At 38.7% G+C, this 57,671-nt stretch carries 45 protein-coding genes, 1 pseudogene and 1 other annotated feature (1 of these 47 running past the window's edge); of the genes and pseudogenes, 8 read left to right on the forward strand and 38 right to left on the reverse strand.

Translation table 11 applies throughout. The features are described from left to right. The 9 genes from LI951_RS13190 to LI951_RS13230 form a co-directional block, all read right to left on the reverse strand. Nucleotides 1-662, reverse strand: a 662-nt coding sequence (locus LI951_RS13190) for a tyrosine-type recombinase/integrase (protein ID WP_229442494.1), incomplete at its 3' end; no start/stop codon positions are given. Between the two features lie 1,170 nt (nt 663-1,832). After that, nucleotides 1,833-3,728, reverse strand: a complete 1,896-nt coding sequence (locus LI951_RS13195) for an acyltransferase family protein (protein WP_229442495.1) — start codon at nt 3,726-3,728, stop codon at nt 1,833-1,835. A gap of 344 nt (nt 3,729-4,072) precedes the next feature. Next, nucleotides 4,073-5,329, reverse strand: a complete 1,257-nt coding sequence (ilvA, locus tag LI951_RS13200; protein WP_229442496.1) for a threonine ammonia-lyase IlvA — start codon at nt 5,327-5,329, stop codon at nt 4,073-4,075. A gap of 202 nt (nt 5,330-5,531) precedes the next feature. Beyond that, nucleotides 5,532-6,527 (reverse strand): ketol-acid reductoisomerase, encoded by a 996-nt coding sequence (gene ilvC / locus LI951_RS13205; protein ID WP_202069109.1) that lies wholly within the window; start codon nt 6,525-6,527, stop codon nt 5,532-5,534. 38 nt (nt 6,528-6,565) lie between these two features. Beyond that, nucleotides 6,566-7,048 carry an acetolactate synthase small subunit gene (gene ilvN, locus LI951_RS13210; protein WP_202069111.1) on the reverse strand — a complete coding sequence of 161 codons (483 nt, stop codon included), beginning with the start codon at nt 7,046-7,048 and terminating at the stop codon, nt 6,566-6,568. Nucleotides 7,049-7,050: 2 nt separating this feature from the next. Next, on the reverse strand, nt 7,051-8,739 hold the full coding sequence (gene ilvB / locus LI951_RS13215) for a biosynthetic-type acetolactate synthase large subunit (protein ID WP_229442497.1): 1,689 nt from the start codon (nt 8,737-8,739) through the stop codon (nt 7,051-7,053). A gap of 14 nt (nt 8,740-8,753) precedes the next feature. Then, nucleotides 8,754-10,445: a dihydroxy-acid dehydratase gene (gene ilvD, locus LI951_RS13220; RefSeq protein ID WP_229442498.1), complete on the reverse strand. Its 1,692-nt coding sequence runs from the start codon at nt 10,443-10,445 to the stop codon at nt 8,754-8,756. A 410-nt stretch (nt 10,446-10,855) separates the two neighbouring features. Further along, the gene (locus LI951_RS13225) at nt 10,856-11,371 is read right to left on the reverse strand and encodes a hypothetical protein (RefSeq protein ID WP_202069115.1); all 516 of its coding nucleotides are present in this window, start codon (nt 11,369-11,371) and stop codon (nt 10,856-10,858) included. Between the two features lie 128 nt (nt 11,372-11,499). Beyond that, the gene (locus tag LI951_RS13230; RefSeq protein WP_229442499.1) at nt 11,500-11,811 is read right to left on the reverse strand and encodes a hypothetical protein; all 312 of its coding nucleotides are present in this window, start codon (nt 11,809-11,811) and stop codon (nt 11,500-11,502) included. A gap of 572 nt (nt 11,812-12,383) precedes the next feature. Between LI951_RS13230 and clpP the strand changes: the two genes are divergently transcribed. Next, nucleotides 12,384-12,980, forward strand: coding sequence for an ATP-dependent Clp endopeptidase proteolytic subunit ClpP (gene clpP / locus LI951_RS13235; RefSeq protein WP_202069118.1), 597 nt, complete (start codon nt 12,384-12,386; stop codon nt 12,978-12,980). A 139-nt stretch (nt 12,981-13,119) separates the two neighbouring features. After that, complete coding sequence (locus tag LI951_RS13240) at nt 13,120-13,644, forward strand: DsbA family protein (RefSeq protein ID WP_229442500.1); 525 nt, start codon at nt 13,120-13,122, stop codon at nt 13,642-13,644. Nucleotides 13,645-13,776: 132 nt separating this feature from the next. On the opposite strand, the gene LI951_RS13245 is transcribed toward LI951_RS13240, so the two are convergent. After that, nucleotides 13,777-14,370: a TetR/AcrR family transcriptional regulator gene (locus tag LI951_RS13245; protein WP_229442501.1), complete on the reverse strand. Its 594-nt coding sequence runs from the start codon at nt 14,368-14,370 to the stop codon at nt 13,777-13,779. A gap of 184 nt (nt 14,371-14,554) precedes the next feature. Here LI951_RS13245 and LI951_RS13250 point away from each other — a divergent pair, with 184 nt between their 5' ends. After that, nucleotides 14,555-15,067 carry a flavodoxin domain-containing protein gene (locus tag LI951_RS13250; RefSeq protein ID WP_267491751.1) on the forward strand — a complete coding sequence of 171 codons (513 nt, stop codon included), beginning with the start codon at nt 14,555-14,557 and terminating at the stop codon, nt 15,065-15,067. 439 nt (nt 15,068-15,506) lie between these two features. Here the strand turns inward: LI951_RS13250 and whiA are convergent, their stop codons facing one another. From whiA to uvrB, 5 genes are all read right to left on the reverse strand, one after another. Then, nucleotides 15,507-16,439: a DNA-binding protein WhiA gene (gene whiA / locus LI951_RS13255; RefSeq protein WP_202069127.1), complete on the reverse strand. Its 933-nt coding sequence runs from the start codon at nt 16,437-16,439 to the stop codon at nt 15,507-15,509. Between the two features lie 36 nt (nt 16,440-16,475). Further along, on the reverse strand, nt 16,476-17,468 hold the full coding sequence (locus LI951_RS13260; RefSeq protein ID WP_202069129.1) for a gluconeogenesis factor YvcK family protein: 993 nt from the start codon (nt 17,466-17,468) through the stop codon (nt 16,476-16,478). Then, a complete protein-coding gene (gene rapZ, locus LI951_RS13265) occupies nt 17,465-18,349 on the reverse strand; it encodes an RNase adapter RapZ (RefSeq protein ID WP_229442503.1) in 885 nt (294 codons plus the stop codon). The genes LI951_RS13260 and rapZ overlap by 4 nt, the downstream gene beginning before the upstream one ends. A gap of 656 nt (nt 18,350-19,005) precedes the next feature. Beyond that, complete coding sequence (gene uvrA / locus LI951_RS13270; RefSeq protein ID WP_229442504.1) at nt 19,006-21,822, reverse strand: excinuclease ABC subunit UvrA; 2,817 nt, start codon at nt 21,820-21,822, stop codon at nt 19,006-19,008. Between the two features lie 10 nt (nt 21,823-21,832). Then, complete coding sequence (uvrB, locus tag LI951_RS13275; protein ID WP_229442505.1) at nt 21,833-23,827, reverse strand: excinuclease ABC subunit UvrB; 1,995 nt, start codon at nt 23,825-23,827, stop codon at nt 21,833-21,835. 348 nt (nt 23,828-24,175) lie between these two features. Here uvrB and LI951_RS13280 point away from each other — a divergent pair, with 348 nt between their 5' ends. Continuing rightward, nucleotides 24,176-26,326 (forward strand): amino acid ABC transporter substrate-binding protein/permease, encoded by a 2,151-nt coding sequence (locus LI951_RS13280; RefSeq protein WP_229442506.1) that lies wholly within the window; start codon nt 24,176-24,178, stop codon nt 26,324-26,326. Beyond that, complete coding sequence (locus LI951_RS13285; RefSeq protein ID WP_202066994.1) at nt 26,327-27,064, forward strand: amino acid ABC transporter ATP-binding protein; 738 nt, start codon at nt 26,327-26,329, stop codon at nt 27,062-27,064. Between the two features lie 748 nt (nt 27,065-27,812). Here the strand turns inward: LI951_RS13285 and LI951_RS13290 are convergent. The 9 genes and pseudogenes from LI951_RS13290 to LI951_RS13330 form a co-directional block, all read right to left on the reverse strand. Further along, entirely contained in the window at nt 27,813-28,910 is a 1,098-nt protein-coding gene (locus tag LI951_RS13290) for a glycerol dehydrogenase (RefSeq protein WP_229442507.1), read from the reverse strand. A 108-nt stretch (nt 28,911-29,018) separates the two neighbouring features. Further along, nucleotides 29,019-29,954 carry a homoserine O-succinyltransferase gene (locus LI951_RS13295; protein ID WP_229442508.1) on the reverse strand — a complete coding sequence of 312 codons (936 nt, stop codon included), beginning with the start codon at nt 29,952-29,954 and terminating at the stop codon, nt 29,019-29,021. A 3-nt stretch (nt 29,955-29,957) separates the two neighbouring features. Continuing rightward, nucleotides 29,958-31,229, reverse strand: coding sequence for an O-acetylhomoserine aminocarboxypropyltransferase/cysteine synthase family protein (locus LI951_RS13300; protein ID WP_229442509.1), 1,272 nt, complete (start codon nt 31,227-31,229; stop codon nt 29,958-29,960). Nucleotides 31,230-31,366: 137 nt separating this feature from the next. Then, nucleotides 31,367-31,627, reverse strand: a binding site (T-box leader). 149 nt (nt 31,628-31,776) lie between these two features. Beyond that, a complete protein-coding gene (locus LI951_RS13305) occupies nt 31,777-32,724 on the reverse strand; it encodes a rhodanese-related sulfurtransferase (RefSeq protein ID WP_229442510.1) in 948 nt (315 codons plus the stop codon). A gap of 148 nt (nt 32,725-32,872) precedes the next feature. Further along, nucleotides 32,873-33,247, reverse strand: coding sequence for a VOC family protein (locus LI951_RS13310; RefSeq protein WP_202066989.1), 375 nt, complete (start codon nt 33,245-33,247; stop codon nt 32,873-32,875). A gap of 259 nt (nt 33,248-33,506) precedes the next feature. Next, complete coding sequence (locus LI951_RS13315; RefSeq protein WP_202066988.1) at nt 33,507-34,895, reverse strand: L-cystine transporter; 1,389 nt, start codon at nt 34,893-34,895, stop codon at nt 33,507-33,509. A gap of 337 nt (nt 34,896-35,232) precedes the next feature. Then, nucleotides 35,233-36,030 (reverse strand): annotated as a pseudogene (locus tag LI951_RS13320) (carbohydrate ABC transporter permease); the annotation flags it as partial. 86 nt (nt 36,031-36,116) lie between these two features. Beyond that, complete coding sequence (locus LI951_RS13325) at nt 36,117-36,983, reverse strand: carbohydrate ABC transporter permease (RefSeq protein WP_202066984.1); 867 nt, start codon at nt 36,981-36,983, stop codon at nt 36,117-36,119. 442 nt (nt 36,984-37,425) lie between these two features. Then, nucleotides 37,426-38,715, reverse strand: a complete 1,290-nt coding sequence (locus LI951_RS13330) for an ABC transporter substrate-binding protein (protein WP_229442512.1) — start codon at nt 38,713-38,715, stop codon at nt 37,426-37,428. A gap of 325 nt (nt 38,716-39,040) precedes the next feature. On the opposite strand from LI951_RS13330, the gene LI951_RS13335 reads away from it, so the two are divergent. Next, complete coding sequence (locus tag LI951_RS13335; RefSeq protein ID WP_202067002.1) at nt 39,041-40,543, forward strand: response regulator transcription factor; 1,503 nt, start codon at nt 39,041-39,043, stop codon at nt 40,541-40,543. Beyond that, a complete protein-coding gene (locus tag LI951_RS13340; protein WP_229442513.1) occupies nt 40,540-42,294 on the forward strand; it encodes a cache domain-containing sensor histidine kinase in 1,755 nt (584 codons plus the stop codon). Before LI951_RS13335 ends, LI951_RS13340 begins: the two co-directional genes overlap by 4 nt. An 825-nt stretch (nt 42,295-43,119) precedes the next feature. Here the strand turns inward: LI951_RS13340 and LI951_RS13345 are convergent. From LI951_RS13345 to LI951_RS13355, 3 genes are read right to left on the reverse strand one after another with little or no spacing between them, the layout of a single operon-like run. Continuing rightward, nucleotides 43,120-44,073 (reverse strand): beta-galactosidase small subunit, encoded by a 954-nt coding sequence (locus LI951_RS13345; protein WP_229442514.1) that lies wholly within the window; start codon nt 44,071-44,073, stop codon nt 43,120-43,122. Then, entirely contained in the window at nt 44,054-45,931 is a 1,878-nt protein-coding gene (locus LI951_RS13350) for a glycoside hydrolase family 2 TIM barrel-domain containing protein (protein WP_229442528.1), read from the reverse strand. Before LI951_RS13350 ends, LI951_RS13345 begins: the two co-directional genes overlap by 20 nt. Nucleotides 45,932-45,956: 25 nt before the next feature. Beyond that, nucleotides 45,957-48,164 (reverse strand): alpha-galactosidase, encoded by a 2,208-nt coding sequence (locus tag LI951_RS13355; RefSeq protein WP_229442515.1) that lies wholly within the window; start codon nt 48,162-48,164, stop codon nt 45,957-45,959. A 109-nt stretch (nt 48,165-48,273) separates the two neighbouring features. On the opposite strand from LI951_RS13355, the gene LI951_RS13360 reads away from it, so the two are divergent. Beyond that, nucleotides 48,274-49,305 carry a LacI family DNA-binding transcriptional regulator gene (locus LI951_RS13360; RefSeq protein ID WP_229442516.1) on the forward strand — a complete coding sequence of 344 codons (1,032 nt, stop codon included), beginning with the start codon at nt 48,274-48,276 and terminating at the stop codon, nt 49,303-49,305. Nucleotides 49,306-49,430: 125 nt separating this feature from the next. Here the strand turns inward: LI951_RS13360 and LI951_RS13365 are convergent, their stop codons facing one another. The 11 genes from LI951_RS13365 to LI951_RS13415 all read right to left on the reverse strand — a co-directional run. Continuing rightward, the gene (locus LI951_RS13365) at nt 49,431-49,835 is read right to left on the reverse strand and encodes a DUF1149 family protein (RefSeq protein WP_202066961.1); all 405 of its coding nucleotides are present in this window, start codon (nt 49,833-49,835) and stop codon (nt 49,431-49,433) included. A gap of 75 nt (nt 49,836-49,910) precedes the next feature. Next, nucleotides 49,911-51,254: a PFL family protein gene (locus LI951_RS13370; RefSeq protein WP_202066960.1), complete on the reverse strand. Its 1,344-nt coding sequence runs from the start codon at nt 51,252-51,254 to the stop codon at nt 49,911-49,913. Nucleotides 51,255-51,298: 44 nt separating this feature from the next. After that, a complete protein-coding gene (locus LI951_RS13375) occupies nt 51,299-51,568 on the reverse strand; it encodes an ACT domain-containing protein (protein WP_202066959.1) in 270 nt (89 codons plus the stop codon). A 222-nt stretch (nt 51,569-51,790) separates the two neighbouring features. Continuing rightward, a complete protein-coding gene (locus tag LI951_RS13380) occupies nt 51,791-52,186 on the reverse strand; it encodes a MerR family transcriptional regulator (RefSeq protein ID WP_229442517.1) in 396 nt (131 codons plus the stop codon). 427 nt (nt 52,187-52,613) lie between these two features. After that, complete coding sequence (locus LI951_RS13385) at nt 52,614-53,045, reverse strand: hypothetical protein (protein ID WP_229442518.1); 432 nt, start codon at nt 53,043-53,045, stop codon at nt 52,614-52,616. A gap of 417 nt (nt 53,046-53,462) precedes the next feature. Further along, nucleotides 53,463-53,717: a metal-sensitive transcriptional regulator gene (locus LI951_RS13390; RefSeq protein WP_202066945.1), complete on the reverse strand. Its 255-nt coding sequence runs from the start codon at nt 53,715-53,717 to the stop codon at nt 53,463-53,465. Further along, nucleotides 53,717-54,013 carry a rhodanese-like domain-containing protein gene (locus LI951_RS13395; RefSeq protein ID WP_229442519.1) on the reverse strand — a complete coding sequence of 99 codons (297 nt, stop codon included), beginning with the start codon at nt 54,011-54,013 and terminating at the stop codon, nt 53,717-53,719. Before LI951_RS13395 ends, LI951_RS13390 begins: the two co-directional genes overlap by 1 nt. After that, nucleotides 54,013-55,665 (reverse strand): FAD-dependent oxidoreductase, encoded by a 1,653-nt coding sequence (locus LI951_RS13400; RefSeq protein WP_229442520.1) that lies wholly within the window; start codon nt 55,663-55,665, stop codon nt 54,013-54,015. Before LI951_RS13400 ends, LI951_RS13395 begins: the two co-directional genes overlap by 1 nt. Then, the gene (locus LI951_RS13405) at nt 55,665-55,979 is read right to left on the reverse strand and encodes a rhodanese-like domain-containing protein (RefSeq protein ID WP_202066942.1); all 315 of its coding nucleotides are present in this window, start codon (nt 55,977-55,979) and stop codon (nt 55,665-55,667) included. The genes LI951_RS13400 and LI951_RS13405 overlap by 1 nt, the downstream gene beginning before the upstream one ends. Before the next feature lie 187 nt (nt 55,980-56,166). Further along, the gene (locus LI951_RS13410) at nt 56,167-57,249 is read right to left on the reverse strand and encodes an endonuclease/exonuclease/phosphatase family protein (RefSeq protein ID WP_229442521.1); all 1,083 of its coding nucleotides are present in this window, start codon (nt 57,247-57,249) and stop codon (nt 56,167-56,169) included. A 148-nt stretch (nt 57,250-57,397) separates the two neighbouring features. Next, a protein-coding gene (locus tag LI951_RS13415) for an HAD-IIB family hydrolase (protein ID WP_229442522.1) crosses the window boundary here: on the reverse strand, nt 57,398-57,671 show its final stretch. 560 nt of this gene lie beyond the right edge of the window; only the last 274 of its 834 coding nucleotides appear in the window; its start codon lies off the right edge, out of view — the gene reads right to left on this strand; the stop codon is at nt 57,398-57,400.

Raw genomic sequence — 57,671 nt, forward strand, 5'->3', positions numbered from 1 at the left:
ATTTCTCTTGTAAAATCAATATCCTCCCACCTTAACCCGCTTATCTCTCCAATCCTCATCCCGGTTGCCAGACTGATGATTACAGCTGAATAATAGGTATTTCTAAAGGCGGCTTCTTCAAGTGCCTTTTGTTCTTCTACAGACAAGGACCGAATACCCTTTCTTTTAATAGAAGGAAGTACAATATTTTTATAAGGATATTTATTTAAATATCCGTTAACAACAGCATAGTTCAAACTGTTCTTTAAGATAGTCAAAATAATTTTAACCATATTAATGGAATAGCCCTGAGACAGTAGAAATTCAATAAGTGCCATAACATCGGTTCTTTCCAGCTGGTTCAATTTTTTTCTGCCCAAAAAAGGAATAATATGATTTCTAATTTTTGATTCATAACTCGACCAGGTTGATGGCTTCACTCTATTTTTAACCACTTTATGAAGCCAGTAAGTGAACCATTCAGAAGTAGTTCCTGAATAAATAATTTTATTACTGTCAATAAATTCCGATTGATATTTAATTAATTTTTCTTTTACTTCACTGTATCGTTTACCATAAACATACCCATATATGAGACGATTTTCTTTATTTCTTGATTTTTTATACCTGCCTTCCCATCGTCCATCTTTTCTTTTATAAATATTTTCACCTTTTCTTGGCAAGCTCCCTCACTCCTAATATTGACTAATTTTTTGACGGCTCAAAAAGTATTGGAAAAGTACAACCACAATAAAAATACATTATGAAAACGAAAAAGATTCTCATTTTTTTTATGTTTCACCAAAAAAAATGAAAAAAAATGATTGATTTTAAGATTTACTATGACTAAAATTTAGAGTATAGTGAGTATAGTTAAATTTGTAAAAATCACGTTTATTTTTCAAAAGATAATATATTTTATTTCTTGGAAGAACTGAATACAAGAATATTTATCAATTAACTTTTTTAGTTAATTGACTGATACTTTTATTTATTTTTTAAATTAAAACTGGTATAAGTTCATTAAAAAACTGAGCTTATACCAGTTTTTCACTCAAAAACACCAATGAAATGACCCCTTTAGGGCTTTTCATTGGTGTTTTACTATGAACTGATACTCCATAACAATAGATTTTTTTCGTTGCATTCAGTCAATACCTACAACTTCTGATAAGTTGATTGCTCGTCTATTTCATATCGTTTTACAAAATGGACAAGGCATGCTATCTATAATCGCAATCGGATCATTTGTAGAGAGTTCATCTATCCATCCTTGCTAAATAAGCTGCATTATTTCAGTATCGTTCGCCTTATTTCCGAGATGTTGCCTGCGATTACTCGGCACAGTTTAGGACCGACAAGTGCTAGTTCTACTTTGCCACTTCTGCTTATATTCGTACTTTAGCAGAATGGTATGCGTAGCGGAGAAGAACTGCTGTCTCTGCGAGTCTAACGATTCTCGAGACAAAACATTACACTGTATCCGTTTTTCTGCGTCTATGATTCTCACTACACTACACGACACTTCGTTTCGATCTCATCAATTTCTAAACGGCAGAGCCGCTAAGAATTGAAGGGCTTCGTTCCAATCCTCGAAACATGTCTGAGGGGCATGTAAGAACTTGCTTCTACGCTTCTTACGAATGCTCGAATCATACAAAGACTGGAACACCGTTTATTTGGCTTTAGGCGGCTCAGACATCCTAATGTCACAGAGCCTTTTATTTTATCATTGTTTTGAGTTTATCTTATGCCATATTTTTTCAGCTAGTATATCGGATAATCTGTTAATGAATCAAAAATAGACAACACACAGGATTTTCATCTGTTGGATGCCTCACTAAAAATTTCTCTTATTTCTCTATACCATTTATTAGACTTTTGGAAATCAGCTCTGCATATTTAACCTGACCCTCAATATTTGGATGAACAAAATCTTCATAAAACCACTCATCATGATCCTTGCTAACTCCGTACCAGTCAATAATCGTCAAGTTTGAGTATTTATTGTTCATTGCTTCCAGCAGACTATTCACTTCGTTTTGCCACCTTCGTGTCGGTACCCGAACATTCAACCAGTATACCTGCCGTTCACTCCCAATAATTTGCATAACACTGTCAAATTGTGCTTCTGTAAATAAGCCGTTTGTACCCAGACTAATCAATACAGTATTTTTCAGCTGATTATCTGTTTTCAACTGCTGCAAAGCTTCTCCACTACTGTAAAGCTGTCGGCCTACTTCTCCATCAATAATCATCTTTGGGAAAATAGACTGCAAGATGCCCGCACCGTCCAGTATAACTGAATCGCCAAAAACAGTTACTTCGAGCTCCTGAGCATTGGCCCATTCTTTATCCGTCAACCCGTAATGAGCAGGATCAGCTATCTCCCCTTCAGTCGCTGAATCTGATGTAAACGTTGAAGTTGTACTGCTCTCAGTGTTTTCTTTATTGGCCTGTCTTCGTTCCTCAGCTCGTTTTTTATTGTTTGCGATGGTTTCCTGCAGCTGCTGTTGATCTGCTGTTACATAATTTGAGGGGGCAATGGTCCAGCTGTATGCGGCCATACCAAACAATACAACACCTATTGCAAAAGTGACTTTTTGAACAGTAATCCATGGTCTTTTGACTAAATCTTTTAATGCATACCAGATATATTTATAATAAAAAGCGCCTAATGGTTTTTCTATAAATCTATAGGAAAGCTCGCTGATCCCCAAAATTAAAATTATTTCAATAATTGAGTGAAGAACGAGGTATTCATTCAAATCTTTGATTCTGGCTTCATAAAAAATCATCACAGGAAACTGGTAAAGATAAATCCCATAGCTTCGTTTTCCGATCCATGTAAAAACAGGATTTGTCAGCCACTTATTAAGGTCTGCTCCCGGATGAGCGGTTATTGCAACAAGGAGCGTGGAAAAAATACTCAATACAAACATTCCGCCACGATAAATAAAGCTGTAATGGTCTGCTAAAAAAATAAATGACAGTATAACTGCTGCCAATGAGACACATCCGATACCATTCAAAAGGTAACGTGCTTTTTGCGGAATCTCTTCTTTTAATCTAAGTGTTGGCCAAACAAAAGCTAATCCGCTTCCCAGCAAGATGGAAAACAAACGTGTATCAGTTCCATAATAAACTCTTGTAGGATCTGCTCTTGGAACATAAAGCATTGCCATCAGCAGAGCAGAAAAACAGGCCGCTGTTAAAACAGCACTGACAATCTTTTTATTGGTTTTTAAATATCTTTTTAAAAGGATAAACATTAAGGGCCAGACCAAGTAGTTTTGAGCCTCAACGGCTAAAGACCAGATATGAGTGAACGGTGATTGAGTTGCAAAGCGATCAAAGTAGGAAAATCCATGAAATATCTGCCACCAGTTATTATAATATAACAAGCTGCTGGCTATGACTCCCCGTAGATTATTCAACAAATCTTTTTGAAAAAAGACGATATATGCTGAGGCGGAAATTAACATAACGATTAATCCCGGATATAACCTTTTCATTCTTCTTATATAAAATCCTTTAACATCTATTTCATCATTTTGGAGCCATTCCTGACGTAGTAAATCTGTAATTAAGTACCCCGAGAGAGTAAAAAATATCGGCACTCCCAAATATCCTCCACTCATGATTCGCGGAGACAAATGATATAGGATAACCCCGACAACAGCAATCGTCCGAATCCCATCGAATCCGGTGATATAACGGCTATTTTTCAGCCTTTTATTCTGTTCCATCTATATACCAACTTTACTATAATCTATTTTAAGGTCATTATTTTTAATTTTTAAAAAGCTTTTTCAGCTATAAATTAAATATACGTCCTTTCAGTAAAAATGGCAAGCAGTCTTTTTCGTTTTCAACGAAAACTTTACTAATTTTTATGGTAGCTGGAAATAATCATTATTATTATTTTTTTTAGATAAAATTACTCATAATTTTTTTTATTTATATTTATTATTTTTGATATATTTTAACCGCTTTCATCTATTTAAAATAACAAAAAACTTTCCATTTATTCTAATTTAATAAATGAAAAGCTTTTTGTTTTCGTCTCAAAGTTCAGTCAGCACTTATTATTTTAAACAAGTAATGCATATAGCGACTCGTTCTCACTTAAATCTATATAAGTTGGATCGAATGCGCTGAGATTCTTTATAAGCTGAGCATGATCTTCTTTTCTTTTCAGAAGAATACCCAGGATTACTGGACCAGTCCCTCTGTTTACCTTCTTCGTATATTCGAATCTTGTAATATCATCATCCGGTCCAAGTACATCATTTACAAATTCTTTCAAGGCTCCAGGTCTTTGAGGAAAATTGATAACAAAATAATGCTTCAGACCTTCGAAAATCAATGAACGTTCTTCAATTTCGGCCATCCGATTAATATCATTATTTCCCCCGCTGATGATACAAACCACGGTTTTCCCTTTAATTTTTCCCTTCATCTGTTCCAAAGCGGCAACACTTAGTGCTCCTGCAGGTTCTACAACGATTGCCTGCTTGGAATAAAGTTCTAAAATAGTTGAGCAAATCTGTCCCTCATCCACTGACAGCAGCTGATCAACAGATTCGACTGCATATTCATAGGTTTGATTACCCACCTTTTTTACAGCTGCTCCATCTACAAATTTATCTACACTCGATAATTCAATCGGCCTGCCTGTTTCAAAAGCAGCTTTCATTGACTGAGCCCCTTTTGGTTCAACACCAATGACCGTTGTAATTGGACTGACTGCCTTCGTGTAAACAGAAGTTCCGCTGATCAATCCGCCTCCGCCGATTGCTGAAAGCAGATAGTCAATCTGTATTGCTTCTTCTTTTACCTTATTAAAGATTTCCACTGCGACGGTTCCCTGTCCCGCCATAATATTTAAATCATCAAATGGATCAATAAAGGTCTGCTTATTTTGAACAGCATATTCTTTTGCTGCCTTCGCAGAGGCATCAAATGTATCTCCTACCAATTGAATAGCTACTTCATCCCCACCGAAAAACTGGACCTGTGAAATTTTCTGCTGAGGCGTTGTTGTCGGCATAAAAATTGTCGCGGGTACCTTCATTTCATGACAGGTGTACGCTACGCCCTGTGCATGGTTTCCAGCACTGGCGCAGACAACACCGTTAGCCAACGTATCAGGGGAAATTTGAGAAATTGCATAGTAAGCGCCCCTGAGTTTGAACGACCTCACTTTCTGAAGGTCCTCTCTCTTCAAATAGACATTGCACTGATATTTTTGAGACAGATAGACATCATATTGAAGAGGCGTTTTAATTACTACCTTTGCAAGATGCTCATATGCTTCAGCTATCTTTTCTTTTGTAAGTTTTGTCACGCTCTTCTCTCACCTCTTTGTCTGTATCTGCTGTACTAGTGTGTGCTTGAAAACGCAAGCGGCGACGGCGAATATTTTAATGATTTTTATAGAACTCATCGTCATAACTATTCGTTTATGAACCACATAAACTGTGTTTTCTTCCTTGATCTCAACAAAAATCACTGAAAAATTCAAATTCCACTAACTTTTCAAACACGCCCTAGTCTTTTTGAGAAACAAACGGCATCATTTTTCTTAATTCCGCACCCACTTTTTCAATCGGATGTCCTGCATTTTCTTCACGCATTTTATGGAATTCTTTAAAGCCGTTCTTGTTATCATCTACAAATCCCTTCGCAAAATTACCGTTTTGAATATCTGTCAATACATCTTTCATGTTGGCTTTTGCCTGTTCAGTAATCACACGAGGACCGGAAACATAGTCGCCATACTCTGCTGTATTTGAAATAGAGTTACGCATTTTTTCAAATCCACCCTCATAAATCAAATCTACAATTAGTTTAATTTCATGACAAACCTCAAAATAAGCAAGCTCTGGCTGATATCCTGCCTCTGTAAGAGTTTCAAACCCAGCTTCAATCAAACTTGTCAGCCCGCCGCATAAAACAGCCTGTTCACCAAACAAATCTGTTTCTGTCTCTTCTTTAAATGTTGTTTCCAGAACACCCACACGTGTTGCTCCAATGCCTTTTGCATAAGAAAGAGCCAAATCTCGTGCAGTTCCTGTTGCATCCTGATAAACAGCAAATAATGCCGGTACTGCAAAGCCCTCAGTAAATGTACGACGAACTAAATGTCCCGGTCCTTTAGGTGCTACCAAGAAAACATCTACTTCCTTTGGAGGTTTGATAACATCAAAATGAATATTGAAGCCGTGAGCAAAAACCAACGCATCCCCTGCATCCAAATTTGGCGCAATTTCGTTATCATAAAGATCTCCCTGAATTTCATCAGGTGCCAAAATCATAATCAGTTGAGCTTTTTTTGCCGCTTCTGCTACGGGCAGTACTTCAAATCCGTCATTTCTTGCTGCATCAGCAGATTTCCCTTCTCTGATTCCAATAACAACCTGGTTCCCATTATCTCTTAAGTTTTGAGCGTGAGCATGTCCCTGAGAGCCATACCCGATAATTGCTGTTGTCTTTCCTTCTAATGCATTTTTTTCCACTGAATCGTTGTAATAAACTTTTACCATAATTGTAAAACCTCCAAATTTTTATATTAAAACTCCACTTAGTGATTGCCACGAGTGAAGCCTGTTACTCCAGTACGAGCTAATTGCTTAATACCATAGGGTGCTACAACATCAACAAATGCACTGATTTTTTCACTGGTTCCTGTTACTTGAATAACCACTGTTTTTGTGCCGACATCAATGACATTTGCTCTAAAAGGATCAATGACTGAAAATAATTCTGAGCGGATCGCTGCAGGCGCATTTAGCTTAATCAGTGCGAGTTCCCGTTCCAAATGAGGTTCATCTGTAATGTCAGAAACCTTGATAACATCAATCTGCTTATTCAGCTGTTTAGTAATCTGCTCACTTTCATTCAGATCTTCAACTTGGACGATAATTGTAATTCTGGATATATTTTCCTGTTCAGTCGGTCCCACAGAAATACTGTCTATATTCACTTGCCGCCGTGTAAGAACCCCACTGAAGCGATTTAAAACACCAGAATTATTGTATACTGTTGCAGTAATAATTCGTCTCATCATTAGTCCACCCCCAGCATCTGATAATTTGGCTTACCTGCCGGTACCATCGGCAATACATGTTCTGTTTGAGAAACACAAACTTCAATTAGAATCGGACCGTTTTCTTTAAAGGCTTTTTCCAGCTCTGCTTCCACTGTTTCAGGATTGGAAATTCGAACCGCTTTGATTCCATAAGCTTCTGCCAGCTTAAGAAAATCCGGCTGACTTGCAAATACAGATTCTGAGCGCCGCTGGTTAAAGAAGCATTCCTGCCACTGTCTAACCATTCCCAAAGACTGATTATTCAATAAAACAATTTTTATCGGCAAATTGTAATCATTCAAGATAGCCATTTCCTGATTGGTCATTTGAAAACCGCCGTCTCCTACAAACAGCACAACTTCCTTATCTCTGCATCCCAGCTGTGCACCAATCGCTGCCGGTATGCCATAACCCATCGTTCCCAGACCACCGCTTGTAATCAATTGCTTTTCATTTTTGAATGGGTAAAACTGAGCAGTCCACATTTGATGTTGACCTACATCTGTAGCAACAATTGCTTCGCCGTCTGTCAGCTTACCGATATATTCAATGACCTTCTGCGGTTTAATTTCTTCTTTTTGTTCTTTATCATATTTGAATGGATGCAGTTTTTTTCTTGAAAGGTTAATTTTTCGCCAGTCTGTCCAAGTATCAGCATCTTCAGCAATATCAACTGCCAGCATCTCTTTGAGTGTTTCTTTTGCATCAGCCACTATTGGGATCTTTGTTTCGATAATCTTTCCGATTTCAGCAGGATCAATGTCTATATGTGCCACTACTGCATTTGGTGCAAATTCCTGAGGCGCACTCGCCAGACGATCATCAAATCTTGACCCTATATTTATCAGTAAATCACAATCGGTTAACGCCATGTTAGCTGCAAAAGAGCCATGCATTCCGCCCATTCCAAGAAATAGTTCATGATTGGAAGGAATCGCCCCAAGACCAAGTAAGGTACTTAATACGGGAAGCTGATATTTTTCAATAAACGCTGTCAGCTCTTTGCTTGCATTTGCCTGAACCACGCCGGCTCCGACAATAACAAGCGGTTTTTTTGCATATGACAGCTCGTCCATTAGTTTTTTTACCTGCAGCTTATTAGGATAGACAGTCGGCTGATAGCTCGGCAGAACCAGCTCTGGAGGATTATCTGAACCAGATTCAATAATCTGCATGTCTTTTGGCAAATCAATAACTACCGGTCCTTTTCTGCCGGTTGTTGCAATATGAAAGGCTTCATCAATAATTCTGGGAAGCTCGCTGCTGTCTCTTACCTGATAGTTATTCTTGGTAATCGGCATTGTAATTCCGACCATATCAGCTTCCTGAAATGCATCTTTTCCAATACCGTTTGTTGTTACCTGACCTGTGAACACAATCAGAGGAACTGAGTCGCTCATTGCATCAGCTATACCTGTTACTGCATTTGTTGCTCCCGGACCGCTGGTTACTACTACCACGCCAGGCTTTCCTGTTGCTTTTGCATAGCCCTCTGCTGCATGAACGGCTCCCTGTTCATGCCTTGTCAGGATGTGAGGAATTTCACCGTCATATAACGCATCGTATAATGGCAGAACTGCCCCTCCGGGATACCCGAAAATCATCTCTACATTCTGTCTCAATAAAGAATCAATCAGCAGCTTCGAACCGCTCTTTATATTTTCCATAACTCCTCCTCCTTCTAATCCAATAAATCACTCGGGATTCTCATTATTCCCCCAGTATGAGCAGAAGTAACAAGTGCAGTATATCTTGCCAGATATCCCGTTTTCACTTTTGCTTTGAAAGGTTCAAGGTTCTTTCTTCTTTCTGCCAACTCTTCATCGGATACCCGAACATTCAATGTCCGCTCTGTTAAATCAATTTCAATTTCATCATCGTCTTTAATTAACGCAATAACTCCGCCTTCTGCTGCTTCAGGAGAAATGTGCCCCACAGCGATTCCCCTTGTTGCTCCGGAAAAACGGCCGTCCGTAATCAACGCTACTTCTTTCCCTAATCCGCGGCCAACAATACTGGACGTAGGAGCCAGCATTTCAGGCATCCCCGGACCGCCTTTTGGTCCTTCATAACGAATAACAACTACATGACCTTTTTTCACCGTGTGATTATCAATTGCTTCAACTGCTTCATCATGTGAGTTAAAGCAGATTGCTTTACCTGTAAACACCTTAATCGACGGATCTACACCTCCTACCTTTATAACGCTGCCTTTCTCGGCAATGTTCCCATAAAGGATTGACAGACCGCCTACAGGACTGTAAGGTGTTTCTTTTGGATGAATCACTTCTTCATTCTTAATTTGTGCATTTTCAACATTCTCCCGAAGTGTCTTTCCTGAAACTGTTATGCGGTCAGGATGGATTGCATTCTCCAAATCAACCAGTTCCTTCAAAATAGCGGAGACACCACCTGCTTCATGCACATCATGCATCGAATAAGCAGAAGATGGAGCAATTTTAGATAGATAAGGAACTCTTTTAGCAATTCCATTGACTGACTCAAGATCGTAATCAATTTCAGCTTCGTTAGCAATTGCCAATGTATGAAGAACCGTATTGGTTGAACCACCCATTGCCATGTCCAGAGCAAATGCATCATCAATTGCTTCTTTGGTAATAATGTCACGCGGTTTAATCTGCTTTTTAACAAGATCCATTAAACGGAAGGCAGATTCACGAATCAGTTCTCTTCTTTCTTCTGAAACAGCTAAAATAGTCCCATTGCCAGGAAGCGCCATTCCCAATACTTCCATCAGACAGTTCATGGAGTTTGCCGTAAACATACCGGCGCAGGAACCACAGGTCGGACAAGCATTTTGTTCCATAAAGTTAAATTCTTCTTCTGTCATTTGACCTTCTTTAAACGCCCCGACTGCCTCAAACATGGAGGATAGCGTTGCTGTATGTCCTTTCGGATCAATTCCCGCTTTCATAGGTCCGCCTGAACAGAAAATTGCAGGAACATTGGTCCGAACGCTGGCCATCAGCATCCCCGGTGTAATCTTGTCACAATTTGGAATATAAAAAACTCCATCAAACCAATGTGCATTGATCACTGTTTCAGCAGCATCTGCAATAATTTCCCTGCTTGGGAGAGAATAGCGCATCCCGATATGTCCCATTGCAATTCCGTCATCTACTCCGATGGTATTAAACTCAAACGGAATTCCACCGGCTTCTCGGATTGCTTCCTTGGCAATATCCGCCAGTTCTCTTAAATGGACATGTCCGGGAACGATATCAATGTAAGAATTACAAATTGCTATAAATGGTTTCTCCATATCTCTGGCACTTTTCACCTGACCTGTTGCATACAGCAGGCTTCTAGCCGGGGCTGCTTCTATTCCTTTTTTAATCATATCGCTTCGCATTTTTATCACTCCAATTCCAGTTTTTATGACATTCCATTTAATTTTCTCCTACAAAAAAAGCATCCCATTGATGGGATGCCTTAGCAAGAATCCCATTCACTAAAGACGAATAGGACTCAAACATCTGACAAAATCTCAGTGTTCTAAGTCCTCAAATATAAAATAATGACTAAATCAAAATTTGTTGTCTTTCTCATAAGAATGGATTCTCCTTTATGTAACTATGAATATAATTAAAATAAAATGTGAATTCGAAAAGCTTTTGTTAACTATAAACCCTACAAATTAGAATGTCAATAGAAAATTCAGAAAATTCAAAAAATCGAAAATGTCTTTCTATAAATAAAAAGCACGTAATTAAGTATACAGCTACTTAACATTACGCACTTTCTAACTCCTATTCATTTTCATCATTTTCTGCTGAAATAATAAATAGGCTGATTGGTTAATCGTTTCATTTGTCTTTTCTTATCTTCAATAATAGACAGAAGTTCTTCAGAGAAATTCTCCAGGATTACTCTTCCGCCTTTATACGTATTTCCCCCAATAGACGCCACTTCATCAGGAGTAATAATTACTTTACGATGAATAATTTTTTGGAAAAATACATCAATCAAATAAGTCGGCAGATAAAAGTTATTCTGAGCAGAAAAAGATTCCAAATAAATGAAATCATCAATACTTATATAGCAGTCATCCACAGACAAAAAATGAACAGTTTTATCGATGTAAATATCCCTTTTCTGCAAAATTTCATTAATCTTTTTATTCAATAGATTTAAAGATTCTATTTCTTTGACAAAGTGTTCCAGGTCACGTCGCCGATATTCTTTTCTTTCTTCAAATGAAGCACGTAATCCTATACTGACTATAGTAATAATTGCTCCTACAAATACACCTGACATTCCTACAAAAAAAATTAGCATCTAATTTTACCTCACAATAATTGATCTTCATAAAACAGTATAACATACCCATAAATAATGGAAAAATGTAACGTGTGATCTATTTTCAAAATAAGAACAGCTTATTTTATACATTTTTTATTATAAGATTATTCACAATACTGATCTCCAACAGCCAGTAAATGATCTTTTGCTACAGGAAAAACCATGTATTTGTCCAGAGTTGTTTCAAATTTTTCTCCAAAGATATCTTGAAGGTATCCGCACTGTTCACACTCTTCCAAAAAGCATTTTGTTTCTTTTTCATCTCTTAAAATTATATCTCTCATATCATATTGACCAGTAACGGGACAACTATTTCCTGAATAGATTGAAATCATATTCCAAAGAATGCTGGAAATCGACATTATCAATCCATCTAGCTTGGCATATTCACAGCTGCTCTTTCTTTCCGTTTCCATTCCCAAAGAGAGCCTTGGAGAAGCTGTCATATAAACAGCTGGATCAAGAGAAATCAGTCTATCTAAACCGCTTTTTTTAACTCTTCTTTTGTAAAAAAGCCATCATCATTTTTTACAAAAGCTGACAAAGCAATATAATAGTTTCTGCAATTGCCCATTATCTCAGGATTAGAATAAATAATGTGATACTGCTGCATAAATTTACTTTACCTTTTCATATATTTTTTTATGTTCTCCTCCGTATCAAAAGAATATTCAGAGCCGCTCCATACTTCCTCCTGCCAAGCCCTATTTTTATTGAACCTTCCAGAAATAACAACTGCACATAAACATGTTCCCAACATCAAAACAAATTCAGCATGTAAATGCTAACTCCCACTCCAAGATTTCTGCTGAAAACCGCAACAATTAACAAAGTTTTAAATACTTTATTAAGACATAATTTTTATTAATAAAAAGAATGCAATTTCATTGACCTTTATTGACCTTTACAGTATACTTTTTTTATGCATTCGAAACAGCGATATGTTAGAATGTGAGTGTGGAGCTTTGTATATAGGAGGAATTTAATTATGAATTTAATACCAACAGTTATAGAACAATCATCTCGCGGCGAAAGAGCCTATGATATTTATTCACGGCTATTAAAGGATAGAATCATTATGTTAAGCGGTCCTATCGATGATAACGTGGCAAACTCAGTTATTGCTCAGTTATTATTTTTAGATGCACAGGATTCTGAAAAGGATATTTATTTATATATCAACTCTCCGGGCGGAAGCGTTTCAGCTGGTCTGGCTATTTTTGACACAATGAATTTTGTTAAGGCAGATGTTCAGACAATTGTACTTGGAATGGCTGCCTCTATGGGAAGCTTCTTGCTGACAGCCGGTCAAAAAGGAAAACGATTTGCATTACCGAATGCTGAAATTATGATCCATCAACCGTTAGGCGGCGCACAAGGTCAGGCAACTGAAATCGAAATTGCTGCAAAGCATATCTTGGACACACGTGAACGCTTAAACAAAATTTTAGCAGAACGTACAGGTCAACCAATTGAAGTTATTGAAAAAGACACAGACCGAGATAACTTCATGACTGCTCAGCAGGCAAAAGAGTATGGTTTAATCGATGAAGTAATGGAAAACAGCAGTTCATTAAGCAAATAATAATGGAATGACTTGACTGGGATAATTACTGTCCCAGTTTTTTTGTACTGTCATTAATTTAATCAGGCATCCTATCTGTAATTTTATACTGAATATAGTAAACTGAGAGAAGCAATAAAGTAGAAAGAAGGAATAAACCATGGATATTTCTGTAATTGATGCATCAAAAGCAACTGAAAAGGATGGTTTGGTTATTGGCAAAAAGACCGCTCCAGTTAAAATCATTGAATTTATGAATGTTCGCTGCCCCTACTGTAAAAAATGGTTCGAGGAAAAGGACGAGCTTTTGACTAAATATGTTAATGAGGGCAAGCTTCAACGGATCATTAAACTTTTAGACAAGGAAAAAGAATCCCTTCAGCCCGGCAATGTAATGCATCGGTTTATTAATTATGACCTTCCGGTAAAAGGTTTGACAGATTTACATCAAATGTTTGCCACTCAAGATCAATGGGGGCATTTGCCTTTGGAACAGGTTGCAGAATTTGCCAGAGATAATTTGCAAATTACTGAAAGAGACAATCATACTGTTTCACAAAATGTTATTGCTGAAGCAGAAGCTGCAAATATTAAATTTGTACCAACAGTAGTTGTCAAAGAAGCAATTTTTGATGAAAGTATTACTGATGGAGAATTAATCAATATTATTGAAAGTCACTTGTAAAATGCATCTGACCTAAAAAGATGGGACCAGAGATCTATTCTTAAGAGTATCACCGAATGCTGAATGAATCAGCAATTTTCCGGTGATACTCTTGTTTGGAATTCTATCAAAATTCATCGTTACAGCGAGATTCTAACCCAATCCTCGAATCAGCATATCCACATATGCTTCCGCCATTTGCTTGCCCGCTTTATCCAGTACCATATTGTTGCTTACGCAATGAAAAACAAAGCCCATCAGTGCAATCAAATGCAGTTCTGCTGAGTGTTCATTTGCAGCAGAAAACATACCTTGTTCTTTTCCAGTTAAAATCAGTTGTTGCAATATACCAATTCCCTGGTTATCCTCTTCCATCTTTTCATCTTCAATTTTTGGAGAAGTCATCATGATTGCTTTAAACTTTTCCGGGTATTTCATCATCGTATAAATGAATATTAAGCTGCACATTCTTATCAGCTCATTCGGCTGCAGATGGCTGCTCACTTCAACCGTCTTTTTTACTTCTTCCACTACTTCAAGATACACTGTATAGGAAATATGATTGAGAATCTCTTCTTTATTTTCATAATAATTATAAATAGTTGCGGGAGCATACCCAATTTTTCCGGAAATCTTCCTAATTGAGAGTTTTTCAATTCCTTCAGCCAAAATAATCGCTACAGCAGCATCAAAAATTTTATTTTCAATGACTGTTTTCTCCCGCTCTCTTCGTTCTCTGCTATTCATAAACATCTCTCCTAAAAAATGAACACTGTTCAAAAAATTATTTTTATTAATCATAATTTATAAAGCTATTATTTTCAATCTTTTATTATTTACAAATTCTGTATTTATGATATTATAAGAACAAAATATGAACAGTGTTCACTAAAAATGCATCGTTCAAAAAGGAGATGCTATTATCGATACTTTGCTCATTTACGATTCTAAAAAAGGTGGAACTAAAGAGATTGTACAATTGATTGCTGATCAACTTAAACAGTCTGTTAACATTTTTCCTGTTGACGATGTCCAACTTGCAGATCACCTTTCAGATGCAGCTCAACTTGTTTTTTGTGCCCCAGCCTATGCAGGTCAGCTTCGAAAACCCGCCCGTCAGTTCTTAAAGAAATACGAATCGGCTTTTAAAGAAAAAGAGTTATATCTGGTAAATACAGGTATTCAGTTTGATCAGGAAAAAGTAGACGTACAACTTGAAAATATTTTTCCTAAAGCGTTGTACAAACATGCAAAGCTGACAATTTTCGCAGGAACCATTACACGTTTAGAGAAAATGAATTTCTTTGAGCGGATGATTTTGAAAAAGATATTCAAAGATGAGAATATTCCTTTTGATACACACCACCCTTACAAAAAAATCAATCAGGAAAACATTCAATTTTTAGTGGATAAGCTAAACAGCGAGAATGTCTATTCAAGATGATTATTGGCAATTCAAAAGAAAAAGAGATCAGATTGGATTATCCGCAAAGGGACTGTGACATAAGTATGTCTGAGACCCCTAAAGCCGAATAAACGGTGTTCCAGTTGTATAATCCGAGCATTCGTAAAAAGCGTAGGAGCAAGTTCTTATATGCCCCACAGACATGCTTCAAGGAGCGGAACGAAGTCCTTCAATTCTTAGCGGCTTTGCCGTTTAGAAATTGATGAGATCGAAACGAAGTCCTTCAATTCTTAGTGGCTTTGCCGTTTAGAAATTGATGAGATCGAAACGAAGTGTAGTGTTGTGTTGTGTTGTGTAGTTGAGAACCCTAGACGCAGAACACTTCTGTCACAACCTCAGACAGCTTCTATTCAATCTGTTCTCTTATAAATTTAAGATTGCTATTCAATCATTGGTTTATTTTCTCAATTCACTCGATTTAGCTGGTTGCCCTTAATTTGTCTGCATATTCGTTAATTTTTCGAATTCGATGGTTGATGCCGGACTTCGAAATAGCTCCTGAAGGAATCATTTCTCCCAGTTCTTTTAGGCTGACCTCCGGATGCTCCAAACGCAGCTCAGCAATTTCCTGTAATTTATCAGGCAGAGCCTGTAGTCCAACAGTTAGTTGAATGTACTTAATATTATCGATTTGTTTGGACGCAGCATCAATCGTTTTATTTAGATTTGCTGTTTCACAGTTTACCAGTCGATTAACAGAATTCCTCATATCCCGTACGATACGGACATCTTCAAATTTTAACATGGAATTTGTTGCACCAATCAAAGTCAGAAAATCAGCTATCTTCTCAGCTCCTTTTAAATAGGAAATATAACCGCTTCTGCGCTCCAATGTTCGTGCATTAAGATCATAGTAATTCAACATATCACAGATGTCATTGTTGTGCTCTTCATAAGTGGAAAATATTTCCAAATGATATCTGCTGGTTTCAGGATTATTCACCGAGCCTGTGGCCATAAAAGCACCTCTTAAATAAGATCGCATTTTTTGTGCATTGCCCACAATTTCATCTGATACATGGTCTTGAAACATCATGCCATCCATAATATTCAAATCCGAAAGAACAGAATTCGTATCTTGTTTCAATCGTACAATATAAACATTATTCTTTTTCAATTTCATTTTTCGTCTCACCAGCAACTCTGATCGGACATTATAATGATCTTTCAATAAAGAATAGATTCTTCTAGCAATCGCAGCATTTTCCGTTTGAACATTCAAAACAAACTGCTGATTAACCAGACTTAAGGAACCATTCATCCGAATTAATGCAGCGAGCTCAGCCCTTGCATGTTCCCGATGCACTTCCAATGTGGTCAGTTCCTTTTTCACATCTGATGCAAATGACATGAAACATCCCTTCCTTCTATACAACTACTCCATTTTTTAGTACTTCGCTCCAAACACAATACGAAACAATTCTTCAACCACTTTATCTCCATCATGAAAAACGCCTCCGTCTCTCAGCTTAAGAAAATCTGTGGAAATGACACGACAGCCTTCATTTCTCAGCCCTTGAAAATCATGCCTGACCTGTACAAGATATTCATCATAAACATCAAAATCCATATAATTTTCCGGGACTGGTTCCGTGTTTACAAGCACCGTATCTACAAACTTTTCTTGCAAATGATTATGAAGAACTCTGATATGATCTGCATCTGTAAAGTGCTCTGTTTCACCCTTCTGAGTCATAATGTTACAAATATAGACAACTTCACCTGTCCTTCGGAGGATGGCATCGCCTATTTCACTGATGACCAGATTCGGCAGAATACTTGTGAATAAGCTCCCGGGACCTAAAACAATCATATCTGCTTCTTCAATTGCTTTCACCACTTTTCGTGCAGCTTTTGGCTGCTCTTCATCATTGGTATTTGAAACAAAAACATGATCAATCGTTTTTCGATCCACGGCAATATTGGATTCTCCAACTGCAATTGTTCCATCTTTAAAAACAGCATGCAGGGTCAGCGGGCGTTCTGATGAAGGATAAATATGGCCGTCAACATGCATAATCTTTGAAAGCAGCTGAATCGCTTCATAAGTACTGCCTCTCATTTCCGAAATAGCTGCGATAATCAAATTACCAATGGCATGATTGGCAAAGTATTTATCTTGTTTGTTAAAGCGATACTGAAAAATATCTTCATATAATTGAGGCATATCCGAAAGTGCCACCAATACATTTCTTAAATCTCCGGGCGGTGTCAGGTTCATTGATTTTCTGATTTCCCCACTGCTGCCGCCGTCATCTGCGACAGTGACAACTGCAGTAATATCCGCTCCCTGATTTCGGAGACTTTTCAGAATAACCGGCAGACCAGTTCCGCCGCCAACGACTACAATTTTAGGTTTTCGAATCCGATAGGTTTTCATGATCGATTCACCGTCTCTTTCCGTTTATCTTTATCACGGTGAGTCACATTCACATGATACTCTTCTGCCAACTTGCGGGAAATACGTTCAGTCAGAGCAACTGACCTGTGTTGACCTCCTGTACAGCCAATGGCAATTGTCACATTTGACTTCCCTTCTTTTTTATAGCCGGGAATAACAAACTCCAGCAAATCAACAAATTTTGTATAAAATTCTTCTGTTTCCGGAAAGCTCATCACATAATCATAGACCGACTGATTCATTCCAGTTAAGGGACGCAGTTCAGGAATATAGTGAGGATTTGGTAAGAAACGAACATCAATGACGATATCCGCATCAATTGGCAAGCCATATTTAAATCCAAATGACACAAATTCCAGACGAAACTCATGGGTAGCTCTGGATTTGAATTCCTGGTTAATTCTTTCCCTTAACTGGCGGGGAGATAGATTGGTTGTATCAATAACCAGTTGAGCATCTCCCTTAATTTCTTCCAGAATCGCCCGTTCTTTTCTGATACCTTCTGTAATCAGTCCATCCATTGCTAATGGATGAGTTCGTCTTGTTTCTTTATAGCGCGAAACTAGTTCTTCATCTGTTGCATCTAAAAACATAACAGTCGTATCAATCAGATTCGTATTTTCTATTTCAACAAGCATATTTTGTATTTCTCTAAAAAAGGTTCGTGATCTTAAATCGACGACTAAAGCAATTTTCGTTACTTTTCCTGATTCTTTAATTAGCTCCCAAAATTTAGGGATTAAGCTTGGCGGCATATTATCGATACAAAAATACCCCATATCTTCAAAACACTGAACAGCCACCGTCTTGCCGGCACCGCTCATTCCTGTAATTATTATTAATTCTAAATTATCTGCCATAAAATCGACTCCTTTGAGGACATTTTAATAATTATAACATTCCGGGCGTGTCAAAGGAAGCTTTTATGTCTGATCCTTTTGATAAATGAATTTTTCTCTAACGATTTCTCTTTGCAAACATCGTATTGATTAATCTTTATGAAATAAATTACAGGATAAATATTTTTTACATCGGGAGTCCATGCATTTATAAAGAAATCTAACCAGAAAATTATAGAAAATAAATAATTTTTCAAACAATAAAAGAGACAGCTTCTACCTTTGTAATAAGCAACCAAATTAAACCGCATCAATTATGCCAAGATAGTTAATGTTTAGAATTGGATTGTCACAATCCAAGCTAAAACAATCTTTCGGATGGTGTTTCAATAATTCAACCACTCACTTAATATTCTAATAATTTTTTCTCTTTTTAGATTCTAATTAAAAAAGAAAAAGGAACACCCCCTACTAAAGTTAAGAGATGTTCCTTTTTCTTTTTTGAACGGATTATTTATAGAGAGAAAGTTATAGACCAATTCACATCCATAACTTATCTTCATTAAACAAATTTTACCTTAAATAAAGATTTAAATCAAGGAAACTAAAAGAATCCTTAATAATTATTTGTTTGACTAAAATAAATATAAACAAACTGAAAATGGAGTATACCAATTCTAAAGAACGCTCTTCAGATATTGCCCTGTATAGCTCTCTTTTATTTCAGCAATATCTTCTGGAGTCCCTATTCCTACAATGGTACCTCCGCCTTCTCCACCCTCAGGTCCTAGGTCGATTACGTGGTCTGCTGACTTAATCATATCCAGATTATGTTCAATAACCAACACTGTGTTTCCTGTATCAACAAGACGATTCAAAACATTCAGCAAGCGAGAAATATCATCTGTATGGAGTCCCGTAGTTGGTTCATCTAAAATATAGAAATTCTTTCCGTTGGATATTTTATGAAGCTCACTGGCCAGTTTCATCCGCTGTGCTTCTCCCCCGGAAAGTGTGGTTGCAGGTTGTCCCAATGTTACATAGCCTAAACCAACATCTAATATCGTCTGAAGCTTTCGATGAATTTTCGGAATGTGTTGGAAGAACTCAACCGAATCTTCCACAGTCATTTCAAGTATATCTGAAATATTTTTTCCTTTATAATGAACATCGAGAGTTTCAGAGTTATAACGTTTTCCATGGCAGACTTCACATGGAACATAAACATCCGGCAGGAAATGCATTTCGATTTTTATAATACCGTCTCCCCGGCAAGCTTCACACCTTCCGCCTTTAACATTGAAACTGAATCTGCCCTTTTTATATCCACGGACTTTTGCTTCATTTGTCTTTGCAAACAGATCACGAATGTTATCGAATACACTGGTATATGTTGCCGGGTTACTTCTCGGAGTTCTGCCGATCGGACTCTGATCAATATCAATAACCTTTTCGATATGCTTATATCCTGTGACATTTTTATGTTTACCTGGTTTATTTGAATTTCGATTAATTTTTTGTGCCAAAGCTTTTTTCAAAATTTGATTTACCAATGTACTCTTACCGGAACCTGAGACACCAGTTACAGCAACGAATTCACCCAAAGGAAATTCCACGTTAATATTTTTTAAATTATTTTCTGCAGCACCAGTCACTTTAATTGATTTGCCGTTTCCTTTTCTGCGTTTTTCCGGAACAGAGATTTTTTTCTTTCCTGATAAATACTGTCCAGTCAATGATTTTTTATTTTTGGCAACCTCTTTTGGAGTGCCGGCAGCTACAATCTGTCCCCCCTGATCTCCAGCTCCAGGCCCAACATCGATTAGATAATCTGCTTCCCTCATTGTATCTTCATCATGTTCCACCACAATCAGAGTATTTCCAAGATCACGCATCTTCTTTAATGAAGCAATCAGACGATCATTATCCCGCTGATGAAGTCCAATTGACGGCTCATCAAGAATATAGAGTACGCCTGAAAGGTTTGAGCCAATCTGCGTTGCAAGTCTGATCCGCTGGGCTTCCCCTCCGGACAACGTACCGGAAGCCCTGCTCAATGTCAGATAATCCAGACCGACATTCTCCAGAAATGTCAGACGATCTCTGACTTCCTTTAAGATAGGTTTTGCGATCATCTCTTCCTGCTCAGACAATGACAGCTTATCAAAGAACGGCAACCCTTTTTTGATCGTCAGCTCGCTGACTTCACCGATGCTGGTCCCGTTGATTTTCACTGCCAGTGCCTGCTGATTCAAACGATATCCTTTACATGTTTCGCAAGGCAATTCGGTCATGTAAGTACGCATTTGTTCCCGAGTGAACTCACTATTGGTTTCATGATAACGGCGTTTAATATTCTTTAGTACCCCTTCAAAAGGGACGTCTACGTCTCGAACACCGCCAAAATCATTTTCATAGTGAAAATGGAATACTTCTCCGTTTGAACCATTTAAAATAATATCCTGATGCTCTTCTGGCAATTCACTGAACGGAGTATCCACATCAATACCAAAACTGAGCGCTGCTTGTTCCAGCATTTGAGGATAATATTGAGAACTGATCGGATTCCATGGAGCAACTGCTCCTTCTTTCAGTGTTTTTTCTGGATCGGGGATAACTAAGTCCTTATCTACTTCCAACTTCATTCCAAGCCCATCACAATCCGGGCAGGCTCCAAATGGTGCATTAAATGAGAACAGACGCGGCTCCAATTCTCCTACAGTAAAACCACAGTAAGGGCATGCATAATGTTCACTGAACAGCAATTCTTCCTTGCTGTTTACGTCTACTAAAGCATAGCCGTCTGCAAGCCGGAGGGCTGCCTCAAGTGAGTCAAAGAGACGGGAGCGAATACCCTCTTTTACAATAATCCTATCGACAACAATAGCAATATCATGCTTCTTGTTTTTTTCAAGTTCAGGCACTTCACTCAGATCATAAACTTCTCCATCCACGCGAGCTCTCACATAACCGTCTTTTTGGATTGATTCAAATACTTTTTTGTGCTGACCCTTTTTCTTTACAATTACCGGTGCCAAAATCTGAACTTTGCTTCGTTCCGGCAGTTCCAGGACACGATCCACCATTTGTTCCACAGACTGACTGGTAATTTCTATATGATCATTTGGGCAAATCGGATGACCGATTCTAGCAAACAAAAGACGCAGATAGTCATTAATTTCCGTAACTGTTCCTACTGTTGAACGCGGATTTTTACTTGTTGTTTTCTGGTCAATCGAAATGGCCGGACTTAATCCATCAATGCTGTCAACATCAGGCTTATCCATTTGACCTAAAAACTGGCGGGCATAAGCTGAAAGACTTTCAACATATCGGCGCTGTCCTTCGGCATATAAAGTATCAAAAGCCAATGAGCTTTTTCCAGACCCCGATAAACCAGTCACTACAACCAGCTTATCTCTAGGGATTGTTACATCTATATTTTTTAAGTTATGAGCTCTTGCTCCGTGAATGACAATTTTATCGTTTTGCATCTTTTACCTCCTAGTTTGAAGCCTTCAATTCCAGTATTGTATCTCTTAATGTAGCTGCAGCTTCAAAATCAAGCGCTTTGGCCGCATCTCTCATTTCTTTTTCCAGTCGCATCAGCAAATCATCTTTTTCCTGTTTCGTCATCTTATCATAAGACTTGCTGATTGTATAAGTTTCATCCTCTTCTGCAACCTTGGAAATGGAGATCAGATCACGGATTTCTTTAATGATTGTTTTCGGAACAATACCATGTTCTTCATTATATTGTTCTTGAATAGAACGCCGCCGTGCCGTTTCATCCATCGCTTTTTGCATGGAATCAGTAATTTTATCCGCATACATGATAACTTTTCCATCCGCATTTCTCGCTGCCCGTCCAATAGTCTGGACAAGCGACCGCTCGCTTCGCAGGAATCCCTCTTTATCAGCATCCAAAATAGCAATTAATGAAACCTCAGGTACATCCAGACCTTCTCTCAACAGATTAATTCCTATCAAGACGTCGAATTCTCCCAACCTCAGATCACGGATAATCTCAGTTCGTTCCATCGTTTTAATGTCACTGTGAAGATACTTTACCTTCATTCCAAGTTCTTTGAAGTAATCTGTTAGGTCTTCCGACATTTTTTTGGTTAATGTCGTAATAAAGACCCGTTGATTTTTTTCAATACGCTCATTAATTTCACCAACAAGGTCATCAATCTGTCCCATAATCGGACGAACTTCAATCACCGGATCAAGCAGCCCTGTCGGACGAATAATCTGCTGAATCACAGTATCTGTTTGTTCATACTCATAAGGTCCCGGTGTTGCAGATACATAAACAACCTGATGGACATGCTGCTCAAATTCTTCAAGACGTAAAGGCCGATTGTCCAGTGCACTTGGCAGACGGAATCCATAGTCAACGAGCATTTGCTTTCTTGCCCTGTCGCCATTATACATACCTCGTACCTGAGGCATGGTTACATGCGATTCATCAATGACCAGCAGAAAATCGTCCGGAAAGAAATCTATCAGAGTATACGGAGGCTCTCCTTCTGATCTGCCATCCATATGTCTGGAATAATTTTCAATCCCAGAGGTGTACCCCATTTCACGCATCATTTCGATATCATAATTGGTCCGCTGCTCCAGACGCTGTGCTTCCAGCAGCTTATTTTCAGACCGCAGAACCTTCAGACGAGCATCCAATTCATCTTGTATCTGACTGATTGCATGTTCCATATGGTCTTCATTTGTAACAAAGTGGGTTGCAGGGAAAATAACCGCATGCTCCGTTTCACCTAAAATTTCCCCGGTCAATGCATCCACTTCTCGGATTCTCTCTATTTCGTCTCCAAAAAATTCGACTCTCAACGCATGGTCATCTCTTGATGCCGGGAATATCTCAACAACATCCCCTCTGACACGAAAACGCCCCCGCTGGAAATCAATATCATTTCGTTCAAATTGAATATCCACAAGACTTTTCAGCAGCTGCCCTCTTTCTATTTCCATACCTGCTCTTAATGAAACAATTTGTTCACTGTATTCTTTTGGATCTCCCAAACCAAAAATACAAGAGACTGAAGCAACAACGATCACATCATTACGCTCCAGTAAAGCACTGGTTGCAGAGTGACGAAGTTTATCAATCTCATCATTAATACTGGCATCTTTTTCAATGTATGTATCACTTGAAGGAACATAAGCCTCCGGCTGATAATAATCATAGTAACTGACAAAATATTCAACTGCATTATTCGGAAAGAATTCTTTAAACTCTCCATATAGCTGCCCAGCTAATGTTTTATTATGAGCAATTACTAATGTCGGCTTGTTAATCTCTTTAATGACATTTGAAATTGTGAATGTTTTACCAGTTCCGGTGGCCCCCAAAAGAATCTGAGCCTTTTCTCCGCCTTCAACACCCTCAATCAGCTGAGCGATTGCTTGCGGCTGATCCCCATCCGGTTTATATTTTGAAACTAACTCAAATGTATTGGTGGTTTTTCTCTCAATCATAAGTTGTGCTCCCCTCGTGTAATTTTCTCACTAGAAAAGGAAAAGAGTAAATTTCTTACTCCCTGAATTATTTTAACATACCGAACATATTTTCGCTACTTCTATAATCTCAATTTTTTATCCGTTCTTATATGTATTATATATAGAAGGTATTCAAATGTTTCCCATCAGCTGAAAGCTTTTTAGAAGGAGAAATTATTAGTAACTAGGTGGGTTAACCTTGTCATAAAACCTAACATCAAACGTTAGATTTTTTTATTTTTTTTCTTACCTTTACCGAATTTATTGTTTTTCTCATGGATTTTGCTATATAATTGTTAAATATGTAATTATTTAGGAGGATTTTATATGAAGAAGAAGCACTTTTTATTTTCTTTATTTGCTATGATTGCAAGTCTGCTCATTTTAACGAACGGCAGTACGAGCTGGGCAGAAGAAAAGACTTATGATATTGGAACAGATCTGACATTCGCCCCATTTGAATTTCAGGATTCAAATGATGAATATATCGGTATTGATATAGACTTGCTGAATGCAATTGCAGAAGATCAGGGATTCAAAGTGAATCTTAAGCCTCTTGGATTTGACTCAGCCATTCAAGCTGTACAGTCAGGACAGATTGATGGAATGATCGCGGGAATGAGTATTACAGATGAACGAAAAAAATCCTTTGACTTCTCAGAGTCCTATTTTAACAGCGGCCTGCAAATGGCTGTCAAACAAGGAAATGATACCATTGAGAACTATGATGATTTAGATGGTAAAACAGTTGCTGCCAAAGTAGGAACGGAAAGTGCAGCTTTTCTTGAGAAAAATCAGGACAAGTATGGCTATTCCATTAAAAATTTTGATGATGCAACTGGTCTGTATCAGGCTCTTCAAAATGGTGAAGCCGATGCGATCTTTGATGATTATCCAGTATTAGGCTATGCCATTACAAATGGACAAAAGCTTCAACTGGTTGGAGCAAAAGAAACCGGCAGTTCTTACGGATTTGCTGTGAAAAAGGGGCAAAACCCTGAACTGATCGAAATGTTCAACGACGGACTTGAAAAACTAAAAGAAGACGGCACCTATGATAAAATCATTGCAGAGTATATCTCTTCCGGTTCTGAAGATGCTGAAGGTGAAATGAAACAAATTGAGCCTAAAAAAGATGTGTATACAATTGCCAGTGATTCAACGTTCGCGCCTTTCGAATTTCAAAATTCTGATGGTGAATACGAAGGAATCGATGTTGATTTGATCAATCGAATTGCTCAACTTCAGGGCTTTACAATTGAGTTTAAGTTTATTGGGTTTAGTTCAGCAGTTCAAGCTGTGGAATCCGGTCAGGCAGACGGAATGATTGCAGGGATGACCATTACTGATGAACGTGAAAAATCCTTTGATTTCTCCACTCCTTATTTCAACAGCGGAATTCAAATTGCTGTAAAAAAAGGCAACGATTCTATAACTTCCTACGAAGATTTAAAAGATCAAACAGTTGGAGCAAAAATCGGGACAGAGAGTGCTGACTTCCTTGAAGCGAATAAAGATAAATATGGATACAAGATCAAATATCTGGATACAACAGATGCCTTGTACAGCTCTTTGGATATTGGCGAGATTGCTGCGATGATGGATGATTATCCGGTAATCGGTTATGGAATTGCTCAAGGGCAGGCTTTGTCGACACCCATTCCACGTGAAGAAGGCGGCTCTTACGGGTTTGCTGTAAAAAAAGGCAAAAATCCTGAATTAATTGAAATGTTTAATGAAGGCTTGGCTGAATTAAAACGAACAGGTGAGTACGACACAATTGTTGGAAAATATATTAAAGACGGCAGCACCAAAAATACTGTAGATGAATCCACCTTTTCCGGAATGATTAAAAATAACTGGAAGCGTCTGTTAAGCGGATTATGGATGACTGTTCAGCTTACACTGATATCTTTTGTTTTAGCGTTAATTCTGGGTGTGATTTTCGGTCTGTTTAGTGTTTCTCCAGTAAAAGCTTTACGTGTAATCTCAACAATTTATGTAGATATTATTCGGGGAATTCCACTAATGGTAGTTGCATTCTTTATTTATTTCGGCTTGCCAGGTATTTTAGGCTTTAACATTCCTGTATTTATTGCTGGGATTATCACACTGACCCTAAATGCCAGTGCTTATATTTCAGAAATTGTCCGGGGCGGAATTAACGCTGTGCCAGTTGGACAAATGGAGGCTTCCAGAAGTTTAGGCCTGTCCTACAATAAAACAATGCGAAAAATCATTCTGCCGCAGGCTATCAAGATTATGATTCCTTCGTTCGTAAATCAATTTGTTATTTCTTTGAAGGACACAACGATTCTTTCTGCAATTGGTCTAATTGAATTACTACAGACGGGTAAAATTATTGTTGCCCGCAACCTTCAAAGTACCATGGTTTACTTAATAATTGCTGTAATGTACCTGATACTCATTACATCATTAACAAAACTGGCAAAAGTTCTTGAAAAGAGGGTGAAATAAATGACTGAAAAAATTCTTGTTGAACATTTGGTGAAAAAATTCGGCGATAATACTGTATTGAATGATATCAATGTTTCGATCAACGAGGGCGATGTTGTTTGTATCATCGGACCCTCAGGATCTGGAAAAAGTACATTTCTGCGCTGCCTGAATCAGCTTGAAGAAGCATCAAGCGGTGATATCATTATCGACGGTTCAAATCTGACAGATAAAAATACGGATATCAATAAAGTCCGCCAGCATATTGGAATGGTGTTCCAGCACTTTAACCTGTTCCCGCATTTATCTGTACTGGAAAACATTACTCTGGCTCCTGTAGATTTGGGACGTCTGTCTCCTGCGGAAGCGAAAGAGGAAGCAATGAGACTTTTGGATACGGTCGGATTGGCTGATAAAAAGGACAGCTATCCGAAATCTCTTTCAGGGGGCCAAAAGCAACGTGTGGCAATTGCTCGAGCACTGGCTATGAACCCAGATATCATGCTGTTTGATGAACCAACTTCTGCACTTGATCCGGAAATGGTTGGGGATGTGCTGAATGTTATGAAGAAGCTGGCAAAACAGGGAATGACCATGGTTATCGTTACTCATGAAATGGGCTTCGCTAAAGAAGTAGCGAACCGGGTAATGTTTATCGATGGCGGAAACTTTCTGGAGGATGGTTCACCGAAACAAATTTTTGAATCTCCTCAAAATGAGCGGACAAAAGACTTCCTTGATAAAGTGTTGAATATTTGATAAGTAAACTCTCCTGAGTATTGGCTTGCTCAGGAGAGTTTTTAATGCAGCAGCGGTATTGAAACTATCATAGCCTCTCTGGGCAGCTTAATTGGGTTCAAAATCTATATAGACCATTATCCAGAAAAAAACAGATACTTTTTAATTCAATTTACTTGTTTCAATAGACTATTTTTAACTGCTTTTGTGCTTTAAAACCTGCTAATTTAAGTAAAAGAGCCTGTGACAAACACTCATGAGGGCTATCGCCCTCACCAAACAGAATGAAAAGAAAAAAAACGATCGACCTACACGCTATTTCCTGTCATACTAAAGAGGACAGAAGGGCTTGTAGGTCGATCACTTATTGAAGTTCTTTTCCAAGTTGACCTTGAGGGACAAACTAGATCGTTCTACTTATCTGCTCCTGCGGTTACTCGTCGCATTTAAGTCCGTATACATGCTCCTTCGGTTACTCGTCGCATTTAAGTCCGTATACATGCTCCTTCGGTTACTCGTCGCATTTAAGTTCATGTACGTGCTCCTTCGGTTACTCGTCGCATTTAAGTTCGTATATATGCTCCTTCGGTTACTCGTCGCATTTAAGTTCGTATACATGCTCTTGCGGTTACTCGTCGCATTTAAGTTCGTATACATGCTCCTTCGGTTACTCGTTGCATTTAAGTTCGTGTACATGCTCCTTCGGTTACTCGTCGCATGGAGAAGCTTTGTCACAACCTCCTCAAGTTACTTTGTTTTCTTCATTATTCTATGCGTAATTATTCTCTACAAAGACATCCAGTGCCTGAATCGCTCTGACAATCTCTCGTTTTGTTACAACTCGCGGCTGCTGCTTCAGGCAGTCTCCATCTGATAGAGACTGCTCGGCAATCAAACCAAGCTGTTTCTCATCTTTAAAATCCAGTCCCATTCCTCGACAATTGATTGGCAGTCCCAATTCACTGAACAAGTCAATGTATCTTGTCAGCATTTCAGTCGGCTGTTCCTCTAAAACAAGCTGAACAAGTGTTGTGAAGGCCACTTTCTCCCCGTGCATCAACAAATTGACTTTTCCCTTGATAGCTGAAAAGCCGTTATGCAGAGCATGAGCAGCTGAAAGGCCGCCGCTTTCAAAACCAAGACCGCTCATTAAAATATTTGCTTCTACAACTGCTTCAAAGGCATCTGTAACTCGTCTTTTTCTATTATCTTCAACAGCCTGGAGTCCATAGGTAAATAAAACATCTTCACATCTCTCAGCAATCGCCAGTGCTGTGAATGTTGGTTTTTGCCCCAGAACATTAACGCCATGATTTTTCCAAACAGATCTTGCTTCAACTCCGGTGGCCAAACCATCTGCAATCCCTGCTATCAATGTCCGAACAGGTGCATTTACAATTATTTCAGTATCAACAAGAACAAGATCAGGATTTTTTTGGTACAAAGCATAGGTCTTAAAGCGGCCATCATCCTCATATAACACAGATACTGAAGAAGTTGGCGCATCAGTAGATGCCGTTGTCGGTATAACCACAATTGGTATATTCAATTGATCCGCGATTGCTTTCCCCGCATCAATGACTTTACCTCCTCCTAGTGCAAGTAAAACCTCACTACTCGTTTCAGTCATTTCATTAATAATACGTTGTATTTCTTTTTCAGAAGATTCTCCATTAAAAATAATGTGTGCTACCTTCAATCCTTCACTAGTCAGCTGCTGATCATACGATTCTCCAACAAGCGTCCAGACAAACTCATCCGTCAAAATCAGGGCATTATTCCCAAATGTTTGAATGTACGGTCCACTTCTCCTAAGAAGGTCTCTCCCCTGAACGTATTTTGATGGACTGACAAATAGCTTTTCCATGCTTTCACCTCTTACTACCAAATTTTTACCGTTTTTAATTATACAGGTCATTTTATTAAAAAAAAAGGGAAGCCGAAAATTCAGCTTCTCCTTCTATTATTATTCATTTCACATCATTAAACGTTCTTTTTGCTCACTGAGGATCTGATTCAACTCATATGGCGTCAGCTGATAGACATCGTTCAGCCAATTATGGTAGAGTAAATGCGCGTGTCCACGCCATGTGTTGATGACTCCTTTGTCCAACTGGTTATCTACAAAATAGTTTTTAGGTATTGCAGTGTCCATGCCTTTTTCCTTATCACGCAGATATTCCTGTGTTAAAGAATCCGTATCGTACTCAAAATGACCCAGCAAAAAGATATTATGATCATCTTCGGAAATTAAAATCGTTGCCCCAATTTCTTCATTTGCTGCCATTATCCGTAAACGCTTCTCATCAATCTGTCCTTCATTGATGCCTGTGTACCGGGATTGAGGCGTATTAAAGCGGTCATCAAATCCTCTGAACAAACGATGATTTTCTTTTGGTGTCTGACTGTAAATACCAAACAGCTTTTTATCATAGGCAGTTTTCTCTACGCCATAGTGATGATACAGGGCTGCCTGTGCACCCCAGCAGATATGAATGACCGAAGTTGTATTTGTCTGACTCCAATCCATGATTTCCACCAGTTCATCCCAGTAATTTACTTCTTTAAACGGCAGCTGTTCTACTGGTGCACCGGTAATAATCATTCCATCGTAAGTTCTGTTCCTGATCTCATCAAATGCCAGATAAAATTGTGACAAATGATGCAGGCTGGTATTTTTATGTTCATGAGAAGAAATTTTCAAAAAATCAACATCTATTTGCAAAGGACTTTGACTGATTAATCGAAGAAGCTGAATTTCTGTATCAATTTTATTGGGCATCAGGTTTAGAATCAAGAGCTTTAATGGTCGGATATCCTGTGTAGAGGCCCGTTCATTATCTATGGCAAAAATGTTTTCTTTTTCCAATACTTGCTTCGCCGGGAAGCTATCAACCAGTTTTATCGGCATCACCTATGCCTCCAGCTTTTCAAAGGCCTGCTGCAAATCTGTCAGAATGTCTTTCACATTTTCAATCCCACAGGAAATACGAATCAGTCCTGGAGAAATGCCTGCATTACTTAGTTCATCATCAGATAACTGACGATGTGTAGATGTTGCAGGATGCAGCGCACAGGTTCGAATATCTGCTACGTGTACTTCCAAAGAAACAAGTTCCAATGAATCAAGCCACTTAGCTGCTGCTTCTTTTCCATCTGCAATTTCAAACGAGATAACTCCGCACAACCCGTTTGGAACATATTTTTGAGCTAGTTCATAATTCACATCAGTTTCCAATCCAGGATAAGTAACAGAAGATACAGCATTTTGCTCTGTTAAAAATTTCGCTACTGCTAATGCATTTTCATAATGACGATCCATCCGTACAGGTAAAGTTTCCATTCCCAAATTCAGCAAAAATGAGTTTTGAGGAGAGGGAGTCGCTCCAATATCTCTCATTAGCTGCACACGAGCTTTGGTAATATAAGCAGCCGGTCCAAATGTCTCAGTATAAACCAAATTATGGTACGTCACATCAGGCTTGCTGAGCTGAGGAAACTTTCCATTACTCCAGTTGAATTTCCCGCTGTCAACAATTACTCCACCAGTCTGAACTGCATGACCATCCAAATATTTTGTCGTACTGTGTATCACAATATCTGCACCATATTCAATTGGGCGACAAAAATAAGGGGTAGCAAATGTATTATCAATAATAAACGGTACCTCTGCATCATGTGCCAGTTTGGCAAATTTCTCAATATCCAAAACATGCATGGCAGGATTGGCAATCGTTTCAGCAAAAACTGCTTTTGTATTTGGTTGAACCGCTTTTTTCAACTCTTCCAAGGTTGCTGTCTGATCAACAAATGTAACTTCGATACCCATTTTTCTGAACGTATGAGCGAGTAGGTTAAACGTCCCGCCATACACATAGGAAGAAGAAATCAGATGGTCTCCCGCTTCAAGAATATTCAGAATTGCAAAAAATGTTGCTGCCTGACCGGAAGAAGTACACAATGCCGCAACTCCGCCTTCCAGTGCCGCAATCTTTTCTTCTGCTGCATTTGTCGTTGGGTTAGCCAGACGAGTATAAAAATACCCAGCCTTTTCCAGATCAAATAATTTGCCAATTTCTTCTGTAGAGTCATACGTATACGTTGTACTTTGAACAATGGGAGCCACTCTCGGCTCTCCATTTCCCGGTTGATAGCCTGCGTGCAGACACTTCGTTTCAAATTCCATTCTTTTTCCCTCCATCATTTTTTAGTTGTATTTCTGGTCCGCTTAATGTTTCAGCATTAAAGATATAAGAGTTCATGCCAGTCTTTTGATAGCGGGCTATACAGCTGTATACAAAAAAGCTCCCGCCTTTTCGTTGCCGAAAGGACGCGAGCGTATACTCCGTGTTACCACCTTAATTCACTGCTCCCTTATAAGAACAGCCTCAGTCAGTAAGACAAAATCCCCTTTTCTGTCATTACTGTCATGCTGTAACGGGCATTCCCGCTGACCGCTTATCCTCAGACTCACGATCATCTGCTCAAAGACCATCTTCCAAGCTGATTCCTCTGCTTCTTTTCACCAGTCGAAGCTCTCTTTTAAAATTCAGCAGCTTGTACTCTTCTTTTCAATGCATCTAACCTATGTTGTTGGGTTCACTATACTTGATTTTTTTGATTCAGTCAACAAGAATTCCGAACAAAAATAACTTAATAACTGAAATCATTAGTGTTTTCAAGCAAAAAAAGGATAAACCGCTCTTTCCGATTTATCCTTCATTGTTCTCTTTTTAGACGCCTAACTCAATCAAAGACAGTCGTTCAGCAACTTGCTCTTTTGTTAACTGGTGTTTCGCAGCATAACGATTTTCCGGATGTCTGCTGCACTCCGGTGAACAGCCGCCTAAGTGCTTCTCTTCATTTTCTACAGAAGAAAGAATCTGTCTGTTACAGTAAGGATTTGCACAGTTGATGTAGCGTTCACAGGGAGCTCCGTCAAACCAGTCCTTCCCGATAACCTGTTTGTCCACATGGTTAATTTCTACACTGATTCGTTCATCAAATACGTACATTTTTCCATCCCAGAATTCACCCTGAGTTTTTGGATTTTTCCCATAATTGGCAATACCTCCATGTAATTGCGCTACGTCCTCAAAGCCCTCTCTCAGCAGCCAGCCGGAAAATTTCTCACAACGAATGCCGCCTGTACAGTAAGTGACGATTTTTTTATCCATAAATTGCTCTTTGTTGTCACGAATCCATTGAGGAAGCTCACGGAAATTGCGAATATCCGGACGCACAGCACCGCGAAAATGACCAAGGTCATATTCATAATCATTCCTGGCATCCAATACAATGGTATTTTCATCAATCAATGCTTCGCGAAATTCTTCCGGCTCCAAATAGTTGCCAGTCAAAGCTAACGGATCAATATCATCTTCCAAATTCAAAGCAACCAGCTCTTTTCTTGGACGAACAAACATTTTCTTAAATGCATGTTCTTCCGCCTGGTCCACTTTAAAAAAAGTATCCTTAAAGCGCTCATCAGCAAGCATTGCTTCCATGTATTTATTCGTTTCAGCTGTCGTTCCGGAAAGAGTACCATTGATGCCTTCGCGGGCAACAAGAATTCTTCCTTTTAAATTTAATGATTTACAGAAGGCAAGATGCTCTTTGGCAAACTGCTCCGGATCTTCAATCGTTGTATATTGATAATATAAGACTACTTGGTACTTCATTTCTTTCCCTCTTTTCATTTCATTCCAATTCATTATATAAAAAGAAAAAAACAGAATGCCAGTTTGATGCTTGTGGAATGCCGCACAATCAGCTGCTTTATTTACGAACAAAAAAGAGAACGAATTTCGCCCTCTCATGAGTTATATTCTATTCTCCCGACACTGCAAAATAATTCCCATCATTATCTGAAAAGTTAAAAACCAGCTCACCGCCGGGCAATTGCACTAGTTCCCCCACTGTTACATGAGCCTCCTTCATTTTTTTATACAGCTTTGTAATATCCTCGCTGAAAAGCATCAGTGATGGCGTGTTGCCTGCTACTTCAGGAGAGTGCTTTTGAATAAATGCCAGTTCATACAAAACAATTTTGGCAGAAGAATCTGCACTTGGTGCGATCTCCACAACCAGCGTTCCATCAACAGCATCTCTTTCCAATTCCACAAATCCGATACTTTGCCAGAATTCACTTGATTCACTGACATTATTTACATAGAGCATTATTTTTACTTGACTGGTAAACATCTAACTAGTCCCTCCAAAATGATTCTTATTTTTCTATACATCTTATTTTAACTTATGTTCTGCTTGAACAACATCATTTTGATTAGTTTAAGGAGGAAAAAAGATGAAATTAACTGTGCTGGTAGACAGCAATGGGTATATTACTCACTATTATGACGGTGAGGCTGCGTTATCTTTTTTATTGAAGATTAAAACATTTTTTCAATATAAAAAACCATGATCGGTTTCCTGTTTGACCCGATCATGGCTTTAATTTTTTTTATTTAGCTTCTACAACCAGTTCTTCATCTGCAAGAACAGATCGATCTAAATGACCAATATTGGAGCTGGCTACCATTCCGGCTACCATACTATCACTAACATTTACTGCTGTTCTTGCCATGTCAATCAGAGGTTCAACTGAGATAACCAAACCAACGATCGCTACAGGCAGATTCATTGCACCAAGAACGATCAAAGAGGCAAAGGTTGCACCACCGCCGACTCCCGCAACACCAAATGAGCTGATTGTTACGATTGCTGCCAGCATCAATACGAATTCTAAGCTGAATACATCAATTCCCACTGTTGGTGCAACAATTGTCGCAAGCATTGCAGGGTAGACACCGGCACAGCCATTTTGACCAATCGACAATCCGAAGCTGCCCGCAAAATTTGCTGTTGTTTCATCCACGCCCAATGCTCTTGTTTGTGTTTCAATATTTAAAGGCAATGCGCCCGCACTTGATCTTGAAGTAAAAGCAAAGCTTAAAACAGGGAAGGCTTTCTTCAAATAATTCAACGGATTAACCTTAATTACTGCCAGAATAACCAGATGCAGCAGAAAGACAACAATCAATGCTGCATAAGATGCCACTACAAATTTTCCTAAGTTTAAAATTGCTTCAAAATCACTCGTAGCAACGACATTGGTCATCAATGCCAGAACGCCGTATGGAGTCAGTCTCAAAACTAAAGTTACAATTCTCATAGTTATTTTATATAAGCTATCGATTAAGTTCGCAAAAAATTCAGCTTCTTTCGGAGCTTTTTTCTTCACTCCAAGGAATGCGATACCTACGAAAGCAGCAAAGATCACGACACCAATAGTACTGGTTGCACGTGTTCCTGCAAAATCAGCAAAAACATTTCGGGGGATGAAAGATAAGATCTGATCAGGAATTGATAAATTTTCAATGGTCTCCTGTCTGGTTGCCAGTTCAGCGATACGAGCCGCTTCAGCCGTTCCTTCTGTAAACTGAGCACCTTGAAGACCGAATAATATAGTACTGCCATAGCCGATCAAGGCAGCCGCTGCTGTTGTTCCAAGTAAAGTAGCCAAAACATTGAAGCTGATTTTTCCCAGCTTGCTTGACTCTTTCATTTTAGTAAATGCTCCTACAATAGAAACGAATACCAATGGGATCACGAGCATTTGCAGCAATGCCACATAGCCATTTCCAATAATACCAATCCATGACATTGCCTGAGATGTAACATCACTGGCTGTACCAAAGGCAACTTGAATAATTGCACCTAACACGATTCCTACACCCAGAGCTGCAAAAACACGAGTAGAAAATTTTAAGTGTTTTGCCTGCATCCGATAAAAGGCATAGACAACGCCGAGAAATGCAAGAACCACTAAAACTGTGATGAGTGTTGTCATTTTTTACTCCTCCTAAATTAAATTATGTTAATGACAAGTCCATCTAAGGAAGTAAAGGTTCCCGGCAGCAACTCTTCAGCAGCTGCCCTGAATTGAAATTCAGTGATACACTCATTCTAACTGATTAAAAGAAAAACAGGCTATTTTTTTGCTTGCAGACTGATAAGAAAAAAATAGCAGTGATAGCCAAAAACTATCACTACTATTTCTGTACATCTACGCCACCCTTCTGCCAGTACAAAGAAGGAAAACTTTTTTTACAGTAGAAATAACTTCCATACAACTGAAACCAGCTCTTCTTGCAAATTGACACATTAAGTATTAAAGTTGATTTCTTTTATTTCACAGAGCCGATCATTCCTTGAACAAATTGCTTTTGCAGAACAAAAAAGACAACTGCTGTCGGTAACGTCGCAATGACCAACCCGGTCATAATCATTCCATAATCTGGCGTGTAAGAAGCCCCCATTGCGGACAACACCAAAGGAATTGTACGCTTATCAGGTGACTGCAATGCAACTAACGGCCATAAATAATTATTCCAGCTGCTCATAAAGGTAATAATCGCTGCAGCCGCATAAGTATTTTTAGCGGTGGGCATGTACACTCTGAAAAAGATACTTAATTCATTTAAGCCATCCAGACGTGCTGCTTCCACCAAGTCTTTAGGAAATGATTTAACATTTTGGCGGAAGAAGAAAATCAGAAAAGCAGTACTAACTGAAGGCAGAATAACCACAAAGATACTGTTTATCCCCAAAAATGTTCCATTCAAGTTTGAAAACATCCGATACAAAGGTATCATCAATGCCGCAAAAGGCACCATCATAGACAACAGAAGAATATTGAACAGCCTGTCTTTTCTTTTACTATGATAAATTTCGAATCCGTAGCCGGCCATAGATGAAATAAGCAAAGCCAGAGCGGTTGTAATCACAGCAATCACCGCAGAATTCCACAAAGATCGGGCGAAGTTTAAATCATTTGAAAATAAATTTTGAAAATTGATCATCAAGTTGTTCCCAATTTTGATTTTACCTGCAGTAATATCTACTGGTGTATTCGTCATTCCCAAAATCATCCAGATAAAAGGAAAAATTGAAATAAATGAAACAATACTCAAGACTAAATACTTAAAGCCAGTCAGTAGAGAATCTTTCACATTTCGTTTTACTTTCTTGGTTGTTGCAGATACTTCACGTATAGTTGTTCCAGATTCCATTAGCCTTCTCTCCCCACTCTTGTTTGGATAATCGACAGAATGACGATAAATGCAACGATCACAAAGGATACTGCTGCCGCATAACCAAAATTCGGTGTAAATTTATAACTTAAATTGTAAATATATTGTGATAATGTCGCGGTGGCATTTGCCGGACCTCCGCCTGTAATATTCTGAACTTCATCAAACAGCTGCAGCGTTCCAATTGTTGATGTTATGGATGTGAATAAGATAATCGGCTTCAAATTAGGAATTGTTACACGAATAAACTGCTGCCATTTGGAAGCTCCATCAATATCAGCCGCTTCATATATTTCCGGATCAATATTTTGCATACCTGAAAGGAAAAAAATCATATTATAGCCTGTCCAACGCCATGTGATGGAAATAATGATCAGAACTTTTGCCCAAACCGGATCAGTAAGCCAGCCGATAGGCGAATCAATCAGCCCAATGCTCAGCAGTAAATTATTTACCAGTCCGGACTGTGAAAATAGACTTTTCATAATCAGGGAGTAGCTAACCATTGAAGTAATGCAGGGTAAGAAGATAGCTGTACGAAACAATCCCTTGAACTTCAGTTTTTTGTCATTTAAAAAATTGGAAATAAACAATGCCAGAAACAGCATGATCGGAACCTGAACAAGTAAATAAAGAAATGTGTTAAAAAAAGCTTTTTTGAAGGTTGCATCAGTAAGCAGACGCTGATAGTTTCCAAGTCCGTTAAAACTCATGTTAACGGGTGTTCCACTTTGAAAGGATGTAAGCAGTGCTAAAATCATTGGAATAAATACCATTAGTGAAATCAATATTACCGGGAGAATCAAAAAGGCATTACCATTTTTGAATAAGTCTTTCTTTCTCATTTTTCTTCCTCTTTCTTCAACAAATATAATCATCAGGTGACAGCAATTTGTTCACAGCTTGTTGATACACAAAGATGTATACTTAGTCTGCTGCAGACATTTATCAGAATCTATTATGTAAAATAGCTAAAAAATAAATAAACGGTGTTCCTGAAGTCGCCTCTTCATAAATAAACCAGACCTGCTGAAACACAAAGCAATTGCTTTGCAGAGCTGATACAACATAGTCTCTACTTAGATACTGAAAATGCGAAAAGCTTCAAGCAGGGTAGGTGAGGTTGTGACAGAAGTGTTCTGTCTCAAGAAATAAGTCGGAATATACGAAAATAGCTACTCATATTTTCAGTATAGTTCGACTTATTTCCGAAGAGACAACTTCTGCGTCTACGGTTCTCACTTCGTTCCGATCCTCGAAGCATGGAGAAGCTTTGGCACGACCTTTTTAATTTGCCAGCTGTGCTTCTACTTGCTTTTGTGTATCTGCTAAAACAGTATCTGTATCTTCACCATTAATAATGCGATGCAGCGCTTCAGCTACAACAGATTCAATCGCATAGGTCTGATCCCCGTAATTAACTTCCGGAATATCCGCTGTCCATGCAGAAAAATCTTCAAACACTTTTTGCCCGCTGTAAAACTCTGAAGCTTCCTGATAGGCCGGCTGGTCAGTGGCACTCAGCATAGTGGAAACCAAACCAATTTTCTCAGCCAACGTACCCATCAACTCTTCATTGGCAGCAAATGTTTTTTGGAGAAAATCTTTTGCATTTTCTTCTCCGGACACCCCTTTAATAACATACCAACCTGCTCCGCCTAAGCTTGACGCTTGAGCTGCTTGCATTCCTTCTGGTAGTGATGGGATAGGAGCAACTTTCCATTTACCTGATTGATCTTCGGCCCCCTGAATTGTTGAAGAATACCATGCGCCGATTGGACTGGATGCTACTGCTCCTGATTGCACTGCGGTCACACCTGCATTCCAGTCAGAGGTCTGCTCAACCAAATCTTCTTTAAGTAATGCTGCAAATAATTCCAATCCATACTTAAGAGATTTATTATCCTTAATTGTTACCGTCTTCCCATCTTCTGCTGTATACCATTCGCCGGCTTCCTGCATAATCATCCGCACACGCCCCAAGTCTGATGGATTCACCTCGGTAATTTTCTTTCCTGTTTTTTCTTTAATATCTCTGGCAGCCTGAATATAATCATCCCAAGTCAGGTTATTAACATCTTCTTCGGTGTATCCTGCTTTTTCAAAAAGGTCTGTTCGATAGAAATTAGCCGTGATTCCTGAGTCAAACGGTACACCATATATTTTGTCATCTACTTTATTTACAGCAAACTTATAAGAGGCAAAGTCCTCTTCATTTACAATATCTGAGAGATCTGCAAATGCATCCGGATAAGAGGTTAGATACCCTTGAATTCGATAATCCTCTATCAGAACAATATTCGGAAGTCCATCGGTGTTTCCGCTTGCCAGCGCCGTATTCAACTTCTGCACGATATCATCCTGTGACATGGTCACAACTTCAACCTCCACATCTTCATCGTTATAAACCTCTTTTGCCTGATTCACTGCTTCAATATTGAATGTTTCATCCCACGCCCAGACTGTAACTTCATTGTCTGTACTTGTATTCTCTGATCCATTACTGCTGCAGCCAGCCAATAGTAGAGCTGCTGATACAAAAGCTGCAGCGCTTACAAATAGTTTTTTGATTTTCATTTTTTCCCCCGCCTGTTCTTATTGATTCACTTAAGTGTAGGTACATCATAACAGAATAAGAAAACGTTTACTTCGTTTTTGATAATGTTCAAAAAAATGTGCAAAAATAAGAAAAAAGTACAAATTCAGTACTGAAAAAAAGTTGAATGATAAAACTGAAACGCCTAAAAAAAGCGGTTCCCATCATCTTTTTACTACACAGAAATCAAGAGATCTTACACCAAAATTTCTTAAGTTTGTGAAATTTAAATATTTCATCAGCTTGCTTTCTCTCTTCTTTAGAAGTATTTTTAATTTATCAGAAAAATGAAGGCAGGTGGCAAACGTGTATAATATCATGCTGATTGATGATGAAAAAACAATTCTTCATGGATTAACCTCTATTATTGACTGGTCAAAACACAATTACCATTTAAGCGGAGCCTTTTCAAGCTCTTTAGAAGCACTCGATTTCTTTTACGAGCATCCGGTTGATATCGTCATTACAGATCTGATGATGCCTGAACTGACAGGAATTGAGCTGGCGGGTCTAATGAAAAAAAGAAAACCGAATAGTAAAATACTGGTTCTCTCAAGCTATGATGACTTTGTCCTGGTTAAAGATTCATTTAAGGAAGGTGTATCGGACTACCTGTTGAAACCAAAACTAACGCCCAATATACTGCTGTCCACATTAAATGCACTTTCAGAAAAAATACCAAAGGACAATGTAAAAAAAGAACTTAGCAAAGAAGAACTAATCAGCAGAGAACTCAGTAATTATTTTTCAGGAATACATACAGAACGAACTCTTTCTCAAAAAAGCTTCAGCTATCCTCACTTCTTTTTAATCTATACAGAAGATGAAATTACTCTATCCGGGGAAAACAACGAGAAACAGAAAGTAAGCGTTAACTATTCAAGTAAATCACTGGACATTTTCTCATTTAAAACAAACAAAAATGACTATGGATTTCTTATTAATACGGCTTCCGAAAAAGAATTCTCTCTGTTAATCAACGTCTTTCAAAAAGAAAACAAGCATATCAAAAACAGTTTATTTATCTATTCAGCGCAGCTTGATCAAGATAATTTGTATCAATCATTTTTAACGATTCAGAAATTAGGAAAGGGGCAAAAGTTTTATCATAAAAATGAGCTGATTATCCCGTTAAATAGCTTAACCATGCTGCAGCCAACCTATGACCATAATCCAAGTAAGTATCTGACATCAATCGTTAATAAAGACTACTTGCATGCACTGGAAGAACTCAAGAACTACACTCTGACTCTGCTTCATTTAAAGCTGACACCCTCTTATTTAAAACATGAAACAATCAATCAGTTTTATGCATTGATTAATTCACTGAACGATACCTATGCTGCAAATGAAAAGATCGCTGCATTGAAATTATCTCTCCCTTCGCAGCTGTCAAATGCAGACTGTTTAGAAGATTTTTCACTTCTTATTACGCAGACAATTTATCAGCTGATGGAAATTATTCCGCCGGCAAAAACAGACAGCTATGAGATTTTGACACTCGTATATGAGTATGTTCAGGAAAATTATCACGAGGAAATCAGTTTGCAGAGTATTTCTGAAAAATTTCATTTTTCATACAGTTATTTTTCTACCCTCTTTACCGAAAAATACGGAATAAACTTTACGAAGTATTTAAAAAAAGTCCGAATAACGAAAGCAAAAGAACTGTTAAAGAATCCAAGTCTGCCGCTATCTGAAATTTATAACAAAGTCGGCTTTACAGAACTGGGGTATTTTTCCCGCGTATTCAAAGAAGAGACAGGGATCACACCATCTCACTATCGTAAAGGAAAGCTAAATAAATGAAAAAGAAATTTAAAGAGTATGAGCTGTTTACCAAGCTTCTGATTATCATTATTGTTGCATTGTGTGCACAGGCAATCGTTATTTCAACCTTTATTTATTATCGTTCAAAAAATGTCTACATCGAGCTTTTTAACAAATCAAACGCAGTCGTACTAAAGAAAATTCAAAGTGATTTTGAAACGCTGAATGACAATATAGAAAACACATTGTCCCTGATTGAGGACAGCTCTGCCGTTGAAGGATATTTTACTATTAATTCAAAATACACCAGTGTGGACAGACTTGGTCAGCTGCTTGCCATCCAGAAAATGAATCAGTCGTTTAGTGAAATATATCCAAAAATAAATTATGATGTAGTCATTTTTGGAGAAAACGGACGTACTTTTATCGGCAATGATATGATTACTTCGATTTCTTCACCTGAGTTCTTTAAATCTGACCTGATTAAGCAATTTAGGGAACATGCTGCAGACACACAGATGCTTTTTTCTGAAAATGGTCTGACTACACGAGATAAAGATGAGCCTAGTATTTTGTTTATAAAAAAACTAACAGATACATTTAACCGGACATTCGGCTATGCGGTAGTTTCAATTTCATCTCGACAGCTCGCAGAAATTTTTAACTCCATGATTAATTCTGAAATTTCTGAAATAACTTTTGTAACAAATGAAAATCAGATCATTGCTTCCAATGAATCCAGTCTAATCGGCAAACAATCTGAATATCTGGAATTGCTGAGCAACAATGAAACTCGTCAAATCCACGGAAAGCAAACAACACAACTTTCCTTGTACAGGCAAAATGTAGCCCTGATCAGTCAGGTCAATTTACATTCATTAGCCAACCAGATGGACGTGATTATTCCCACTATTCTCTATAACATTGTCACTATTATTCTTATCGGACCACTTGTTTTTACCTATTTAAATCGAAATACTAAATCAATTTATACACTGATCCATTCACTAAAAAACATTAACAGCGGCTCTTTGGAAACAAAAATGCCAGTACAGGGAACCTATGAAGTGCAGGTTCTCGGCAGTACAATCAATCAGTTGTTGGGAGAGCTGAACAGCTACTTCACCAACTCCATTCAAAATGAGAAAAAGAAGCGATTTCTGGAAATACAGGCAATGCAGACACAAATCCAGCCGCACTTTATTTACAATACATTGACGACCATAAAATTTTTAATTTGGCAGCAGGAAAATGAAAAGGCTATTTTGGGGATTGACAGCTTTATTGATCTTTTAAGGAGCACAATTGGGAATAAAGAAGAGATGATTCCTGTGCGTGAGGAGCTGAAAAGTGTAAAGAATTATATTGATATCCTAACTTTGCGTTATGGAGATACAATTTCTACAAAAGTAATGGTTCCTGATGAGCTGCTGGATTTAATGATGCCGAATATGATTATTCAGCCAATTATTGAAAATGCTTATATTCATGCGTTTAGCTCCAAGGAACAGGGGTTTATCACTATTTATGGAAAAATGAATGAATCATTTCTTATTTTTGAAATCATTGATACTGGAAACGGGTTTGATGTATCTCAGTTAAAAAAAGAGAAAAAAGACCACTTTTCCGGGCTTGGAATGAAAAATGTGAATGAACGAATTCATTTGATGTATGGCAGCACCTACGGCATGACAATCCAGTCAATCATTGGTGTCGGTACGACTGTGACGATTAAACTTCCTGTGCTGAAAGAAGAAACTGTAAAAGACGTTACCAATTCTGAGGAATAGTGAAAGGAGCTGTTCAGTTAATGGAGCATATAGCCGGATGAATTCCATTATGAAAGAAGTTAGCTGGCTGAATTCATTATCCTTCGGTTTGCAAAAAGAAATACTTGCTCAACTCAAACATACTAAGATTAGTGGGTAAGATATTCCGTCGAATATCTTACCCACTAATCTTAGGAAAAAAGGATTGTGACATTAGGATGTCTGAGTCCCCTATAGCCGAATAAATGGTGTTCCAGTCTTTGTATGATTTGAGCATTCGTAAAAAGCGTAGGAGCATGCTCTTGCATACCCCTCAGACATGCGACGAGCATTCGAAGAAGCGTAGGAGCACGTTCTTACACGCCCTCCATGATTCGAGAATCGAAACGAAGTCCTTCAATTCTTAGTGGCTTTGCCATTTAGAAATTGATGAGATCGAAACGAAGTCCTTCAATTCTTAGCGGCTCTGCCGTTTAGAAATTGATGAGATCGAAACGAAGTGTAGTGTAGTGTAGCGAGAGCTGTAGACGCAGAAAAACGGCTACAGTGTACTGTTTTGTCTCGAGAATCATTAGACTCGCAGAGACAGCAGTTCTTCTACGCTCCGCTACGTATACAGTTCTACTACATCAAGTGAGCTGGTTTCATTCAAGGAATACTTATCGAAACTACGCATACCATTCTGCTAAAGTGTGAATATAAGCAGAAGCGGCAAAGTAGAACTAGCACTTGTCGGTCCTAATCTGTGCCGAGTAATCGCAGGCAATATCTTGGAAATAAGGAAGAACACTTCTATCACGACCTCTTTTCAGCTTCAACACCTTTTATCTTACCTGTCCCTCGATTCTACTTAATAACAAATGAAAATTCGTAATCTTTTTCTGCATTAATCCGATAGTCTTCTTCTACTTCCGCCCCCCAGCTGTCAATTCCGCCTACGCCTCGAACCTTCGCCAGCATTAGCAGAACTGTTCGTCTTTCAGGCGGCAGTTCCTCTATGTGCGTAGCGTTTTCCAGTTCTTCCGCCTTAAACGGCAGTGCTGAAAAGGCAAATGAATCCTCCAGCTGCTCAAATCGTAAAGAAAACTCTTCGTGATCCCGATCCGCATTATTCAATGTGCTGTCCCGAATAATTTCCAGCCATTTCGTCCCCATGTGTACGCCGCAATCCTGAGGAACTAAATACGGTGTAACCGGCAAGCCTTCTACTTCATAGGTTCCCGGTATTCCCCCAGCCATTCTGTCCGGATATGTTTCTCCTGACAGACCTTCGTAATTAAACCGTTTTGCTTTCGTAGGCATAATAAAGCGCAATCCCAAAAGCGGCAGCTCCGGCAGACCTTTTTTTCCAAAGTAATGCATCACTACATATATTTCTCCCTCTTGATTTACACGATAAGAAACATCCACAGTCGTTTGGGGAACCGTTGTAGTTTCAAGAGAAAACACAATCTCCACTGTCTCTGCATACTCCTGCCCCGTATACTGATTATTAACAGGTGCAACAGGCAGCTCTATTCTATTTTCATCAACGATCACACGGATATTCCGGACATTCATAAACAAATCAGCACCTAGCCACATGGAAGATTTAGAAGAAAACTTATTGCCGCGGTCGTTATCTGTCGTCGCCCGCCAAAAAGCAGGCAGCGTTTCTCTGTACAACCATTCCTTGCCGCTTTTATTTAATGATTCCAGTCCGCCTCGAGTGTAAGAAAAAATATAATGAAAGTCCGCTCCCTTAACACCCAATGTACAATCACCGAAAACAAGTCTCAGTTTATTTGCTGTATTTTCCATAGTAATATCTTACCTCCTGTAATGCTGGTTTTTCCTGTCCATCCGCAAAAACAATCCCATTTCCGGAAAACTCATAATCGCTTGGTCGATCATCAAAATCTCCACCATACCGCAATACTTCACGTCCGGTAATTTCATCTTTTCTTAATAATGCCTGATCTTTAAAATCCCAAATATAACCACCCTGGTACATCTCATATTGATCCAAAAGCTCCATATATGATTTTAAGCCGCCCAGTGAATTTCCCATGTCGTGCATAAATTCGCATAAAATAAACGGTTTTTGCGGTCTATTCTCCAAGTACTGTCTGATTTCATCTGGTGCGGCATACATGCGGCTCTTCATATCAGAGATAGAGCTTTCAAATACTGGATTATGGACGTTTCCTTCATAATGAACCAATCGGCTCGGATCAGCTGTTTTAAAGTACTCATTCATTTTTCTAATATTTTCCTCAGCATAGGATTCATTTCCCAGAGACCAGAACAAAATACTTGTATGATTTTTGAATGTTTCAAAATTCGTCTTTGCCCGATCAAGAACAACATCCAGCCATTGAGGAATAGCTCCTGGAACATTATAAGACGGCTCAACAGCCCCCATTTTTTGCCAGGAGCCATGAGATTCAAGGTTTGTTTCAGCCATCAGGTGAATTCCAGCCTGATCGCAAAGATAGTACCAGGCAATCTGATTCGGATAATGAGCGGTACGAACCCCATTAATATTCGCTTGAAGAATTGTTTTAATATCCGCTTTCATATTTTCTTTGGTAATAGCTCTTCCGGTTCGCTCATTCCATTCATGACGATTCACTCCATTGATCACTAATCGCCTACCATTTAGGTGCATTATTTTATTCTTAAGCTCAATCGTTCTAAAGCCAAATGGATAGTGCACATACTCTGTTACATTTCCATCCTTGTCAAATGTTTCCAGCTCCATCCTGTAAAGATTCGGTTTCCTGTAATCCCAAAGCTGCACATTTCTGAACAGCTCTGTCTGAATTGTCAGCTTATCCTCGACAGTTCCAGACTGTTTAAAAATGCTGCTGCCTTCTGTATCAAGAATACTGACAGTAAATGTACTGTCCTTTTGGATATTCTGAAATTGAAAATCTATTTCCACTTTTCCATGCTGATAATCAGCAGTCAGCTGAGGTTTAATCCAGAGGTCCTGTAAATGGTTATCTCCTGCAGCAATCAGAACTACATCACGAAAGATACCAAAGAAACGGAAAAAATCCTGATCTTCAAGAAATGCAGCTGTACTTCTTTTATGCACCTCTACAGCAAGAATATTCTCATCTTCCAAATAAGGCGTTAAATCAAATTCAGACGGTGTAAAGGAATCCTCTGAGTATCCAACAAATTCTCCGTTCAACCAGACGAACATCGCCTCCTCCACACCTTCAAAACGAATGGAAATTCTTTTCCCTGTCAGTCCTTTATCTAACTGAAAATTTGTCAGATAGGAGCCTACTGGATTATAGTCTGACTCTGAAAACATTCCTTTAGCAAAATCTGGATCTGCTGTTGTGAATGCCGGTCTTCTAAATTCATGTCCTTCCCATGGGTACATCGTATTAATATAATGGAGCTTGTCATAACCTGCCAATTCAATATGCCCCGGTACAGTGATCAAATCAAATCCGCCTGCATCAAAATCTTTCATGTAAAAATCAGCAGGACGCTCTTTTGTATTCTTCGAGTAAAAGAATTTCCACTGTCCATTCAGTAATTGTTCTCTCGAACTTTCCTGCTCTTCTTTCGATCCGAAACATTGATGATCACTATGTGCATTTAGCTGATTGACTCTGAAAATTTGCGGATCATCTAACCATTTAATTTCTGCTTTCATCATTATTCATTCCTTTTCATCTTCTTTAAATCTTAGTAAAGTACAGCAGTTCTGTTTGGAAATCTCCATAAAAATCAGGATAATACAAACCCACAGTCATTAATTCGCTGCCTGAGAACTTATTCCCTGTTTTTTTCTCAACATAAACTGCGCTTTCTTCAAGTCCTGCCAGTCTCACTTCGTTAAATACCGGCTGTGCTGAAGCAAGTATTCGTCCTAAAAATAGAACAGCTTCCTCTTTATTTGGAGAAACAAACATCCAAGCAGCTGTATTTCCTTCAAATGGACTGCTCAACCGATAAAATTCTCCGTATTGCACCGTTTGACGAAGCTGCCTGTAGTGTTCAATTTGCAGCCTTGTTATCCGTTTTTCTTCTTCCGTCAACTGTGTAAGATCCAGCTCATAGCCAAGTACTCCGCCCATTGCCACATCGCCTCGTGTCTTCAGACTTGTTTCTCGTCCAGTTTGGTGATTCGGTGATGCAGATACATGAGCCGTCATTGCTGAGACTGGATAAGCCAGACTTGTTCCATATTGAATTCTCATCCGTTCGACAGCATCAGTATTATCACTTGTCCATGATTGAGGCATATAATAAATCAGCCCAGCATCAAAGCGTCCTCCTCCGCCTGAACAGCCTTCCCAAAGAATCTCCGGATAATCAGCAATTAAGTGCTCCATCAGCTCATACACACCCAGCATATAGCGGTGCATCACTTCTCCCTGATTCTCTCCCAGTGCTGCTGAAAATGTGTCTGATAGCGAGCGGTTCATATCCCATTTAATGTAATCGATTTCAACAGTATTAAGGATACTCCTCAACTGCTTTTCAATCGCCTGTCGTACCTCTTCCCTTGAAAAATCAAGAACATGCTGATCCCTTGAGGACGAGGGTGTACGCCCCGGCTCCTGCATCAGATAGTCTGGATGCTTCCGGTAAAGCTCAGAGTCGATGGAAATCATCTCAGGCTCCAGCCATAAGCCAAACTGCAGACCTTGCTGATGCACATAATCGGCAATCCCCTTTAATCCATTTTTCAGCTTTCCCTGATATTCAAACCAGTCCCCCAGTGAAGAATTATCACTGTCTCTTTTTCCGAACCAGCCATCATCCAGAACGAACATTTCAATCCCAAGCTCTTTTGCCTCATCAACAATCGCATGAAGCTTCTCACTGGTAAAATCAAAATAGGTGGCCTCCCAGTTATTCACAAGAATTGGACGTTCCTTATATTGAAACCTCCCTCTTGCCACCCTCTCTCGTAAAAGATGATGATTCACCTGACTCATTTTGTTCAGCCCATGAGCAGAATAGGATAGAATCATTTCCGGGGTTTGGAATGACTTGCCCGAAGCTAGTTTCCAGGAGAAGAGATGACTGTTAATCCCGCCGACAATCCGCAGCTGATCAATGGCATCCTTTTCCAGCTCAAAGGCATGATTTCCTGAGTACACAAAATTAATTCCGATTGCTTCTCCGGTAAATTCCGTTGTATGCTTATCAACGACTGCAATGAAGCTGTTCATATGGTGACTGCTGGTACCGCGGCGACTTTCAATCACTTTTCTGCCCGAAGTAATTGCCTGACGGGAAATTTGACGTTCCTGTACATGGGCACCCGGCAACGCAATCACTTCATTAAACCGTCCGGAGTTAGTGAAGTCCAGCTGCAACGAGGCAAGCTTTTCAATTTGAATTGGCTCACCGCTTTCGTTTCGAACATTTACAGATCGAATAATTACTGCCCTGTCCGCATAAATCGTATAAAGTAAGTCGATATAAATAGCTAATTCACGATCCTTCAATGTAATTATCAGTGTTTCTGCCTCTTCTTCAGCTAAAATATAGGTTTGAGGTAATCCGGTTAACCGAGGTTTTCCTTGCTGAATTGAATAGGAATCGAAACGTAAATCCAGCAGTGTTGACCCATTCCTTCTGCGTATAATGGAAGCCGGCGTTCGAAAATCCATTTCTCCATTTGTTGAATATTCCTGCGGCAATGTATCTTTTGAAAACGAGCGATCCGCATTCAAAGGGACATCTCCAGAAAATCCGCGATCTCTTCTAGGATAATTTTTTTTATCGCCATAGCCTGCGACACATTTTCCAAAATAAATATGAGCCAGAACTTCACTTTCCTCAATTTTCATCAGATAGGTAATCTCACTGTTTGTAAGCTCAAATACACGACTCTTCTTATCAAAGGAAATCAAGTTTTTTTTACTTCTCATTTCATCTCACCTTTCTCAAAATAAACAGTATTATTTCCTTTCTGCTTCCTGTATACTGTTTACTAAACAAATATGTCAAGAAGAAAATGAAAAAGAAAGGAAGTTTTTTATGGTTGGAATCAGAGATGTCGCAAGAAGAGCCAATGTTTCTCCTGCCGCTGTCTCCAGAGTATTAAACGAAGACAAAACCATCAGCATTGCCCCGGAAACACGAAAACGAATTCTGGCAGCAGCAGAAGCTCTTGATTACAACATCAACAGACGAAAATATACCAAAAAGAGAATGCCCTCAATCGGTGTCATTTCCACTATCAGCAAAGCCAGCGAAGAACAGGATATCTATTACAGAGAATTGAGAGTGGGTCTGGAAGAAGAGGCAAGACGACTCCATTTAGGGATGAATCGAATCTACAACTTGTCTGACAATCCAAAACAGTGGACAGACCTGGACCAGTTGGGTGCAATTATCGTAGTAGGTACGATTACAAATGATTCCATTACTCAGCTTCTTAAACAAAATAAAAACCTGATCGTTGTCGATAATCCTGACATACAGCAGGAAGTCGATATGGTCTATGGAGACTTGGAACGGATGACAACATCTGTCTTGACTCTTTTGCTGGAAAATGATCACAGGGATATTGCTTATATAGGTGGTTACCGTGTGGATTTAGATGAATTCGGAGGAAAAATAGTCACACAATTTGAAAAAAGAATGAGGGCTTACCTTCATTTCATGCAGGATAATCAGCTTGAAAAATTTATTGATTATCGGCTGGGATTGTGGACTGAGCAGGATGGGGAAAGGCTCACAGAGGAATTATTAAAAGAACGCCAAAATCATCTGCCCACCGCCATCCTTGTCGGCAGTGATCCAATGGCAGTCGGAGTGTACAGCGCATTGAACAAAGAAAATATAGTAATCGGCAAAGAAATTCAAATCATCAGCTTTGATAATCTTGAGGTGGCAGAAAAATTAAAGCCCGGTCTAACCAGTATTCAGATTAACGCAAAATCAATCGGTAAAGCTGCCGTTCGAATGGCGCTTGAACGCATTGACAATCTTCGAGAGGAATACATCATCATGACCTATCCTACAAAGCTGGTGATCAGAGACAGCTTCAATCCTGATAGAAAATAGAGTTTTAAATTCAATATATCAAAAAAACTGTACGTATCTGATACATAAATCGATACGTACAGCCTTTTTTTAATTAAATAATTCCAAACTAAAACAGCCCTGCATTTCTTCAAGCTTTTTTCAGCTTACTTCTCGTCTTCCTGCTGTTCCGGCTGGCCTGACTGGAAGTTCAGCTGAATCCCCGGTTTATCCAAAGCAATTTCAGTTACTTCGTATGCAAGTCGCTGGATAATACTGAATAATGGTTCAATCAGCTCATCAACATCTGCCTGAGACAAATCTGACTGCTTTTCAATTTTTTGATTAATGATGTGTGAAATCTGACTGGCAGATCCTGACAGCACAAATTCGTCAAATGCCAGACGAAACTCCAAACGGGCTGCAATAATTGTATTTTCAGCAGGATAATTTTCATCCTTGGATTCAATAGGTGAAAATCCTACACGCAATTCTGTTTTAACTTCCGTTTCCGGTGCACGCATATCATAGTGAAATGCTTCTACTACTTCTTGCTGACGTTTAATTTCCAAATTAATTCACTCTCCTTCGAAAGTATTATAACATATCTAAATTATGTTTATTGTTCAAATGGAGCGAATATTCGACTAATTTTTAAACGAATGAATGGGTGCCGGAATTCTCCCGCCGCGTAAAATAAAGTCAGTCGATGCATACGAGTTCACTTTCATCACCGGTGCTCTGCCCAGCAGTCCCCCAAACTCAACCATATCGCCAACCTTTGTTCCTTTGGCAGGAATAATCCGTACAGCTGTTGTCTTGTGATTAATCACACCTATTGCCGCTTCATCTGCAATCATTGCTGCAATTGTTTCAGCAGAAGTTTCCCCAGGAATGGCAATCATATCCAGTCCTACAGAGCAAATTGCCGTCATTGCTTCCAGCTTTTCAAGGTTTAAGGCACCATTGTTCACTGCATCAATCATTCCTGCATCTTCAGAAACCGGAATAAAAGCACCCGAAAGTCCGCCGACATGATTACAGGCCATAACTCCGCCCTTTTTCACAGCATCGTTTAATAGTGCAAGAGCAGCTGTCGTTCCATGTGTTCCCACACTTTCTAATCCCATCTCTTCCAGAATATACGCAACACTGTCTCCAACTGCAGGAGTCGGAGCAAGAGATAAATCAACAATGCCAAATGGAACATTCAGACGTTCCGAAGCAATCCTTCCGACCATTTGTCCCATACGGGTAATCTTGAACGCAGTCTGCTTCACTACTTCTGCCACTACATCAAACGGCTCGCCCTTTACTTTTTCCAACGCCCGTTTCACCACGCCTGGACCGCTGACTCCTACATTGATTACACAATCAGCTTCTCCCACTCCATGGAAAGCCCCAGCCATAAACGGGTTGTCTTCAACAGCATTTGCGAAGACGACTAATTTGGCACAGCCCATATCAGATTTTGCAGCAGTTTCTTTAATCACATAGCCCATGTGACGAACTGCATCCATATTGATCCCCGCTCTCGTTGAGCCAATATTTACAGATGAACAGACAAAATCTGTTTCAGCCAATGCCTGTGGAATAGAATTGATTAAACGGTCATCGCCGAACTGATAACCTTTTTCAACAAGAGCACTGAATCCTCCGATAAAATTCACACCAACAGTCCGAGCCGCATGATCAAGCGCTTTGGCATATTTCACGTATTCATCATCAGCGCTCGCTGCGGCAATGATACTGATTGGTGTCACTGAAATTCGTTTATTGATAATTGGAATACCATATTCCGCTTCAATTTCTTCACCAACGCTGACTAGATTCTTTGCCAGACGAGTAATTTTGTCATAGATTTTCCGGCAGGCTTCATCGCTGTCGCTATCAATACAGTCCAACAACGAAATCCCCATTGTAATGGTACGAATATCCAGATTCTCTTCTTCAATCATTCGAATCGTTTCTAAAATTTGCTTTGTTTCCAAATCGTTCACCTCTATTTTAAATGAATGGATGTTTTTCCTTACGTTTACAGCTTATGCATAACATTGAAAATTTCTTCATTTTGAATGCTGATCTTCACGCCCAACTCATTACCAAGCAAATTCAATGTTTCACGAATCTCTTCAAAATTCGTTCCTTCTTTCGCCAAAGAAAGAATCATCATCATTGTAAAATATTCATCCATAATTGTTTGAGATACATCCAGAATATTGATACCCAATTCTGCCAGTTTTGTACTGACTCCTGCAATAATCCCTACTTTGTCCTTACCAATTACTGTTAACACCGCTCGCATCATTCAGCCTCCTCATTTGTTTGTCCTATTATAGCATATTCTCTGAAAATAACTGCGAAAATCATGAACAAACCACCAAAATAATTAGATAACGTTCGTGTTTCAAATATATCCCCTGTAATCAGCAAAAATGCCGCTTCTCGCAGAGGCAGAATGCCACACAGCTTGAAACGACAGTCTTCTAATCACGTTAAGGTCTATTTGAAAATTTATGCTGTCACCTCAATTCCCAACACTTGCTTTCACACGACCATTTTTCTTATCCCGCTTTTTTATATTTCCTTCTGTCAACTTCATTTTATAGTGAATATACTCTAAGGTTGCCTGCAGCTTCTCCAGCTGTTTGATGGTTTCGGTCTCCTGAACTTTTAGCAGCTCCAGTCGCTCCTCCAGCGTTTCTTCTCCTTCTTCGTATAAATCAAAATATCTTTTTATAGATTCCAGGCTCATGCCGGAACCTTTCATACACAAAATAAAATCGATACGGCTTAAATCTTCTTCACTATAATTTCGTATCCCACTGACACGCTCCACATAGTCAAGCAAGCCAATTTTTTCATAATAACGCAGTGTGGATAAAGACAAATTATACTTTTTGCTTACTTCATTAATCTTCATATATCTTTCCCCCTCTATTATCGGTAATTCAAAATATATTCGCCTAAAGCCTCCAAATCCTTGATATACAAAGATTCATTACCAGTGTTTGTTCTCTCCTTCATAACAATCCAGTTATGCTATCTTAGGCAGCAAAGCGAACACCTTACACTGAGCAGCATTGAGCTTCAATAATTGTTCTGACATATTTTTTTTCTGCATTTTTTATCACCCGAATGCTCAATGACGTAGGCTCTTTGTCAAGTGTATCAGCTATTTAATCGTTCAGTTTTTCATAGATTTTTTTGAGTTAACCTATTATCTAATATTCTATCAGAAAATCTTACTGAATCACCGTACAATGTGAAAAAATAGGAAATTTTAGCAATAAAAAGGTGACAATTACCTATTGCAGATAACTATCACCTTCTATTCATTTTAAGTAGTCCTATACTTTTTTGTTAAATTGCGTTTTACATCTGGAACAGGTAACTTTGATAGTTCCTTTATTTTTAGGGGCTCTCAAATGCTGATGGCATTCAGGACAGGAAAAGTACGTATACGTCTTTCTATTTTGAATCCGCTCTTTCAAGTATCCAAATTTCTTCTTTTCTTTGTTCATCCATACGATATATTTCTGATTTTCATTCGACCGTCTATAGATTTTCTTTGAAAAGAAACGGTAATAAACTAATGCCAGAATAATGAACGCCGCCCATCTTAAAATATTCGTGCCGAAGAACAGGTTAATCAATATCAAAGCGAGACTGACAACTAGCAGACTTCGACTCAGAGAATCAAATACCCCATAGCGTCCCCGCATATATTTTTGCAGTTTCATATTCCATTTCGACAGCCATCTAAACCATGTATTTCCCATCTTATCGCCTCTTTCTTCTTCCTTAATCTTACAGGAATGAAAAAAATCTGCAACTTGCTTTAAAAGAAAGCAGGAAAGCTTAACGAATATTTTCTATTTTACTGATGCGCAGAAGTTTTACCAGGTCAAAAATGACTATTTTTACTATTAGTGAAAAAGCAACGCATGAATCAAGGATTCTAAAATTCATCTCTCCAAGAGGGAAATTCTGTCGATCTCTCCATTTTAGCCCTGTTCTCTATTTATTTTTACAGGAGAGAAAGAATTAAAGTCAATGATGTTGAATAATTCGTTTACTTACGCATAGCAGAAAATCCTATCAAATCAATAATTTCTACTGCAAATTTGACTATTCTAACAAAAAATCTGTCGATCTCCCCATATTTTTACACTATCGGAGGTCAACAGATTCTATTTTTATCTAGTTTTTATTATCATTTCCAGCGCTTTTTCAACATCTTCACTGGTTAAATCGATGTCTTTTTCCTGCATGCACTGTACAAGATTTTCTGTTACAACCAGACCAATAACTTTGTCGATACTGGACCGAACAGCCATCAGCTGCGTCACAACTTCCCGGCAGTCTTTTCCTTCTTCCATCATTTTAAGAATACCACGTACCTGTCCTTCCGACCGTTTCAGTCGATTCGCTATCTTTTTATCACATTCCATTACACGATATCTCCTCTCCAGGCTGACATGCCGCCCATGATATTTGTCGTTGTAAATCCTTTAGACCCTAAAAGCTGACAAGCCAGTTGTGAACGTGAGCCCGAGTGACAGATAACGTAGTAATCTTTATCTTTTTCCAATCTCTCAGCTGTTTCAGAAAAAACGCTTAATGGTATATTTACAGCCCCATCAATGTGTCCTGATTGAAACTCATCTTCTTCCCGGACATCTAGAATATTCACATTCTTTTTCTTTATCAGCTGTTCAAATTCTGGAATCATCATTGTTTGATACACTATTTTATTACCTCCCCGGGATATACGGCGCTATAGATTTGAAATGCTCCATCAAGATTTTTCACATCAAATCCATTGTTCTTTAAAATTCTTTCTGCCAGATAGCTCCGCTGTCCACTTTGACAGCTGACAATAATCTGCTTATCCTTTGGAAGCTCATTCAACCGAGTTCTAAGTTCATCCAATGGAATATTAATATCTTCTCCAATGCTCCCATTATTTTTTAGTTCCTCTGTATTTCGAACATCCAGTAATACAGCCCCCGCTTTTCTTGCTTCTTTCAATTCATAAAACTGAATATTATCTGAAATACCTTCTACAATATTCAACGCTGCATAGCCAATCATATTTACCGGATCTTTAGCTGATCCAAATGGCGGAGCATAAGTAAATTCCAGCTCTGGAAGATCCATAACGGTCAAATCTGCTTTAATTGCTGTTGCCAAAATGTCAATTCGTTTATCTGCGCCATCTTTACCAATTGCCTGCGCCCCATATATTTTACCACTAATTGGATTAAATAATAGCTTCAAGATAATAGGCTGACTACCAGGAAAATATCCAGCATGACTTTTTGCCACGATGTGAACGACCTTATAATTCAGATTCAGGGCCTTTAACTGCCGCTCATTTAAGCCGGTACTTGCTGCAGCCAGGTCAAAAACTCTGACAACTGCCGTACCGATGCTTCCTTTATTTTTTCTGTCAATATTTGAAATCACATCTGCAACCTGTCTTCCCTGACGATTGGCAGGGGAAGCCAGAGAAATCATTGCTTCTGTTCCGGATATTTGCTGTTTGACAACAATTGCATCTCCCACAGCAAAAATATCTTCATCTGTTGTCTGATACTTCTCATTTACTAAAATACCTCCACGCAAGCCCATCTCCAGACCTACTTCAACAGCCAGTTTGTTCACAGGTTTTATACCGATGGAAAGGATTGTAAAATCACTTGTGAGTTCCTTTCCATTACTTAGCTTAAGAGTTTTACCATTTGCTTTAAACTCTTGCACTGCCGCATTCGTCATCACGTTTATTCCAGCTTCCTTCAACCGATTTTCCACAAAAACTGCCATCTCAGGATCTAAAGGAGGCAGCAGCTGAGGAGCTGCTTCAACAATTGTCACATCCAAGCCCAAATATTTTAGATTCTCTGCCATTTCCAATCCGATAAAACCAGCTCCAATGACAATCGCTTTTTCAGGCTGTTTTGTCTTAATTTCTTCCGTAATTTTGTCTACATCAGGAACATTTCTTAAGGTGTAGACATTTTCAGCGTCCTGAAGTCCGCTGATTGGCGGCAGCAATGGCTCTGCTCCCGGCGAAAGTATCAGCTTGTCATAAGAGATTGCTTCTGTTTTTCCGTTTCTGTCAATCTGTACTGTTTTATGATGTCTGTCAATTTTAATAGCTTCTGTTTCTACCATTACATCAATATTGAATCGTCTTTTCAACTGCTCTGGAGTTTGCACTATTAATTCTTCACGCTCACTGATTTCTCCAGAAACGTAGTAAGGCAGCCCGCAATTTGCAAACGACACGTAAGGTCCTTTTTCCAAAACAATAATTTCTGCTTCTTCAGACAGACGTCTTAATCTGGTTGCAGCTGACATTCCGCCTGCTACTCCGCCGATAACCACTACTTTCATTAATAATTTCCTCCCTTAACTGCACCCTGCCAACGGATCATACCGCCTTTTACATGGACTGCCTGAATTTTTCTTTTTTCTAAATTCTTTACTGCCCGTTTACTTCTGATTCCTGACTGACAGATGACATATATTGGTGGATCTGTTTTCGGTTTATATCCAGATATTTTTCCAAGCGGAACGTTCACTGCACCGGGGATATGGCCGCCTGAAAATTCAGCCTTTTCCCGAACATCTATGATTGTTAACGTTTCAGCCAGCTTCTTTTCCAGATCCTTTCCTGATATAGACGGTGTACGATTAAATAGAAACATACGCTCTCTCCTTTTTATACCCCTACGGGTATTCATTAATGATACTATAATTGACAAATACAGCTTTGTAAAGAAAGAAGTTTATCCCTCAAATTCCTGATAATTCTTTTCTATAGAAAAAAACACTGAAATCTTAAAGACCTCAGCGTTTTTTGAGTTATTCAATTTTGTTAAATAGAAGCTCGAATTAATTTGATTCCTTCAATTTAAATGTCATCGTTACTGGGTGATGATCTGAATACTGGAAGGATTCATCCAATACTTTTGTTTCCAGTGCCTCAACATTGTCTGATACGATAAAACCGTCAATTAGAGCTACGAATGATTTTCCTTTTTCATAAGGGGTATCCAGGTTTCTGGTTGATGGTACAGGCTCCCCGTCATCAGTGAAATCAGTGACTGCCAGTCCCTCCGGCAGATCTTCTTTAGGGAATGGCTGCAGCCATGAATAATCTTTGCTTGTGTCATTTCCAAATGTTTTAGAAGAAGAAGGGAGCAGATCATGATTAAAGTCCCCTCCGCAAACAACATAATTCCCGTTTTTATATTCATTTTCCATATGGTCAAACAATGTCATAATTTGGTTCTTTTGAATTTCTTCGTCTTTCATGTAGGCTGATAAATGAACATTGTACAACATCATTTTCTTGCCGTTTGCTACATCAATTTCTGAAACGGTAAACGCACGGTCCAAATCAAAGAATTTATTAAACGACGTTTCTATAGGCAGGCTATAGCGAATACTTGAATTTATTTTTGTGTTGCTTAAACTTAAAATACCTGATTTAGATTTACCAATCGGATCTAGTACCGGATACATTAAATAGGCTGAATCGTAGTTGGTTGCTGAAACAGCAGAATAGTCGCCAAAGCTGTCGCTGATCATTTTTACTTCATTCACACCATGACTTCTTGTTGCTTTTTCATCCACTTCCTGAAGTACTGCAAAATCTGCATTAATTCGTTCAAGGGTTTTGACTACTCCTTCAATATTTTCATTTACAGATTCCTTACTTCGAGCTTTTGATTCTTTTCCGCCATCCATAAAGAATGTATAGTCCGGAGGGTATGCGCCATACCCAATATTAAAGGTGACTGCAGTATATTCTTTATCCGTTTCCACCTGACTATCTTTCGCTTTTTGTTCAACCTTAAGTATCAGATCATCTTCTATGCGGGAATAACCAAAAAAGACATAGCCTACATAAATCACGACTACTAACAGCATCACTCCAAGGATTGATCCAATAATTATCATTGCTTTTTTCATTTTTTTACTCCTTTTATTTTCTGATTTATTCATTACTCCAAATGATAGCAAAAAACAAAGACAGGAACCAGCTTTTCGCCCTGTCTTACTAACTCTTAATTTTATCTGTTTGTTTATTATTCGACAATCAGACTTCAATCCTAATAGCCTATTCTATGGAACACCCCTCAGTAAACACCTCTGCAACCATAGAAATCTGATGATTTGCGTACTTTTTGACTCCTTCTTCGGCATGAGTCATTGCATATGAATTTGGGAAGCAGCGGAACATACTAATATCGTTGTACGAATCTCCTACAACGGCTACCTCTGTTGCTTTAATTCCAAATTGCTCAACCAGAGAACTTACTGCAGCTCCTTTATTCACACTTTTTGGGTTAATATCAATGGTATATGGACTGGTGATTTGATAGTTTACTTCT

Source organism: Enterococcus sp. BWT-B8 (assembly GCF_020567625.1).
Lineage (GTDB): Bacteria > Bacillota > Bacilli > Lactobacillales > Enterococcaceae > Enterococcus_L.

Excerpts from the sequence above, each read along its gene's own strand:
- LI951_RS13340 (WP_229442513.1), top strand. The coding sequence starts at position 40,540 with ATGAAAAAGAAATTTAAAGAGTATGAGCTGTTTACCAAGCTTCTGATT.
- ilvC (WP_202069109.1), bottom strand. The coding sequence starts at position 6,527 with ATGGTAAAAGTTTATTACAACGATTCAGTGGAAAAAAATGCATTAGAA.
- LI951_RS13350 (WP_229442528.1), bottom strand. The coding sequence starts at position 45,931 with ATGAAAGCAGAAATTAAATGGTTAGATGATCCGCAAATTTTCAGAGTC.
- LI951_RS13315 (WP_202066988.1), bottom strand. The coding sequence starts at position 34,895 with ATGACAACACTCATCACAGTTTTAGTGGTTCTTGCATTTCTCGGCGTT.
- LI951_RS13300 (WP_229442509.1), bottom strand. The coding sequence starts at position 31,229 with ATGGAATTTGAAACGAAGTGTCTGCACGCAGGCTATCAACCGGGAAAT.
- LI951_RS13410 (WP_229442521.1), bottom strand. The coding sequence starts at position 57,249 with ATGAAAAAAGCAATGATAATTATTGGATCAATCCTTGGAGTGATGCTG.
- whiA (WP_202069127.1), bottom strand. The coding sequence starts at position 16,439 with ATGTCATTTGCATCAGATGTGAAAAAGGAACTGACCACATTGGAAGTG.
- LI951_RS13380 (WP_229442517.1), bottom strand. The coding sequence starts at position 52,186 with ATGAAGATTAATGAAGTAAGCAAAAAGTATAATTTGTCTTTATCCACA.
- LI951_RS13295 (WP_229442508.1), bottom strand. The coding sequence starts at position 29,954 with ATGCCGATAAAACTGGTTGATAGCTTCCCGGCGAAGCAAGTATTGGAA.
- uvrA (WP_229442504.1), bottom strand. The coding sequence starts at position 21,822 with ATGCAAAACGATAAAATTGTCATTCACGGAGCAAGAGCTCATAACTTA.
- LI951_RS13325 (WP_202066984.1), bottom strand. The coding sequence starts at position 36,983 with ATGAGAAAGAAAGACTTATTCAAAAATGGTAATGCCTTTTTGATTCTC.
- LI951_RS13280 (WP_229442506.1), top strand. The coding sequence starts at position 24,176 with ATGAAGAAGAAGCACTTTTTATTTTCTTTATTTGCTATGATTGCAAGT.
- LI951_RS13405 (WP_202066942.1), bottom strand. The coding sequence starts at position 55,979 with ATGTTTCTATTTAATCGTACACCGTCTATATCAGGAAAGGATCTGGAA.
- LI951_RS13195 (WP_229442495.1), bottom strand. The coding sequence starts at position 3,728 with ATGGAACAGAATAAAAGGCTGAAAAATAGCCGTTATATCACCGGATTC.
- uvrB (WP_229442505.1), bottom strand. The coding sequence starts at position 23,827 with ATGATTGAGAGAAAAACCACCAATACATTTGAGTTAGTTTCAAAATAT.
- LI951_RS13345 (WP_229442514.1), bottom strand. The coding sequence starts at position 44,073 with ATGGAAAATACAGCAAATAAACTGAGACTTGTTTTCGGTGATTGTACA.
- LI951_RS13375 (WP_202066959.1), bottom strand. The coding sequence starts at position 51,568 with ATGCGAGCGGTGTTAACAGTAATTGGTAAGGACAAAGTAGGGATTATT.
- LI951_RS13290 (WP_229442507.1), bottom strand. The coding sequence starts at position 28,910 with ATGGAAAAGCTATTTGTCAGTCCATCAAAATACGTTCAGGGGAGAGAC.
- LI951_RS13390 (WP_202066945.1), bottom strand. The coding sequence starts at position 53,717 with ATGGAATGTGATAAAAAGATAGCGAATCGACTGAAACGGTCGGAAGGA.
- ilvN (WP_202069111.1), bottom strand. The coding sequence starts at position 7,048 with ATGAGACGAATTATTACTGCAACAGTATACAATAATTCTGGTGTTTTA.
- LI951_RS13245 (WP_229442501.1), bottom strand. The coding sequence starts at position 14,370 with ATGAATAGCAGAGAACGAAGAGAGCGGGAGAAAACAGTCATTGAAAAT.
- LI951_RS13260 (WP_202069129.1), bottom strand. The coding sequence starts at position 17,468 with ATGAAAACCTATCGGATTCGAAAACCTAAAATTGTAGTCGTTGGCGGC.
- LI951_RS13355 (WP_229442515.1), bottom strand. The coding sequence starts at position 48,164 with ATGAGAAGTAAAAAAAACTTGATTTCCTTTGATAAGAAGAGTCGTGTA.
- LI951_RS13330 (WP_229442512.1), bottom strand. The coding sequence starts at position 38,715 with ATGAAAATCAAAAAACTATTTGTAAGCGCTGCAGCTTTTGTATCAGCA.
- LI951_RS13230 (WP_229442499.1), bottom strand. The coding sequence starts at position 11,811 with ATGGAAACGGAAAGAAAGAGCAGCTGTGAATATGCCAAGCTAGATGGA.
- LI951_RS13360 (WP_229442516.1), top strand. The coding sequence starts at position 48,274 with ATGGTTGGAATCAGAGATGTCGCAAGAAGAGCCAATGTTTCTCCTGCC.
- LI951_RS13285 (WP_202066994.1), top strand. The coding sequence starts at position 26,327 with ATGACTGAAAAAATTCTTGTTGAACATTTGGTGAAAAAATTCGGCGAT.
- clpP (WP_202069118.1), top strand. The coding sequence starts at position 12,384 with ATGAATTTAATACCAACAGTTATAGAACAATCATCTCGCGGCGAAAGA.
- LI951_RS13240 (WP_229442500.1), top strand. The coding sequence starts at position 13,120 with ATGGATATTTCTGTAATTGATGCATCAAAAGCAACTGAAAAGGATGGT.
- LI951_RS13400 (WP_229442520.1), bottom strand. The coding sequence starts at position 55,665 with ATGAAAGTAGTGGTTATCGGCGGAGTAGCAGGCGGAATGTCAGCTGCA.
- LI951_RS13385 (WP_229442518.1), bottom strand. The coding sequence starts at position 53,045 with ATGGGAAATACATGGTTTAGATGGCTGTCGAAATGGAATATGAAACTG.
- LI951_RS13225 (WP_202069115.1), bottom strand. The coding sequence starts at position 11,371 with ATGCTAATTTTTTTTGTAGGAATGTCAGGTGTATTTGTAGGAGCAATT.
- ilvB (WP_229442497.1), bottom strand. The coding sequence starts at position 8,739 with ATGGAAAATATAAAGAGCGGTTCGAAGCTGCTGATTGATTCTTTATTG.
- rapZ (WP_229442503.1), bottom strand. The coding sequence starts at position 18,349 with ATGGCAGATAATTTAGAATTAATAATAATTACAGGAATGAGCGGTGCC.
- ilvD (WP_229442498.1), bottom strand. The coding sequence starts at position 10,445 with ATGCGAAGCGATATGATTAAAAAAGGAATAGAAGCAGCCCCGGCTAGA.
- LI951_RS13310 (WP_202066989.1), bottom strand. The coding sequence starts at position 33,247 with ATGTTTACCAGTCAAGTAAAAATAATGCTCTATGTAAATAATGTCAGT.
- LI951_RS13305 (WP_229442510.1), bottom strand. The coding sequence starts at position 32,724 with ATGAAGTACCAAGTAGTCTTATATTATCAATATACAACGATTGAAGAT.